The following is a 57671-nucleotide window of genomic DNA, read 5'->3' as shown; positions in this document are numbered from 1 at the left end:
TTAGAGAAAAATCAATTAGACAAAATGGTTGAGTACAAGACTGTGCGCAGTGGTTATTGCGCAGAGGGCGTACCGGCCAATATCGATATCGTTAAATCTTTACAGGGCTCAATTGCACGACGAATTGCAATGACAGCTAGTAAGCGCAGGCAGTTGCATGAGTGTCAAAACGCGCTTGAACAATTGGCGCAAGATCCCCACGAAAATATTCAACAAAAACGCAACTTAGAAGCCGAGATAGCTCAGCTGAAAAGTAAAATTGCCAAAGTGCCATTTATTGACAGTTTTGATTTGCAGTACCGCAACTATGCAAAACAAGCAGTGCCGACGTCAAAAGCCGTCATGTTTTGCCTAATGGATGTTTCTGGCTCAATGGATCAAGCCACCAAAGATATGGCTAAGCGTTTTTATATTTTGTTGTATCTGTTTTTAACTCGAACCTATCAATCTATCGATGTCGTTTACATTCGCCATCACACCCAAGCCAAAGAGGTTGATGAGCAAGAGTTTTTCTACTCACAAGAAACTGGCGGTACCATAGCATCAAGTGCCTTAGAGTTGATGCACAAAATCATTGTTGAACGCTATCTTGACGGCAACTGGAACATCTATGGTGCACAAGCGTCTGACGGCGACAACTGGGCCGATGATTCCCCCTATTGCAATCAACTGTTGCAACAAAAATTACTAAAACTGGTGCGTTACTTTAGCTACATTGAAATTACCCAGCGCGCACATCAAACGCTCTGGCACGAATATGAAAAACTCGCTGCCAGCCATTCTCACTTTGCCATGCAGCACATTCGAAGTGTTGAAGACATTTACCCAGTATTTCGTCAGTTATTTAAAAAGAATCGTCAACAGGTGGCGTAGCGCTAATCGCCATTGTACTCAATAAATTAACATTGGAGTGTTATTGTGATGTCAGAACAAGCCAATACTATGCCAAATCAAACCATACCTAACCAAGATACGAAAAACCAAGGTACGGTAAAAATGTTAAGTGATAGTCCAGAGTGGACCTTCGAACTACTAGAGCAGTATCAAGTCGAAATTGAACGAGTTGCAAACTATTATCAGCTCGATTTTTACCCGAACCAAATAGAAGTGATTACCGCTGAGCAAATGATGGATGCCTACGCTAGCGTTGGTATGCCAATTGGTTACAGCCATTGGAGTTATGGCAAAAAGTTTATTCAAACTGAACAAACCTACAAACGCGGTTACATGGGCTTAGCCTATGAAATCGTCATCAACTCAAACCCTTGTATTGCTTATTTAATGGAAGAAAACACCATGACCATGCAAGCCTTAGTGATGGCGCACGCGTGTTATGGCCACAATTCTTTCTTCAAAGGCAACTATTTGTTCAAATCGTGGACCGACGCCGACTCCATTGTTGATTACTTACTGTTTGCCAAAAACTACATTCACGAATGTGAGCAAAAATACGGTATTGACGAAGTCGAAGCCTGTTTAGATGCATGTCATGCTCTGATGAACCACGGCGTCGACCGCTACAAAAGGCCACAAAAAATTTCTTTAGAGGAGGAAGATAAACGTCAGCAAGAGCGCGAGGCCTACTTGCAGTCTCAAGTAAATATGTTGTGGCGAACACTGCCCAAAGACGACAGCCATAGCCAACCCAAAACGCAAAAATTTCCGGCCGAGCCGCAGGAGAACTTGCTTTATTTTATCGAGAAAAATGCGCCTCTATTGACGCCTTGGCAACGCGAAATAGTGCGAATTGTGCGAAAAATCTCTCAGTATTTCTATCCACAAAAACAAACCCAAGTGATGAACGAGGGTTGGGCCTGTTTTTGGCATTACACTATTCTCAACCATTTGTACGACGAAGGTTTAGTTAGCGACAAATTTATGATTGAGTTTTTACACAGTCATACTAATGTCGTTGCTCAGCCTGAGTTCAATAGCCAATACTATTCTGGTATTAACCCTTATGCGCTGGGCTTCAACATGTTTGTTGATATCAAACGCATTTGTCAGCATCCGACCGAAGAAGACAAGCGCTGGTTCCCCGATATTGCTGGCAGCGATTGGTTAAAAACCTTGCATTGGGCAATGGAGAACTTCAAAGACGAAAGCTTCATTAGCCAATTTTTGTCGCCAAAGCTAATCCGTGACTTTAAGTTGTTTCAGATTCACGATGACGAAAAAAACAGCTTCGTTGAAATTGCCGCTATTCACAATGACAGCGGTTACCAAGAAATACGAACAGCACTATCAAATCAGTATAATTTGAGTAATTTGGAAGCTAATATTCAAATTACCGACGCCAATATTCATGGCGACCGTTCATTAACGCTAAAATATACGCCACATCAAGATATTCCATTGGCTGACAGTAAAGATGAAGTGCTAAAACACTTGTACCACCTGTGGCAGTTTGAGGTCAAACTGGTTGAAACCGACGAGCATGGTCACGATCATATCATCGCTCAATGCCCTCGCCCAAAAGCAAAAGAAGATAACTAAATGTTTGGGGCTTACTAAAAAACCTCAGCTTTGGATAACTAATGTGCTTCTAGCGGCTATTTTTACTGCTATCCGCGTTGAATTCACTTGCAATAGGCAAGCTATTGACGCGCAAATTCGCCTTGATTTCAGCCAAAATTTCTCACTAGAAGAAGCATAAAAAAACTAACTGACTGAATACTATAGTTATTCACGATTTCTTATCCAAAGTTGAGGTTAAAAAATATTTTACCTAAAACAATCAATTGCGCTTGAGGTCATAGGCCACACCTACGTAGAATATCGATTTAATACTTCAAATTAATGTTACTGTAGGTTCATTATGCTTTTATCGATATTCGCTCGTGCTGCTCGGCGCAATTTGCCACTACTTGGCGGGCAAGCTCAATCATCGAATATTCGACAAAATCATTGTAATCGTGTTATTCAAAATAAGCGTTTTGCATCGAGCTACTCGGTTAAGCAGCTAGCAGTTAAACACATAATACTTAAACGAATGACACTGCTCGCTTCGCTAACGTTCGCTTTCGCCGTTAACGCCGAAATAGCCGATATCAAACCCTTTACCGACAGCTACCAATCGCTCGTTGCCAAAGACTCGGGCACAGCAATCGAGCAGCTCTCTCCAATGCTTGAACAAAACAATTTGTCAAAGCAAAGCCGTTACTTTATCCAACACAACCTCGCCTACAGCTACCGCTTAAACAATAAAAAAGAGTTAGCAATAAAGTATTTCGATCTTGCGATAAAGCTCAGTGAAGATATTGGTCCCTATTATCAAGCCCGCAGTCTACTTGAACGGGCAAAGACCTATGGCATTTTATTTCGCGATACCGACCGCGCTATTGTCGATCTAGCATTAGCTTTTGACGCGGTAAAATTGAGTCAACACCAAGATGCGAGCCGTTTGACTTTTGATCTGTCAACGGCAATGACTCAGGCGTACAACCAAAAAGCAGAACTCGATAAAGCACAAATTTACATTGAGCAAGCAATCAAAATTGCCGAGCAAAGTTCACATACAGATGATCTGCTCTATGCCAATATTATTGCTGGTCGCGTTAGCTTTCAGCAAAACAAACTCGCCAAGGCTCACCGCCACTATCAAAACGCGTTAAAACTGGTTAACTCAAAAACACCTAAACCCAGAGTTGCTTCTATTGAGCTGAGGCTGTCAATTATCTTTAGCGAACAAGGTTTGTTTGATAAAAGTATCGAGTACGCCAATAATGCCGCTTCCCTCTATCTTGATATGGGGCAAAAACGACTACAAGTCAAAGCCATGCGGGTACTAGGCGATGCCTACCTGGCAAAAGGCAATAGTTTAGATCAGGCGTTAATTCACTTTTTAAATGCGTTAGCATTAGCACAAGAATTAGATGATAAAACCAACATCAGTCAGCTTGAGCACGTTATCGGTAAAGCCTATTTAGCAGAAAATAACATTGAGCAAGCACAAAATTACTTAGGTGCTGCCGATAGAATTTTAAACCCCGAAGAATTTCCCTATTTTTGGGCGTTAAATAACACAGCACTAGCTGAATTGGCAAATCGCCAGCAAAAATATCCCCTTGCCCAAAACCTGCTAGAGCAAACATTAAACAACGAGAAAGTCACCGAGTACCCGGCAGTTATTGAGCGCATAGAGGAGCTTCTTAGCCAGTTGTACCTAAGCAACCAAAATTATCAACGAGCGTATCAGTTGGCGAGCAAAAGGTTAGCACGCAAACAACAAGCGCTTGAAGAATTAGAACAAGTATCAATTACCAATACCGAACAGCAGCTTACTAATGCTCAGCTTAATGTTTCACTCGCCGAAGCTGATAGTCAGTTAACTCAGAGCAAAACGACACTTAGTCGATATCAGCAGTATTTCTATATTTTGCTTGGTATTTCTTTAATACTAACACTTGTTTCACTGATCACCTTCCGTCAAAAAAGAAGTCTACAACAACGCGTTAATAACGAGCAGTTTGCTCAGCTGTTAAGTTGGCAACAATTTTGGCAGCAACTTTCATTATCGGTTAGCACAAGCGATAAAAAGTATTTGAATGTACTGAGTATTTCATCAACAGATACTGCCGCTAATAGTTATGCAGCCATCACTCAAGCTCAGCGTTCGATATATCAGGCCATTAAACAAGTGCAACCTAACACTTTAGTGATGATGCAAAATAACAGTGTCTTGTGGCTTGGTGACTCGGATGAGAGAGCGCTAGTTGAGCAACATTTGTTGCCGTTAATCAAGCTACCGGAAAATAGCCAGCAGATCATTAATGTGTTATCAATAACGCTTGATAACTTGCCTAAACCAATGTCTGAGCAAATGAGCCAGTTTATTGAAAGTGTTGTTAGCCACTGTACTTTTGATCTTAGCCAGCAAGCGCAATTAGACAATGACAACAATACCAATCAATACTGGCGTGGCGATATCAACATTGAAAAAAATGCCCTCAATGTGGTTTTTAACAAGCAAAATGATATCTACGCCAGTATTGATAAAGCCCGTGAGCTCGGTATGTTAAAAACCAAATATCAAAGAATCACGCCATAAACCAATGACCTGACTGCTTTAACTAGAGTAGCTGCTTTAACTAAATTTGACACTTGTCCCAGTAAACCACGCGGTCGAAGTATTGAGCAATATTGGTATTGAGGCGATCAAACGTGGTTAGATTGTCTGATTGAGGTTGATAGCACTGCCAAACAAAGTGGTGACAGTTATTGTCTAGTAAGTCATAGTCGTAAAACTGATAGATTTCTTGCACCGCCCTGCTTGCCGCATCGTTATCCGCAAGCGCTTGGCCTTTCGAGTCGGCGGCAATAAATATTTCTCCGCCACTTCTATTGTCTAAAAATCGTTGAGGAGAAACCGCCTTAACCAAGCCACTTCCCGATAACTCAACAATTGTGTTGTCGCCTACCCAAATGCCCGTATGCTCAAGGACTCCGGCAATACCACAACAAACGATAGCACCGGGCTTTGGCAATACCGATTGCTCAGTTGCGAAGACGCTTGACGGATAGATAGCGACATGTTCTAGGTTACTGCCCTGCTCAGACAGCGTTCTCAATTTTTGATGTCTTAATTTTTGTTGTGACTTTCGGTCTTGAACCAGTTCACTAACAGCAAGCGCAGATACTGTTGCAGCACCCAACCACAATAAAGGCAATGGCATAATACTCTCCGATGATCCTGATCATTAACTCCACATAGATCCAGAATAGTAAAATATCGCAAATTTGCGATAAAAAAGTGGTATCTAATTTGTAACAAAACTTGGGTTTTTAGCGTTTTGGCGCTTTTGGCATAACGAAAGCGCGATAAAAACTAGCTTAATTTTTTTTCAAGGAGCATTAAAAAAAATGAGTAACTTAATCAAAAACCCGCAAATTGATTGTTTTCTAGCTAGATACACAAAGCCAGCCACGCGAACCAACCAACTCAACGTAATTAAGATGTTTGTTAATTTTGCTTTTCAGAAGTCGGTTGACGAGCTTATTGATTTCTCAGTTATCAGTGATGTTTTGATTTTAAAGTTTATCGAATTCAAAAGTAATGCAGTAAAATTCAGCTCCTTGAATGCTTACATACAAGTGCTAAAAAACTTTGCTAAATTCCTTTATCGCAGAAAAGTTATATCCATTGATACCTACGAGCTAATAACTGATATCAAGAAGATAAAAGGTAGGCGGCCACCTGCTGGGAGGCGATTAAAATACCGAGAAGTTAAGACGGTTAAAAACAACTACGTCAAATCACACAAGAATATTGATAAGCGTGATTTAGCTATTTTCGCCCTAGGTACTTGTACCGGCATAAGACGAGGCGAAATATCACGTATTGATGTGACCGATATTGATAATTCAAAACTCTATATCTGCGGCAAAGGCTCAGCTTACCGGATTGTTTATTTGAATGATTTTGCTAAAGAAGCGCTAAAAGACTGGTTAGAAGCGTCAGAAATCACAAGGGGCGCGTTATTTAGGCAAATGGATAGGCATGGTTCGGTGTTTAGTGAAAGGCTCGGCGTTTACGGCGTTTCGTATGCAATTAAACGAATAATTAAAAACTTAGATATGAAATATTTTACATCACATGACTTGCGACGAACCTTTGCCACAACCCTACTAGATAACAATGCTGATAAATTTGCCGTCCAGCGGCTTATGGGTCATGCCTCGGTAAATACAACGGCGATTTATGATAGGCGTGGCGAGCGGATTAATCGACAAGCAATAAATCTACTGCCCTATTAACTGAAAAGCCGCTATTTAGCGGCTAGTCATCGTGGCGGCGTTTTAGCTGTACTTCGGTGACAGCTATTCGCTTATCTAGGCAATGTTGCCGCTGATTTAATCGCCACAGTAACGCTATGGTGATAATTTCAGTCGGTGCCAGCCCTAAGCTAGTTAAATATTCAAGAATTGGTGACAGCTCCATTTATCACCGCCTTGCCATCGCATCAACCAAGCCAAACGCTGAGCAATAATCGACACCTACCTGAACGCCCTGCTCATTTAATTGGTGTTTTAACTCAAGCCTAAAATCTGGACTTGTGGATGCGCAATAAGCGCGTGATACATCACCAAATTGATAGTTGCTTGAGCATGCTGTCATACCAAGCGCTAGCATAATAGCGAGTGCGACCTTGCTCAATTTAAAATTATTCATCGTCCAATACTCCTGTTGTGTGTGCTTTGATTTGATAAACAACAAAGGCTGCAACCACCGCAATGGCAGCAGCGGTAGCGGCCTTTTTCATAAATGCGCTAGACATGGATAAAGTCCCAACTATTTGGATTGAGCAGCTTAATGAGTAATGTCATAAATCCACCCGCCTAACGTCCAATGTGGGTTTCCTGTGATTTTGCGACCAACAGATAAAACACCTTGGTTAAAGATATTGTCATCATTGACTGGGTTAACTGCTTGGCCGACATCGGCTGCCTTTTTACTGCTGTAGTAAAGCGCTGCTGCGCCAATGACTGCGATAGCAATCACGGCACCTGTGTTTGACGTGGCTATTTTGGTTAAGTCATTCATGAGTAAAAGCCCTCTTGAAAGCCTTGATTAATGGTGTCACTTGAATACGGCTGCTGGCCGTTTTCGTGATAAATCATGGCTTTTATCAGTGATGGATAATCGCGCTCGCTGAGTACTTGATGCGGGTCGATATTGATTTTCTGTGCAACTGACTTGATGTAACTTTCAGTGTGGTTTTCAAACTCGCCCTTTTCGTTTTTCGGTGGTGCCCATCGGCTGATAATGCCTGACACCGTATCAAGGCCACGATTGACACGATAATTTCTGAGTATTCTTGCGGCCGCTCTAATCCCTTTTTGCGGGCTGACAAACTCTTCAAATTCACTATCTAAATCAAGCGGGTGTTCGCCTTCCCAGTCGTAATCAACACGATGATTTTCACGAATGTTAAGCGGGTTGTTGTTTCTGATGCCTCGTGGCGTATCACTACGTGCACTCATCATAAATAAAGCTCCTAAAATGAGCGCTGGCAATAAGTAGCGCTCAGTCATTTAACTAACTTCTTTCAAAATGCGAACAGGCGCGCCACCAGCCAGATTCAGTGAGCCGTCATAAATACGGATGACTCCACCACCACCGCTATAAACGAGCGCACCGCTATCAGCAACCGTAAAACCTAAGCCGCTAGATAAACCCGCCAATGTGTCAGCGAAAATTTGCCCACCTGTTGGCACATCAACATACATCGCCCGATTTAAGCCGCCGATGTATGCCTTGTTATTGGCGACATAGACGCTATAAGCGTCACTGCTTAAACTTATTGTTTTCCATGACGCACCGTTATCTTCGGTTTGATAGATTGCTGCTGGCTTTGTCGCATCACCAGAGTAATAAAACGCGCTCGTTGCTTCATCAAGCGACCATTGGCGCTGGAAATAATCAATGTTTTGCGGCAATACTACGGTTTTCCACGTAGTCCCCATATCACTTGTCGTATGAAGCTGCGAAGTATCGCCACTTAAAACAGCAATAGTTTCGTCAGCAAACATAAAGCCACGACTTGCATGTGATGGACAGTTGGTCATATCTACTTGTTGTGGATTTGAGCCATCCAAATTAACTAGCCACGTTTGCGCTGTACCTACGACACCAAATACCAAGATTTTTGACTTCTTGTGCACCCAGCATGACTGCATAGAGCTAAAAGCGGCACCAGTAACTAGCGGCACCACTTCGTACGTGTAATTGGTTAAATCAATTTTACTGACGGCAAAATCACCGCTAGCAAAGCCGAACGTGTAAAAGTAACCGTTTTTGATGAATGACTCTTGAGTGTCTGCACTGTAGCCCGTTAATCCAGTTGGGATAACTATTGAAGCGCCGCCCGCTCTCGGTTCTCGCTTTAATAATCCTGTGTGGTCAAAGTAAAGTACATCGTCTTTAATCGTATTAAGGTGTGCATGGTAAGCTTGAGCGCCTTTATCTTCGTTATAGCTCGGTGTCATACTGGTTAGCTCAGTGCTGTATACGGGTGTGTCTCCCGCATCATTTGAGCGACCATAAACCGCACCTTCGGTTGTGGTCTCGAACTTCTCCCCAGCAGCAACCAGAATCATATTGCCAACATGTGCACCCGCGCCGCCGACATACCACTGCTTGTCGCTTTGCATGACGACTTTGCCGCGCAGGGTTTCGGCTGGCAGAATTAATTGAGGGTTGCCATAAAACAAGCTAGCTGAGTCAGACGCTAAAGCCGCACTACCTACGAGCCTTGCATTTGCAGGGCTGTAATCTAGCGGCAACTGACCAACCCATACCTTAATCACCTGCGCGGTTTCACTGTAAAACTGCACCTGTGAATATTGCTCGTCAGTTCTAAAGGCCATGCCTGACACAAGGTCAGTTTGAAGGCTATCATCGCCTTGACGAAGTCGACACTTAATTGTGCCAGCAGCCAGCACAACATTAATATGATGACCAACACTTGTAAGCGGCATTGACCACTGTTTTGCTGTTAATGTAACTGTCTTTAACATGGTTTAGCCCTGCTTAAAAATAAACGTGGTGATTACTGCGGCAAGCGCAATAATACCGATGGTTTTCATATTAGTTTCAGCGACCGCAGCACCGTCTGAGCGCGAAAAATCTTCAACAAACTGCATAGCATTTTCAAAGCCTGTCACTAGCGAGGCGTTGTTATCTCGCTGAGCTTCAAACGCAAAATTCGTCGTGGTTGATACCAAGTCATTGGCAAGGCCAGTGCCTAACTGTAATTGCTGAAACCCCGTATTGTGCAGTGAAATTGCCGACGATAAATTCGCACGGTGCGCACTATCTAAAAAACCGAGATTTTCAGACATCAAGCTCGCATTATCGCTTGAGATTTGCGCCGCTAAATCAATCACACCACCGTCAAGCACGGTAATGTTGCCGCTATTGCCTGCGTATTGTCCGGTGATTGAATTGTCAATTTCCTGCTGAATAGAGTTATCAATCTCTTGCTGGACCGAGTTATCAATCTCTTGTTGGACTGAGTTATCAATATTGGTGCGAACCGAATTATCAATATCTTGCGATAAGTCGGCGTTGTGAAAATCGTTGATTGTGCGATTGTCATTGTTCGTCGTGCTTCTAGAGCTTCGGCTTGAGCTAAATAACCCCATAACTCCCCCTAGCGACTAAACGCAACAAGCGCAATAACAGTAACCGCACCAATAATCAGTAATTGATTGTCGTTAATGCCGTTACCGCTTTGGTAATTAAAATCATGGTTAAAGGCGTTATCGCCGTTAGCCTCTGCCGAGCTTGACGCGCTCAGACTAGGCATACCACCTGCGCCGCCACCGCCAGCGATACCCGCTGCACTAAATAAAGCTTGATACATAATCTTTACCCTGAGAAAAAAGCGAGCCGTAGCCCGCTTTCTTTGTGTGCCTAGTTACTTGCGCTTTCCTTTGAGCAAGAACGCGATAGCAAGAACACCAAGACTTGCGATAAGTAATGGCTGGTTAACTTCAAAGCCCATCATTTTTGGCTGCTCTGGCGTTTTATCAATCGCCACCGCAGCACCATTGGTCAGCTCTGGTTCAACCTGTGCTTGCACATGCTCAGCACCCGAATTCGCTTTAATCGCTTTGATGCTCTCAACCTGTTTCCAGACATCAAGCGCACCAGATAAAAGCGAACTCCCTTGGGTTTCTAACCAGCCCGCTACTGCTGGCTGACTTGTTTTTACGACTTGATTCATAAGTCCTTACCCCCAAGGTTAAAAGCCAACAGGTGACCACATTTGCACGTATTCAACCATGACCTTGATTTGACCCGCACTAGCGACTCGACCCTTAACGCGCAAATCTTCGATAGCGCGATTGAGCGCGGCCGCTTGATTAATGTCGTTATCTAGGATTAAGTCGATAGTGACCATTTTGGCGCGTTGTGGCGCACGGCCGTGAGCAGTTTGAATATCAAACGCTTGCGCTGCCGTAATTGGGTGCCAGCTTGTTTGATTGATTTGCAAATCAGCTTCAAGCACCTGACAATCTGCGTCTGCATCGTCAGTATCAGGCATCACTAAGTGAATGGCCGCAATGCTTGCACCGTCAGGCGTTGGGATATTATCAATCTCAAAATCACCTTGTGACACAGACACGTAATGCGTACGCATTTTTGTTAGCCAGTTAGGGACGGCTTTACCGTTTGGTAATCGTGTCGGTAATGATGTCACCGCAATTGCTGAGATTTTCGGGTCACTGGCAGCGCTATCAATGTGCATATCAATAGAGGCCGTTTTGATACCCTGTAAACCAGAGGTATCGAAACCGAAGAATCGACGCTGTGACAGCTCGTCAAGCTCAGTGCGCTTAAAGTGGAACACCAAAACACCGCTTAGCGTTTCGCGCTTATAGTGATTATCAATTGAAATCAAATCAGCGCCATTTGCCCACTCACTGACGGTACGCGTGTTTGCTTTTAGCTTGAGTTGTTGTAGCTGCTCTGGCGTAACACCTGAGTAGTACACGTAAACGGTTTCATAAACGTTACCAACAGGTAATACGATACTGATATCGGCACCCGCTGAAACATCCGCAACCGTAGGAAGTTTTTTGATAAATCGCATGACGCTACCCCTTACAGATATTTTTTAACTGAAAGTGGCGCGAATTTTTTAACACCCGCTAAAATCACGATAGTGATTAAGGCTTGCTTAACATTGGTTTTAGTAAACATTTCGATGTCTCCCGACATTGAGTAAAAGTAAAGTTGCTTTTATAACGTGCAACAGTAAAAACGAATTTTCAATACGCTAATATCAAAAACCCGTTAACGGAAAAATTAAGCCGCTGGCTTGAGTTTTTGGGTGCGTTCTTGACCCAATCGACCCTTGATTAACGATAAATCAGCACGCTTAAATTCAATCCAATCGAGCGGTTTAAGTCCTGCAATTTCACTCACATGTGCGTTAATTTCTCTGGCAATCGCTTGACGGTCAGCATCACGCCCTAACGCACAGGTACGAATCACCGCAGCGTTACACAAAATCGTTTTATCCGCTTCGGCTGGCCTTTGCGTTACCGCACAAATCAAAATACCGTACTTACGGCCACGACGAATCAATCTACCCCACGCAGGTGGTGCTTTACTTGGCGTGGTTACATCTGCGATTTCTTCTGCTACCGCGACACAGTTTCGCCAGTTGAAAGCGCAGTTCGCCCAAAATTCAAACGCCTTAACGCCTTCGGCCACAAACGCGACTTTTAGCGCAGTGTTTTTATGTGCTTGAAGTAATTCAACTAACTGACTTGCGCTTGTTACGCGAGTAAATCCGGGTAATTCGCCGTACTCATCGTCAGGGTCAAAAGCAATGACGCGCTGAGCCTTAGCGATTTTCTCTTTGATATGCGAGCTTTTGCCCGTACCGGAATTTCCGCAGATATAAACGTGCTCGGCATTGAGGCTGGTATCGGCTTTAGACATCTTGCTCGCCCTCCTCTTTTTTCGACTCTGGTTTACGTAACGGAATACCTGCACGAGATTTAAGCACCATGCCCGTAACGAGTAGCGCAGATATCTCAAGACCAAAATTATTCAGGCCGCTATCTGGCAAATACTTATCGAGCAAGGCACCATAAACATTACCAAGTTGCTCTGATTCTTCTTGTTGAATTTTCCAGTTAGGGGCAGCAATATCAGCGGTGACTTGGATTACTTGCGCCATGAGTTCGCCAGAGCTGATTTCTATTTCTGGCTCGGCTTCTGGGTTTTCGATAAGTTGTGTTTCTGGTGAGATTTCACCGTCTAACGCTTTGGCTTGAGCAGCTAAAACCGCCCATTCTTGCTCAGCGTTTTGAGTTTCTGGTGTGTCCATTTCGATGTCTCCCGACATTGATTGTTTTCGTTAATGTTACCAGCCGAACCAGCTTTTGATGCTGTCATCCTCTGGTTGCTCAATTTCGTTAACGGAATTGTCTTGCGGATTATTTTCGTTAACGGAATTTACAGGTTTTAGCGGCTCGCCATTATCACCAATAAATTCGGTGTGTTTTTCCATATACGCTTGACCTGCTGGCAAGTTCGGCTTGACCATGCCCGCCGCGCCGTAATAGTAAAGCTTGCGCTTTTTATCGCGGCGAACCTCGGCCTGTTCACCTGTGAACGGGCAAGTAATATGACCAATAGTTGCGTTAGCCATGAGGCACCCCCTCAAGGTCGTTTAGGCGCTCGTTAACTTCGATAAGCTGCTCTTGCAATCCGATAATTTCAAGTTGCTGCTTCTCAGCGATAGCGACTGATTTCATCACGCACTCTTTTATCGCTTCTGGTTGCTTGAGAATTGACAAATTCATGGCAGCCTGAATATCAGTCTTTAGCGACTGGATTTGCTTTAACGTATTCATATTGATGTCTCCCGACATTAAATTAAATATAGCTTGTGTGTAAGCCCTGAACTCGCAGCCAGCACCCTGCGCGGTGTCTGCAAGCTACTCACAACCAAGGTAGCTAATCTTGGTGCTTGCAATACTTACAGAGACTTACCACAAGCCATATCAGTAAAACTACAAATAAATCGTTTCTACGCCATCTTCATGCTCAATCAAGCACTTATCACCGACTCTTGTGGCTGGCTTTTGGTGTATTTCTCCTAAATTTGCACACTGCTTGTCGTTGTACTCAATAATTGCAAATGGCGAGTAAATCAGCGCACCAACACACACGATAAAAAAAACAATAAAACAATTCATACCCCAGTCTTGCTTGAACCAAAAAATAAAATCACTTAGAAATTCTTTCATGACCTGTACTCCACTAATTCACCGTATTTCAGCATGTGGCTAATGCCGTGGCCGTCATCGACCCGTTTACCAGACAATAACCATTCGACTTGTTGGGGCGTGAAGCCCATTGCGGTTAGCTCTGATGCCCCAGAAACGCTACCCGTACAGTTAATAACAGGACTCCGAGGGGAACCGCTGCCGCGTTTCCTTAAAACCCATTCACTTTCTCTGGTCTCAACATAACCCGAGCTTGAGATAAGCCCCTTAATTTTGCGTACCGATTCCGCGTAATCGTTGGTTGAAAGCTCGTAAGCCAGATTGACTCTGGCCTCACGCATGGCCTGGGTGAACGCATACCATTTTCCCTTTTTGTCTTTTGACTCTACCGCCTGTCTGATTCGCTCGACTTCGATATCTTCTTGACTAAGAGATAATCGCCTTGCTTCTCGATAGATAGTAACCGGCTCGGCTCCGAAGAATTGAAATTGACGCAAATTCCATCTTGAAGCCCAAGCGGTTGCCCGCTGTGCGCCCTCACTAGCATTTTTTCCAGACTCGTAATCAGCATTCTTTGCGCTATCATCATTGTCACAAAGAACGCTGTCCCTGCCAGAAGTACCACCACCAAGAATATCACCGCTTTCAGCGGCACCATTGTTTCCATTACTGATGTACTCCCCATTAATGTTTTTAGATAAGTATTTGGCGATATAGCCCGTTGCTGAGCCTTTTGCTGGGTCGATTTCTTCAACGGTAAAGCGGTGCTTTTGCGCACCCTCCTCTAAACCATCAATTTCTAGCGCGTAGTCTCGGCAAGTCTCGATTAACCCGTCTTTTTGCTCTGGATGAACAAATAACAACAAGTGCCAGTGCGGCGTTCCATCGTGGTGTGGCTCAACGACTCGGACACCATAATAGACAATCTCGTCACGCTTTAACTGGGCGCGAATTTTCGCCCATTGATTGACGAGATAGGCTTGTGTCTGTTTTGGGTTAACGCCAATGTATTTCGGGTTTTGTTTGCCGTTTTTCAGTGTTGCGTGGTATTTGCTCGGCGTGGTAATCGTTAGGAACTGGCCGACAAAACCATCGTCTAGCGATAAGTTTTCAAGACCACGGCAGCGAACCATTAATTCAGTAAAGCGATTTTTAGGATTAGCGCTTGAGCGTTCAAACATGTGAGCCAGCGAAATAACATTTTCGAACTCTTGGCCGCTTTCATCAAAACAGGTTTGCACCAGCTCCATTGCTTCCATGTAGTCCTTGTTTGACTTTTGTTGAGACTTCCATTCACTGAGCGATTGAGCGCTGATGTAAGGCGATATTTTCTTTTGTACATCGCCAAGCACTATTAAAATATGCTCGTTGGTGTGGTCTTTGATGCGTTTAAGCTTGCGATACCACCATTTTTCACAGCACATACGCAAAATAGCGCACTCTGCCGCCTCAATGATTTGATATTTAGCAACTTGCACTTGGTAAGGCGCATCAATTTGCCATTCATCACAAAGCGCATCTAGCTCGCTATAAGCAAAGAATAAGTTTTTCTCGTATTCTCGGTGCATCTGACAGTTAGTCACGATACTGAGGCATTCGTCAGCCTTGAACTTTGCAAGCAACTCCACCGCTTCGTCGCGCCTTAGCTGCTTTGATGTGAGCGGGCATCTATCCAGAACATTTTTTACTGGCTTAATCACATCACGTAGCCAGATATTGGCAAATAGCTCGTTATTTTCCGGTAGCTTTTGATTGAATATTTTGACGTAGTGGCGCACCAAGCGGCGCTGAACATAACGCGGCAAGCCGTCAACTTTGTTCAATACAAATTGACGGATACTTTTTAGGTCAGAATTTTTTACTTTGATGCGGTGTTTTGATTTATCGCTAATATCTCTTGAGTAATTAACGATAAGCCGCCACCTTGGGCGGTCTTTTCGTAAATCGACGGTCATTAGCCCCAAATCCTGTAAAATCTCTTGAATGCTAAGTCAACTACGCGATTGTGAATTCTTGGCTTTTCAAGTAGTGCTGTGGCAGCACCAAGGGCATAAGCTCTATCTTGGAGCGCACCGCTAGCTGTTGGGCTTTTTGCTATATTCGAAATGGCATTCACAGAGTTACTGAGACACCACGCTTCGGTATTGGTTAACTTTTTCATGACCACCCCCTAAAACGGCAATTTAGCGTATGTTGTTTCAGGGCGATAACCTAAGTCGTGCAAATCTTCGTAACACTCAGGCATCTTAGCAACGCGCTTTGTGGCGTTGACTTGGATTTGCATTGCGCTTAGCGCTGCATTGGTTTTGTGAAAGGCGTTTTCATCGCGGCGGCGATAGTAGGCTTGGCGGTTGTCTTGACTGGTAAAGCCCCACTTGCTGCGAAGCTCGTTAACGCGAGTGACGCGCTCAGCTAAGTGAACGATATGCTCTGGCACTTCGCCACGACTTTTCAAGGTATCAGCGCAAAGCTGTTTAAATGATTGTTCCGCATCTAAATCGCGGCTTTCGTTGAACATGATTTCGTCATGTGTTTGATTTTGTTCAGTTTCCATTAAGCTATCCTCATTTAATCTAATCCCCGTTAGAAAAAATTGCTGGTTTGTCGGCCAACTCCCCAGCAACGAGGATAGATTTTGTTTTTCAACAGACGGGCGTTTCACAACGTGCCGATGAAAGATGCTTTGCGGCTAGGCGGGAATTACTGAACAAAGCGCTAACAGTTATCAGGTAAAACAGCTTACGCCGCGAAAGCTTTTATAGTGTTAACCGCCCCGCGCACACCTGTCAACACCCCTGCGCACATGTTGCAATGGGGCGCACATGGTACTAAACTTAAAAAAGCTAACAGTAATCAGGTGAAACAATATGACTCTACAAGACTTGCTAGATAAGGTCTGTGACGGAATGTCAGATAACAAAACTTCACAGAAACTTGGTATTACTCGCAATACATTCAGTAGATATAGAAACGGACACAAAGTCCCAAGTGATGAAGTACTTGATAAGTTTATCGAGGTTTCAGGCCTAGACCCTGTTGAGGTCTACATGGCTGCCTATTCTGAAAAGATACAAAACCCAATAGTAGCAAAGGCTTTCAGGGAAAGCAGAGCACACGCTGCTTAAACAAAATATCAAAAACCGCCCCACTATAAGGCGGTTTTTTTATTTCTACCTAAACTTATAAAAACAAAATTCCAAAAAACATAAATTAAGCAACACACCGTAAAAAACTCAAATTAAACCCCTTGCTATATAAGAGTTGTGTCTAAGTCATTGCAACTTTTCGATAAAAAAGTTGCAACTAACTGTTTCAAAAACAATTGAGAACGATATACTCAAACGTTCTTATAACCTAAATTCCGGTTAATTATTTTAATTCTTCAACCATAAGTAGTTAGTGACCATGAAAACAATCAATAAATCTTCTAAATTACGCAATGTCTGTTACGAAATTCGTGGTCAGATCGCGGCCGAGGCCAAGCGCTTAGAAGATGAAGGTCACAAAATTTTAAAGCTCAATATAGGCAACCCTGCGCCATTTGGTTTTGCGGCGCCAGACGACATTTTAAAAGACGTCATTCACAACTTGCCAACTGCCCAAGGCTATAGTGACTCTCAGGGTATTTACCCCGCGAGAGTGGCGGTTATGCAATATTTTCAGCAGCTTGGGATTAGAAATGTTGCCATTGATGATATTTTCCTCGGCAACGGAGTCTCTGAGTTAATTGTTATGGCGATGCAAGCCTTAGTAAACGACGGCGATGAAATTTTAATTCCCGCACCTGACTACCCACTCTGGACCGCAGCAGCTTCCCTCGCTGGCGGTAAAGTAGTTCATTATAAATGTGACGAGGAAAACCACTGGTTCCCAAACATTGAAGATATAGCCAGTAAAATTAACAAAAAAACTAAAGCGATTGTTTTGATCAATCCAAACAATCCAACGGGTGCGGTCTACTCAAAAGAAATTTTAGAAGAAATACTAGCGCTAGCCCGTAAACACCAGCTAGTGGTGTTTAGCGACGAAATTTACGACAAAATTTTATACGATGATGCCAAGCACATTCCAACCGCGAGCCTAGCTAACGATGTCTTTATTATTACCATGGGTGGCTTGTCTAAAAATTATCGCATTGCCGGTTTTAGAGCGGGTTGGATGGTGATCACAGGGCCGAAACTACACGCTGAGGATTATATTGAAGGGCTCAATATTCTTTCGTCGATGCGCTTGTGCGCAAATGTACCTTGCCAACATGCAATTCAAACGGCACTTGGCGGCTATCAGAGTATCAATGAATTGATTCAAGGCGATGGCCGCTTAATCAAACAGCGCAATATGGCCTTTGATATGATCAATGCCATCGATGGCTTATCATGTGAGCCTGCCATGGGTGCCCTATATTTATTTGTTAAGGTCGACGTTGAAAAGTTTAATATTAAAGACGATGAGCAGATGGTGCTGGACTTGCTCAAACAAGAAAAAATACTGTTAGTCCACGGTCGCGCGTTTAACATCAAAGAACACTACTACTTTAGGTTAGTCTTTTTACCTCATGTTGATGAGCTAAAACCTGCGCTAATTAAGCTTGGTAACTTCTTTGCCAATTATAAGCAATAAGCCTAGCTCAATGCTCAAGCGTTAACTACAGGAGACGATATGCAAAGTACATTTTTAGCGTGGATGTTTAGAATGCCACTGATAAAACGCTGGGCGTTAATGTACTGTATCAAACCTGAAAACGTCGCAGAGCATTCCCACCAAGTGGCTATTGTCGCTCACTTACTTGCGCTTATTCGCAATAAAAAATTCGGTGGTGAGATCAACGCAGATCGGGTTGCCACCATAGCGCTGTACCACGAAGCAAGTGAGACTCGCTACGGCGATATTGTCAGCCCGACTAAATACGCTAATCAAGAAATCGCCAGAGAGTTTAAAAAGATTGAAGGCTTGGCAGAACAAGAGTGTTTACAGTCATTGCCTGAAGAATTTCAAGAACTATTTGACGATATTATTATTCAAGACCACGTCCAGGCTGAGTACAAACAAATTGTTAAAGCCGCTGATATTTTAGTGGCTTATATCAAAGCCTTAGATGAGCTTAATCACAACAATTACGAGTTTGAACACGTAAAAATACGCTTAGATAACAAATTGACTGAGTTGAAAAAAAGCCAACCTGAAGTTGGCTACTTTCTCGATACGTTTCTTGATGCTTGTTCTGCTACCGTCGATGTACTTGCTAAGAAGTAACACTGAGCTCAACAACCTAATTTTGGCTTTTTTGGCGCATTAAGTTCTCTAAAATTAACGCAATACTCATGGCAAATGGCTCGGCTAAATTTGCTTTAAAGTGCTCGGCGTCATCCTCAAACTCAATGTAAAGTACTGAAGCAACATCAGGTGAACTCTCGTAATATTTGATAAAACACTCAGTATCACTGTAGCTGCCCTTGCGATCAAATGTTTGCTGAATGCGCTCTTTGATATTTGGCGCAATCGTTGAATTCTCTAGGCTATCAGCTTCATCAACATACTTGCCCGTACAGGCAATAATCATGTTATTGCCATTTTCATCGAGATGACTGCGGGCTATATAAAGTGCTGAACTATCGACTTCCATTAGCGTTAACAAATGGTGTAAAGCCGCTGAACCAAATGGCTTGAACTGTTGTATTTGCAATAAATCGTGCGTGGCAGCAATTAGCTGCTTAAATGCATCTAAGCTGCGTTGAATAGTCGTGATATCTCGATAGCCGCGAATGGCCGCGTAAACAGAGGTAATCATCTTACCTGAGGTAAAATCGGTTTTTTCTTTATAGTCGTTGATATCAAACTGCTTAATGACAGTTGCTTCAGGCGCAGATCCTGCTTGACCAGTGCGCAACACCAAGCGAATTGCTTGATTGCCCAAATCTTTGCGTATCCACTCAACTAATTCTAAACCAGCGTGGTCTGTTTCCATGACAACATCGACAAAAGCCATACAGAAATCGCTGTCTTGCAACAAAATCTCTTTTGCTTCAACGCTTGAATACGCTGAAACAAGTTCAAGCTTGCGATTTTCAACTAAAGCGTCAGCCAACACTAAACGAGTTATTTGATGAACCGACTCATCGTCATCAATCACTAAAATACGCCACGTTTTATCGCTCTGACGCGACTTCAGCGCATTTTCATCCTGTTCAGCTTCGTCCTGAAATAAAAAATCCATCAGTTACCTACTACCTAAAATAAACAGACCATCTATATAAACAAATAACCAGCTGATTAACAAGCACTTTATATTATGTTCACACAGCGCTTACAAGCGCTATTATCACGGTAAAAATACAGCCTTAATTGACGAATAATTACACTTGTATAATCAACTTTATAAAGGACTTATAACTTGTCAATCGTTATCACAATAAAAAATTATCAATATTAACCACATCTTTGTCATTATAGGTTGACAGCTGAAACTAAACCCTATAAAAATAGGTACCAATTTTAAGCAATTATTTTTTCGGTTAAACAACTTGGCTAAATTATTTATTAACATTCTAGTCCTCAAAATCGTGGTGGTTATTAACCAGCGCGGAAAGTTTGTTTAACTAAAAAAAGCGATAAAGAATCAAACAAACCTCCGCACTGAAAAGTCCGGAGGTTTTTTTTAATATTAACTTCGTTTGGGAAGGGTTTTGGTATGACAACAGAGTTATTTAACGGCGCAGAAATGGTGGTAAAAGCCTTAGCTGCACTAAAAGTTAAATATATATTTGGCTACCCCGGTGGTTCAGTGCTTGATATTTATGATGCAATTTTTCAACAAGATGAGGTCGAGCATATTCTGGTACGCCATGAGCAAGCCGCGACCCACATGGCCGACGGTTACACACGAGCCACTGGCGAAGTTGGTGTTGTATTAGCAACGTCAGGCCCTGGCGCCACTAACTGTGTTACCGGAATTGCTACTGCCTACATGGATTCAATTCCAATGGTGGTATTAGCAGGTCAAGTTGCCACGACATTGATTGGCGATGATGCCTTCCAAGAAACCGATATTGTTGGCTGTTCAAGACCCATTGTGAAGCACAGTTTTAGCTGCCGCAGCTTAGAAGAAATTCCAAACGTTATCGCCAAGGCATTTTATCTTGCCAATAGTGGCCGCCCGGGCCCAGTTGTGGTCGAGCTGCCAAAAGATATGCTAATCCCACAAAATAAAGCGCCATTCCACATTGAAACTAATGTGCAAATACGCTCGTATAGTCCAACGGTAAAAGGTCATCCTAAACAAATCAAAAAAGCCGTTAACACGATTGTTAACGCTCAGCGCTTAGTGATTTACTCAGGTGGCGGTATTATTTCGGCTAATGCTTCAGAGTTATTGACTCAGCTAGTGGAAACCCTTGACGCACCAATTACCAATACCTTAATGGGCTTGGGTGGTATTTCCGGTTTGCACAAAAACTTTATCGGTATGCTTGGTATGCACGGTAGCCTTGAAGCGAATAAAGCTATGGCCAATGCCGACGTTATTTTAGCCTTGGGTGCTCGTTTTGATGACCGCGTAACTAATAACGTTGAAAAATTCTGTCCTAACGCCACTATTGTTCACGTTGATGTTGACCCTACATCTATTTCTAAAACCATCAACGCCCATATTCCAGTCGTTGGTTTAGCCGATGTTGTTATTCAACAGTTACTTGACGAACTAACGGCTATTGGTTTCAAAGCCGATCAAGAGCGCCTAGCCAAATGGTGGCAGCAAGTTGAAGGTTGGCGCAGTGTTAACAGCGTGAGCTACGAGAAAAACGACAATGGCTTAATCAAACCTCAACAAGCGGTTGAAGCCCTTTACAAGGTAACCAACGGCGAAGCGTATATCTGTTCCGACGTTGGTCAGCATCAAATGTTTGCCGCACAGTACTACCCATTTGCTAAGCCACGTCAGTGGATTAACTCAGGTGGTTTGGGCACCATGGGCTTTGGTTTACCTGCAGCGATGGGCGCACAAGTTGCCTTCCCAGACGCTCATGCGGTTTGTGTTACCGGTGATGGTTCAATTCAAATGAACATTCAGGAATTATCAACCTGTTTGCAATATGGCTTGCCTGTAAAAATTGTGTCACTCAACAACCGCTCACTGGGTATGGTTCGCCAATGGCAAGATATGATTTACGGCGGTCGCCACTCGTCGTCTTACATGGAATCATTGCCTGACTTCGTTAAATTAGCTGAGTCATACGGTCATGTTGGCATTCAAATTAACCATGCCGATGAATTAGAAGACAAACTCGCTGAAGCCTTTGCCCTTAAAGATCGCTTAGTCTTCATCGATATTTTAGTTGATGAAAAAGAACACGTTTACCCTATGCAGATTCGTCACGGCGCCGTTGATGAAATGTGGATCAAAAAAGGAGAAAAAGCCTAATGCGTCGCATCCTATCAATTTTACTTGAAAACGAGCCGGGCTCGTTATCGCGCATCGTAGGTTTATTTTCTCAGCGCTCGTTTAACATTGAAAGTTTAACCGTAGCACCAACAGAAGATGACAGCCTATCGAGAATTACTATCGCGACATTAGGCGATGACAAAGTCGTTGAACAAATTGTTAAACAAGTTAACAAACTAGTCGATGTCTTAAAGGTCACCGACCTCACTGAACGCGCTCACGTTGAACGTGAAATATTGCTGATAAAAGTACTCGCAATGAATGAGAAAACCCGTTCAGAGGTTAAACGTATTACTGATATTTTCCGCGGCTCAGTCATTGATATCGGCAAACAAGTGTACACTGTGCAAATGACTGGCGATGATGACAAGCTCAACGCTTTTATTGAGGCGCTGAAAAACGAAACCGAGATCATTGAGTCTGTACGCTCAGGCACGGTCGGTATTGCACGCGGTGACAAAGCGTTAAGAGCTTAAATAAGTTTTCAGATAATCGCTACAGCGTTTAAAAGCCAAACCAAGAGGTTTGGCTTTTTTGTTTATGGATGAAAGGTCAGATTTTTCAGCAAATCTTAATTACCGCACCTAAGCAAACGGATACAATTGACAACAGCAGGTAAATCGCAACATTAATGAAATGACAGCACTAAATTTTTCACCGGCAACTAAATCAGAAAAGAGTGCCATTAAGCGCTTTTACAAAGAGCAATGCTACTCTGCCCGCTTCATTGGTCATGACTTTGGCTATTTGCTGCATCAAGACCAAACGATTATTGGTAGTGCGCTGATTTCAACAATAACGGCAGCTAGCTCACAAGCATTGCTGCACGGTTTAGTTATTGCTAATAACTATCAACAACGAGGCTTAGGTAGTCAGTTGCTTGACTTTGCCCTTGGTCAATATCAGCAGCTCAGGCAAGGCCCACAGACAGTGATTGCATTTTGTCAGCCAGAGTTATTGTCGTTTTACCAAAAACACAATTTCTTCGTAACCGACTCAAACAAACTTAATCACCTGCTAGCACCGCGCTATAGCAGCTACCAGAAAAAACAATCCGACTTATTCATTGTTTGTAACTCGCTCACTTAAGTAAAAAACGCTCCAACGACTCAAATGCAGGCTCACCTGAACTTTAGCCAACCAAGCCTTTAACTGCCCCTTTAACCGGAAAATTCTTTGACTAACTCTTTAACTAACTAATTCTTTAACTAATTTGGGCAAGCCGATGGCCGCAGTGGTTTTGCGAATATCAAGGTTTGTTAGATGCGCAAGTTCAGTACTGGTTGCAGGGTTTGCATCGAGGTAATAAAGCTCAGCACTCGGCCTAGCGTAGTTTATTAAGCTCGCTGCTGGGTATACTTGCATCGAGGTACCAACAATGATCACGATATCTGCCTCACTGACACAACCTGCAGCGCGGTCCAACATGGGCACGAGTTCACCAAACCAGACAATAAATGGCCGCAGCTGATGACCGTTTGAGCAAGTGTCGCCCAATCGAATATCACCGCGCCAATCAATCACGTCCTCTTTATTATTGCAGCTGCATGCTTTGAGCAGTTCACCGTGCAAATGAATAACCTGATCACTACCGGCTCGCTCGTGTAAATCATCAACATTTTGAGTAACCACGGTCACGTGATAATGCCTGGCAAGTTCAACCAAGGCGTGATGGCCCTGATTAGGTTCTACCGACAACAGTTGTTTGCGCCTTTGATTGTAAAATTCAAGCACTACCTCAGGGTTGCGCTGCCAGCCGTCAATTGAAGCGACTTCCATAACATCGTGACCTTCCCACAAACCATTACTATCGCGAAAGGTTTTCAAGCCACTTTCAGCACTCATGCCTGCACCAGACAATATTACTACTTTTTTCACACGTACTTCCTGCGAGCAATAAATTTAACCATTCAATAAATAGTAAACAAAAAAGCCGACAGTGAGAAACCACTGTCGGCTTTTATTTACTTTTATGTTAGCTAAGGATTACTTAACGATGCTCTTTTTACGAGCAACTAGTGCTAAGCCTGCAACTAAAAACAATGCGAAAACACTTGGCTCTGGCACTTCAGCAGCAACCGCATTCAGCGTGCGAGGTGCGCTATTGATATTACTGAAGTCATCACCGAAGTCATCGAATAGAGTAATATCTTCAAATGAGAATACACTGCTGCCGATACTGCTTATATTAACGTTGAATGTCCCCAACACTAGGCGATCAAGCGCACTTTGAGCGTTGGCTAAAGCATCAAGGTCAGCAACATTAGAAAATTCATCAAATGCAACTATATCCCCTATCACTTCAAACGTTTGATCACTATCACCAGTTACTCCAAGGTTTAGTGCTGAACCAAATACAAAGCTAGTAAAATCTAGAATCGCATCATTAAATGAAAATTCAATAGCAAATTCACCTAATATACGTTGAATATCAAAGTCATCATTTTCAATATCTGAAATAACAATGTTTACAGCTACATCTTCACCAACTTGATAGTCTCTATCTTCAAAATCAAATTCGAGCAGAGTTGCATTGGCAACAGCCGTTAAACTTAAGCTGAGTAATAGTGTAATTAATTTTTTCATGTTTACTTCCTAATTATTTAGTTGCACAGCGGCTACGTGTACACAATTGTCTTAACGCACGGCTATCTCGGCGGTTAATAACACCATCACCGTTGTAATCGTGAATTAAATCAGTTAACTGGCCTGCACGAAGCGCTCGAGAAAATGCTCGAATATCATCGCGGTCAACATCTTTGTCATTATCAAAATCGCCGCGCACTGTTTCTTCTGCTGAAGCTAAATCAATAGTGACAACTACAGGATCGTGATCTGACGCTCGGTAAGCATCATCGCCGTAATAGTTAACTAGTTGAGAGTCTGACTTAAATTCAACGTTGTAATCGAAAGCACGAGGCTCATCTGCATTGATATTCCAAACGCTTGCACCTAACACTTGAGTACTTAGCGATTCGCTGGCAAGAGCGTGATCCAAATAGCCAACTTCACCGCCAAACGAAAAACTATAAGCAGTGCGTCCTGCATATTTAGCGATAAGGTTTTGATAACCATTGCCAATAAATGCTTGAATTGGATCTTCTTGCGCATAAGCATTCATATCACCAACTAACAATACGTCGCTGTCGTTACTGCCAACAGGGTTAGTTGCTAACCACGCTAGTGTTGCGTTCGCTGCTGCAGTGCGAGTCGCGTTGTTACAACCTTGACCATCACCCTGATCGACATTGTCACCAGTTGAGCTTGATGAACAGCGCTTAGCTCTAAAGTGGTTAACAACAACTGTTAGCTCTTCATCATTTGCCAATAGCTTAAAGCTTTGTGCCAATGGCGGACGGTTACCAAAGTCAAATGGCACGCTAGTTAATGTTGCAGAGTCACCCACTAATTCAACAACTGCTGGTTTATAAATCATACCTACAGAGATAGCATCACCACCTAATACGGTGTCACTATTAACAAAGGCGTAAGTATTGTCACCCATCTGCGTATTTAAGCGATTAACTAAATCAGCTATTGCAGAACTTGCACCAAAACCGTCGTTTTCAATTTCCATTAAACCAACAACATCAGCATCAATCGCTGCGATTGCATTAACAATTTTGGTACTTTGACGATCAAACTCAACCTGGCTATCAGCACCACGAGGGGTTGGGAAGCCAGCGCCATTGCCGTCACCATTGAAGTAGTTAAGTACGTTAAAGCTAGCAACTTTCAAGTTACCACCGGCAACACTCTCTGGCGCTGCTGTTCTTGGGTTAGCGCTAGTAAATACTGGCGTTGACGTAGGCAAAATACGATAATCGCCAAAACTGAAATCAACAACACCTGTCAAGTTGTCAACTTGGTCGCCTAAACGAAGCGTATTATTGTATGACAAACCACCCGTAGGAAACGGAATATTTTCAGGGTTTTGCTGATTGTTTTGATCGTCCAATACGATTTTGTTACGCGCATTGCGGTCTGCTAATGCGATAGCACGTGAACTGCCTGGAGCATAAACGCTGGTTGGGTTATACAAACGTCCATTTGATAACGTCACTTGACCAAAACGCGCCAAGTTAAAGTTGTCAGCTACAGATAGAGTTTGTGGTAAGTTAACCAACATACCTTCAACCGCTTCTAAATCAGCTAAGCTCGCAACCGGTAAATTAACATCAACTGCACTGATAATCTCGCCATTACCACATGCTTTAACTGCTTCATTTAAGGCAAATTGTGTGCGGTTAAAACGCTCGCTAACATCACCAATAGCGCGAACTTGTTGTCCGACTTGTGGCATTGATTGACCGTTCAAGAAAACAAAGATGGCTTCAGAGGTTTGGCTGTCATTGTCTTGATCAGCCGCTTCTTCTTGAATGAAGAAACCTGATAAGCTCGGCACAACTGATGTGACAACACCCTCAATCACGTGATTCTCACCTGCTAATGGTGACGTATCGCCATTGCCTTGGATAGCACTAATTAAGGTTGCTGAATCAGCACATTCACCAATTAAACTTGGCGGCGGAGTTGTCACTGGGCCCGTAAATTCGTGAGCACCTAAAAAGCTAAAATCATCACTTGACTGACGATTCCACTCAACAGCAGCATCAAACGCATCAGTGCGGTCGTTATCACCTTGCGCAATGGTTGGCTTTCTAACGAAAGTAACATTAGCGCCCCAGTTAGGTCTGTTACCGTAGACACCAACGCCATCAACAATAGTGTCGCCTTTTGTTAGCTCAATGTAATCATCGCCATTAAAGTTAACTGCACCAGAAAACTGGTCTGCTTTAGCTTTTAATTCATCACTCGCACGTGAGCTACTAGTAACTAGTACTACGGTGCCCTTCGGTGCAATATCACCTGTGAATTGGTAACTTGATGTTGCATTAGTATTACCGTTCGAATAGAGCTTGAACTGGTAATCACTTAAGGCGATTGTACGATCAGTTGGGTTGAAAATTTCAACAGCTTTGTTGCTACCGCTACCTTCAACATATTCAGAAAAAAACAGCTCACCTTGGCTTGAGCCATTACCTGAACCATTGTCTCCGCCGTTACCAGCGCCATTATCGCCGCCGTTGTCACCGCCATTTCCTGAATCGCCACCACCGGTATTACCTGAGTCGCTACAATTTTGCGTGAACACGGTATCTACCCACTCAGGGTGATCAACAAACGGGTTACGGTTGCCTTGGAACTCATAAGCGCGATTGTTGCGACGACGTTCAAAGTCATCTACTGGATCAGCTTGATGCCAAGCAAGTAAAGTACAAAGCTTACCTAAGCGAGGTTCACCAGAAGACGTTAATTGGTCAACTAAAACTAGATCCGGTGTAATGCTGTCGTTGCCAGCGTAACGAACGTCCATATAGAACATCATACGAGCAACATCACCTTTAACCGCATCACGAGGTTCAAATGAATCGCTATCGATACTGTTTGCAGGAGCTTCTGCTAAAGCATTATCGCTCTCGTCAAAGTCTAAGTTACCGCGAGCGCCGTTAACTGAGATATCTGAAGGACGCAAGTGATGAATATCGGTAAAGGCTAACGCTGAACGATTAGAGAAACCATGACTGCTTGCCCATACGTGTTCACGGTTCCAGTTGTCTGGATTAGAGGCTTGTTCTGCACTACCATTTGAGGTTTTAGCAATTGAGTTACCTTTGTAGATAAGGACAACTTTGCTAGTATCTGCAGGGTCTTCATCCGTTTGGGTTAACGCAGTCCATACTTGAGAGTACGTAAGTTGCTGATGGCCTTGACTAATAATGTTGTTAATCGCAAAACGAACGTTGTCAGCACTATCGCCAGACTGAACAGCAGTTAATGCCGAAGCATAGTAAGTACTATCAACAAACTGAGCTTGATCAGCTATTTTAGTGAGGTCGGCACAGTTTAAACAAGCATTAGAAATAGTGTCGCCATTACTAGTGCCTGAACCAGAATCACCACCGTTATCTGAACCACCACTGCCAGTATCACCGCCGCTTGAACCTGAGCCACTATCGCCATCAGAACCATTATTGCCAGAGCTAGAACCATCTCCCTCTGCAACAACAACGTTATCTAATCTTAAGAACTCAGAAGCTGCGCCATTTTGCATAGTAACACGCAAAACTAGGCTGCTACCTTCAGACAAAGACTGTCGAATAGTCGCTTGAGTGAAATCACCAACCAAGCTGTGGCTAGCATCACCTAGCCCTTCAACATTGGTCACAGTAACAAAAGGTTGGTTGTCAATTGAATAGGCAAAATCAAAAAAGTCAAAGCCTGAACCACTGCTTTCGTGAGTACCTTGCTCTGACGCTACTAGCGTTACATCAACATTGTTGACATTACTGATATCAATAACTTCACTGGTCCAGACTGCTGGGCCATCGACATCACGAGCTTCAAATACACCGTTTTGTACTCTAAACCAATCACTTGATGCCGATAATTCAGCACTAGAAATATCGATAGACCAACGGGTCACACCATCTGTATCGATATCAGCAGGAAGCACTTGACCATCAATACGACCAACACCTGTTGCACCTTGTCGGTCCAACTCAGCAGCGTTAAAGTCTTCTTGCCAAATAGTATTTGCAAATGCACTACCTGAAATTAAAAGGGTTGATAAAACACTACTAATAAGTGTTTTTTTGCAAGGAATCCGTGTGGGGGACGGTTTTGCAGGGGTCATTACCTTTCTCCAATTATAATTTTGTATTAGGTTTTTTAGTCGCGAGCAAAATACATCAAAAATATTACTGCTGTATGACACTAAAAAGAAACTAACCAAAAGGTTAAATTAGGCTAAAAACATCTTTTAGGGTAATGTTAAAAATTAGTCCTTAAACAATTAACGTCTTGCTAAAAAACTTATTAGCTTGCGTGACTCTACTTGCTACCAAAAAATAAAATTCTTTATTTTTCATAACGATTTAATAGAGCATTACATTAACGAGCGAGATAATAACAAAGTAGAAAACTGTTTACTATGTAAACAAACCGTTAATTTCGTAAAGATTTTCGACACAAAAAACACCAATAAGTTGTTGCCCGATTGGACAAATAAACTTCATACATTTATGTTTTGTAAGCAAGGTGGAGGTTTAATTAATAATTTTTTTGTTAGAAAACATATTTTTATAATACATTTGTACAAAATATTTATATGAAAAATTCCGTCCATTATCTAATAAAAAATTGGCTAACTACGCGTAAATTGTCGAAACAAGAGTTCCTATAGCAGTCGAGTAAAACAAACAAGTTACTGATATAAAAATTTTTTTTATAAAGGAAGGATAAAAAGAATACGCCAACAAGCAAAACTAGTAAAAATTTCTGACAACACGACGTTATCACCTTGTTTAATCGTATTACCGCAACAATAAAATTCAAAAATAGGCTATGTAATTTTAGCCATGACGTCATTTCAATAGCGTCATTTACAAGCAGACATTATTGCGACCGTTGCGCTTAGCTTGATAGAGTTTTTGATCAGCGGCTTTCATCACTTGTTCAAAATTTTGTTTACTATCGCGAGTAGCAACACCAATTGAAATAGTGACACTGACCGTTTTTTCAACGCTGCCTTTTCGGCTACCACGCTTGTCTTTTCCTTGGCGCTGGGGCTGACGAATGACCATTTTGTAATCGGCAATACTGATTCGTAGTTGTTCAAGGGCGTATTCGGCCTGTTCAGCGCTTTTTCTAGGAAATACCACGGTAAATTCTTCTCCGCCATAGCGAAAAATTTTACCGCCATGCCCCACTCGCTTGAGTTTACTCGCAACTAACTTGAGTACCTGGTCGCCAATGTCGTGACCATAGGTGTCGTTAAACTTTTTAAAATGGTCGATGTCCATCATAGCAACGCAGTATTTACGTCCTAGCGACAACGATAGTTGTTGTAATGCTCGCCTTGATGGCAGACCAGTTAACTCGTCGCGATAGGCAAGAAAGTACGAGCTAATAATCACCGTCAATAAATAAAAGCTGAGTAATAGTAACGTCACTAATGCTTGTGGCAATAGCAGCCAATCGTAATATTGGCTGATAAGCGCCATTAAGGTAACCAACAAGGCCGGTTGCGTGAGCGCTTTAACCCGTAAACTAGCGATAACAGTAATCAAGCCCGTCATCACAAACAGTAACTCTGGATAAAAGTGTGGTTTTAACTTAACTAACCAACTGAACTCGGTATGATACTGCGCCAGTGCTTGGTCAAGCTCTAGCCAACCGTAGGCAGTAAAACCAGCGCCAGTAAACAAAGCCAGCCTAGATAATGTATGAATAGAGAGCAAACCGCGATCTTTAATTACCGACAGTATCGCTACCAGCACAGATAACAGTAGCACCGGCAATACTCTGTGACTGCTGAGCCAGACTAAAACAGTTTGACTGCCAGCCTGATAGGCAAGCCAATCTAATTGATCATAGGCTAAAACAAAAATGCTAAGCCAAGCGAGGCGACTGTGATTGAACTGAGCAGCAAACAATACGGTAATTGCGGTTAAACCAAACAAGGCGTATCGTTCTATGTTAAGCCAGCTTGACCAGATTTCCTGACTAAAAACGAGTGCAAAGACTAAGGCAATTGCCAACGCCACAGTAACTAATGTTGTTTTAAAACCAGCAAACATCTTAATATCTCTATTACACTCAGTAAGGTTTTAGTGAGCTTTCGTCAAGCTAACGTAAGTTTGTGAAAATAACAATTGTCTCAGTTATTTACTACTAGCTTCAGTGATTTTTTTCGGCGCGACAATGGCTTCAGTCATTTCGTCTTCAAGTTCTACTTGCTCTATTTTTACAAAGCGATCAGCAATTTTATCTGCCGATGTGTGAATCTGCTTGATGTCAGTACTAGCTTGCTCAAGCCGTTTGGAAAGATTGTCGAATCGACTGCGAAAACGGCCAAAGTCTGCTGACAAGTGTGCTAAATGCTGCTGAATAATATGCACTTGTTTTCGGGTAACTTCATCCTTTAATACCGACCTTGCCGTGGTTAAAATCGCCATTAACGTTGTTGGTGAGGCCAGCCAAACGCGTTTTTGGTTAGCGTAGTCAACCAAGTCGCTGTGATGGCCATGAATTTCCGCAAAAACCGACTCTGCCGGAATAAACATAATCGCGCCATCTGAAGTTTCATGTTCAATCAAGTACTTAGTACTGATGTCGTTAATGTGTTTTTTAATGTCTTGCTTAAATTGTTTTTGCGCTGCCAGTCTCTGTGCCGTATCCGCCTGTTCATCAGTCATGATGCGATAACTTTCAAGCGGAAATTTTGAGTCAATTACAACATTGCCTGTTGGTTTAGGTAAGAACAATACGCAGTCTGCCACTTTACCGTTAGACAAGGTGTGCTGAATTGAAAAGTGCTGCTCCGGCAGAACATTGCGAATTAAGCTATTGAGCTGAACTTCACCAAACGCACCACGAGAACGCTTATCTGCTAGCACTTCTTGCAAGCTAACAACGTTACTGGAAAGCTCAGTGATTTTTTTCTGGGCATCGTCAATCAATGCTAAGCGCTGTAAAATATCACTAAAGGTTTTAGTGGTTTTTTCAAAGCCGTCAGCCAAGCGCTTGTCAACCTGCCCTGAAATTTCTTTTAAGCGCAAGTCAACTTTATCCGCGAGCTGCTCAATTTGCTTAGTCATTTGTTCACTGCTGGTTTGCAGTGATTTAGCCAGTTCTTCGCGATTGTGTTTGGTCGAGAGTGTTAAATGTTCAACTAACTGATCAAGCGCTTTTGCTTGCTGCTCACTGAATTTTTGCTGATGCTGATGTAACTGACTGACCAGCGCTTGCTGGTTATGCTGTAATTGCTGACTCTGTTGGCCACTTTGCTCGCTCTGCAACTTAAACAGCCCCAGTTTTAACTCGGAAAACTGCTGTGCTATCGAGTGGTTAAGCTCAGTATTTTGCTGTTGCCAGCTTTGCTGGAGCAAATCAATAAACTGATCTTGCTCAGCTTGCTTTTCCGCCGCTTGCTCAAGATTCGTTTGATTCATTTGCAGATATTGACGGCGTTGGGCAATCAGCAAATAAATAACGATTGCCAATAACGCGATAATGGCGAACAGCGCTGACAATAATATCAACCACTCGGCGCTGAGGTTTGTGAACAGTTCTATCAAAGGTTACACATCAAACACTGTAAATATTACCAGTTATTAAACCACCGATGATGGTAAATGTTAAGCAAAATAAAACGGTTACCTGAAATCAGATAACCGTTTTAGATTTTTTGGCTAAATTTATTAGCGCTAAGTTGTCAGCTAAGGTTTTATTTCTAAGTACCTAGAGCTAAACACTTATTGCTATGCGCCTAGCTTTTCATCAAGCTCTTCAATTTTAGCTTGCCAAATTGCTGGGCCAGTGACGTGAGCAGACTCACCTGAGCTGTCAACCGCAACGGTCACAGGCATGTCTTCTACTTCAAATTCGTAAATCGCTTCCATACCTAAATCTTCAAACGCGACCACTTTTGCTTTCTTAACCGCTTTTGACACTAAATATGCCGCGCCGCCAACAGCCATTAAATAAACTGACTTGTGGTTTTTAATGCTTTCAACGGTCGCTGGGCCGCGTTCAGCTTTACCAATTGTCCCGATAATGCCAGTTTCAGCCAGCATTAGGTCGGTAAACTTATCCATACGAGTCGCCGTTGTCGGTCCTGCCGGGCCAACCGCTTCATCGCCAACAGCATCAACTGGACCAACGTAGTAGATAAACTTGTCTTTGAAATCAACGCCAGCTGGTAAACCTTCGCCCGATTCTATTAACTGTTGCATACGTTTATGCGCAGCGTCACGGCCGGTTAAAATTTTGCCTGAAAGCAATACGGTTTCACCGGTTTTCCACTCGCTAACGTCTGCTTTTTTCAAATCGTCAACATTAACGCGACGGACATTTTCACCCACTTCCCAAGTAATATCTGGCCATTCTTCCAATTTAGGCGGCGTTAAATCTGCCGGACCTGAACCATCAAGGTGGAAGTGAACGTGACGAGTAGCCGCACAGTTAGGAATCATTACAACTGGCTTAGACGCCGCGTGAGTTGGCGCCGAGTTAATTTTAACATCAACCACTGTAGTTAAACCGCCAAGACCTTGCGCACCAATACCAAGCTTGTTAACACGCTCGTAAATTTCTAAACGCAACTCTTCTTCTGCATTTTGTGGGCCTCGGTCAATAAGCTCTTGAATATCAACTGGGTCCATTAAACTTTCTTTAGCCAGTACACCTGCTTTTTCAGCAGTACCGCCAACACCAATGCCGATCATGCCCGGTGGACACCAACCCGCGCCCATGGTTGGTAATGTTTTGACAACCCAATCGGCAATTGAATCACTTGGGTTTAACATCACCATTTTAGTTTTGTTTTCACTGCCGCCGCCTTTGGCTGCAATCATCACCTCAACTTCATCACCCGGCACTAAGTCAATGTGAACAACGGCTGGCGTGTTGTCTTTAGTGTTTTTACGAGCGCCTGTCGGATCGGCAACAATTGATGCGCGTAATGGGTTATCAGGATTTAAGTAGGCACGGCGAGTACCTTCGTCAACCATCTGTTGCACGGTCAAATCAGTAGAGTCCCACTGAACTGCCATGCCCACTTTAACGAAACAGGTCACGATGCCAGTATCTTGACAAATTGGACGTTTGCCATGAGCAGACATGCGCGAGTTAATCAAAATTTGTGCAATAGCGTCTTTCGCTGCTTGGCTTTGCTCTTTGTGATAGGCTTTTTCTAATGCCTGAACAAAATCTAATGGATGGTAGTAGGAAATATATTGAAGTGCGTCAGCAATGCTTTCGATAAAATCTTGCTGTTTAATGATAGCCATAACTCTCGTTTGCCCCCAAGCTTTAGTTGAAAGTTAAAAAATTCCCGATATCATACCTTGCTTAAAACCCTGCGACCAGTAGCTTTTTAACGCAATCCCATAGCCTTTAGTCGAAAAGCGACTGTTAGATAACTAAAAACGATTAAATTTGTGACTATCGATAACACCTCGGTGAAAAAGCCGTGTAAAAATGAGGCCGACAACGCAGCAATTGCTGATCTCATTGCTAATTTACCCAACGTTGAAGGGCTTACCGACAGCAGCCCAATTCATTTACCCGTTGCGCCAGAGCAAGTTTTTGCCAAGCTGGCTGACCAAGCATGGGCTATCTGGCTCGACTCATGTGATAGCGATCACCCCAATAGTCGTTTTGACATCATGGTATGGCAACCACTGGTGACGATAACAACAACCGGATCAGAGAGTGTTATCCATTGTCATACAGCCCAATCAACAACGAATAATAAGCTAACACCAACTGAAATCCGCTCAGCGCTAGACCCTTTAGCCCTGGTAGATAGCATTAACCAACAGCTTTTTAGCCCGCAGCAACATTGTCAGCAAAGCGACCTAAAACAGGGGTTTAACAACAAAGAGTTGCCCTTTAAAGGTGGTGCAGTTGGTTATTTTGCCTATGATCTCGGCCGTCGATTTGAAACGTTACCGACGCAAGCATTACAAGATCTTGAGCAAGCCGATATGGCGGTTGGTTTTTATCACCAAGCACTGTTCTTTGACCGCAAGCAAAGCTGTTATTACTTAATTGCGGAGAGTGACAAGCTTGCAACATTAGTCGACTGGTTTGAGCAAATGGTCGAATCAGAATCAGAACCTAAAGCTCAAGATTGGCAGCAGCAAAGGTATCAAAGTAACGCTGAGACAAAATTCTCACTGACCTCACAGTGGCAGGCCAATATGACTGAGTCGGCCTATCGAGAAAAGTTTGCGCAAGTGCAAGATTACTTATTATCGGGTGATTGTTATCAGATTAACCTTGCTCAGCGTTTCCAAGCGCAATACCAAGGAGATGAGTTCGACGCTTACTTAGCATTAAGACGGGCTAACCAAGCACCATTTTCGGCGTTTATGCGTTTTGCTGATCACAGCGTCTTGAGTATTTCACCTGAACGCTTTTTACAAGTCGAACACAGCGCTAATGGTATTGTCGATGATGTTATCAAAGTTCAGACTAAGCCAATCAAAGGCACTCGTCCCCGTTCACAAAACCCTGTCCAAGACCAAGCGCAAGCGAATGAATTAAAACACGCCAGCAAAGACCGCGCTGAAAACCTGATGATTGTTGACTTATTGCGCAACGATATCAGCAAAGTATGCCTGCCGGGCACGGTAAAAGTACCAGAACTGTTTGCCATTGAGAGTTTTCCTGCGGTTCATCATTTGGTCAGTACTGTTGAAGGACAACTCTCGCCTGAACACAGCGCTGCCGATTTACTGCGCGGGGCATTTCCGGGCGGCTCTATCACGGGTGCACCAAAAATTCGCGCGATGGAAATAATTGAACAGCTAGAACCTCACCGCCGCAATTTGTACTGTGGCGCGATAGGCTATATTTCCGCTTGTGGCAATATGGACACCAGCATTACCATCAGAACCTTGGTTTGTAAAAATCAGCAAATATACTGCTGGGCTGGCGGCGGCTTAGTAGCCGACTCTCAAGTTGACAGTGAATATCAAGAAACCTTCGACAAAGTTAAAAAAATACTGCCGGTACTTAGCGAACACAACACGCCCTTGTAATTAACTGACTATTAAGCAAAAAATTGTGTTTAAATAGTAATATGAAGATTGAACAATTAATTACCAGATTTAGCTTGTCTCGTTTGCCACCATCGAGTCACTTATTTCGTTTCAATGGTTCGGTAAAACAATCTGCTGTGCTTATCGCTGTGGTTGAAAATACTGACGGCGCCAGTGTTATTCTGACTAAACGCGCCACTCATCTGCGTCACCACGGCGGTCAAATAAGCTTTCCCGGCGGCAAGATTGACGAAGGCGACGACTCGTTTGTTGCTGCCGCTCTTCGAGAAGCGCAAGAAGAAATAAGCCTTGCGCCCGAGTGCACCGAAATTGTTGGCTACCTTCATCCTTATCAAACCATTACCGGTTTTGTCATTCACCCTGTAATTGCCAAAGTGCCTGCCAATATCAACTTAACTCCCAATCCAAGTGAAGTGGCAGAAGTCTTTCAAGTACCGTTAAGTCACATTCTAAACCTAGATAACCACGTTAATATCTACACCCAACACAAAAATAGGCGTTACCCAATTACGTTTATCCCTTATCAACACCACAACATTTGGGGCGCTACTGCAGCTATTTTGCGAGACTTAGCAATTCACCTACAGTAATCTGCCTCAACCAAATATCGCTCCATTGCTCTTATCATAAACGTGATAGAAAACTCACACATGATTGATTGACTGCCATACTGATTTCTACTGTGCGGCAAAATCAATCGTTAAGACGACTTTTGCTTAATGTGTGTTTTACGGTACAATGACCGAACTAAATTTTTATAAATAACTTTATAACAAAAATATATACAGGTTTAGACATGATTAGTGTATTTGATATGTTTTCTATTGGTATTGGTCCATCCAGTTCGCATACCGTAGGCCCCATGCGCGCGGCAAAATTATTTGTCGACCACCTAGCAGAGCAACAACTAATCGACAAAGTCACTCGTGTCAAAACTGAGCTCTTTGGCTCTCTCGGTCAAACCGGCATTGGCCATGGCACAGGTAAAGCCGTGATTTTGGGCTTAACTGGCGAGTCACCTGAAGATATCGCAGTAGAAAGTATTGACCGCATTCTTGAGCAAGTAACAACTAGCCAAGAAATTGAGCTCAATCACCAACACAAGGTGCAGTTTCCAAAAAACGACGCGATTATTTATCATCGCCGTAAAACCTTGCCCGCGCACGCCAATGCCATGACGCTATACGCATATCAAGACGAACAATTAATTTTAGAGGAAACCTACTATTCAATTGGCGGTGGTTTCATTGTCAAAGACGAAGACTTTGAACAAGAAAAAGACAAAGCGCTCTCTTTACACGCCAATATCGTCAGACCTCATAAATTCTCTAGTGCAGACGAGCTTATTTCACTGGCGACAGAAAAAGGCTTAAGTATTAGTACCATTATGATGGACAACGAAAAGTGTCTTAATGATGAGAGTGAAATTAGAGCCGGCTTGATAAAAATTTGGCAAGCGATGTACGACAGTGTTCAACGGGGTATTCGCACCGAAGGCATATTACCTGGCGGCCTAAAAGTAACGCGCAGAGCACCTGCACTATTTCGCACCCTGAGTGTTGAAAGCAATAATGATCCATTAACCGCAATGGATTGGGTTAATCTATTTGCCTTAGCGGTCAACGAAGAAAACGCGGCCGGTAGTCGTGTTGTCACTGCGCCAACCAATGGTGCTGCAGGTATCATCCCTGCGGTATTGTGTTACTACGACAAGTTTATAAAACCAGTTAGCGATGACGACTGTATTCGCTACTTATTAACCGCAGCAGCTATTGGTGTGCTCTACAAAACCAACGCCACTATTTCTGGCGCGGAAGGCGGCTGCCAAGCAGAAGTTGGTGTTGCTTGTTCAATGGCGGCCGGTGCACTGACTGAAATTATGGGTGGTAGCCCAATTCAAGTCGAAAATGCCGCTGAAATTGGTATGGAGCACAACTTAGGCTTAACTTGTGACCCAGTAGGTGGTTTAGTACAAGTGCCGTGCATCGAGCGTAACGCAATGGGCGCAGTAAAAGCGATCAACGCTTCTCGACTCGCCCTTCGCGGTACTGGTACGCAGAAAGTATCGCTAGATAAGGTCATAAAAACCATGTGGGAAACTGGCAACGATATGAAGACCAAATACAAAGAAACATCGCGCGGTGGTCTAGCGGTAAATATCATCGAATGTTAATGGTTTTAAAGACAAAACTAGTTAAAATACCGAACAGCAAAAAGTCCGTTTAGCATGCTAAACGGACTTTTTGCTGTTGATTGCTTATTTGTCGTTCAACCACTCAGTTCTTGTGAATGACTCACCAAGACTGACCTAACGAGTAGGTAAATTAATATCCTTCAACAAATTGTCGATTTCAGCGTTGTTTTTCAACAAAATCGCTTTGGTGACCAAGTCACGATTTAAGTGTGGCGCAAAGCGCTCAATAAAATCAAACATGTAACCGCGCAAGAAGGTACCGCGACGGAAGCCAATTTTCGTGGTACTTGGCTCGAATAAATGGCTAGCATCTATGGTAACTAAGTCTTTATCGGCAACAGGATCAATTGCCATCGTTGCTACAACGCCAATACCAATGCCCATGCGAACATAAGTTTTGATAACATCTGCATCGGTCGCAGTAAAGACGATTTTAGGCTCAAGACCTGCTTCATTAAAGGCAGTATCTAATTCAGAACGACCAGTGAAACCAAAAACATAAGTCACTAGCGAATATTTCGCGACATCTTCAATGGTAATATCTTTTTTGTTTGCTAATGGGTGGTCTGGACGTACAACAATACTGCGATTCCAGTGATAGCAAGGCAACATAACTAAATCGTTGTACAGGTGCAAAGACTCAGTGGCAATGGCAAAGTCGGCTTCGCCTTTGGCGGCTGCATCACTAATTTGTGATGGCGTACCTTGGTACATGTGCAAAGACACTTTCGGGTACTTTTTCATAAAACCCTGAATGATCTCAGGCAATGCGTAGCGCGCTTGCGTGTGAGTAGTCGCAATGCGAAGCTTACCCTCATCAGGTTGTGTATGCTCACGAGCAACTGCTTTAATCGCTTCGACTTTTGATAAAATTTCAGTGGCGATATTAATCACTTCGTTACCGGCAGAAGTCACATGGGTCAAATGTTTACCGCTTCGGCCAAAAATTTGAATGCCCAATTCGTCTTCTAACATGCGCACCTGTTTACTAATACCTGGCTGTGAGGTATATAGGCTTTCTGCTGTAGCAGAGACGTTTAGGTTATTATTAAGTACTTCGACGATATAACGGAGTTGTTGCAGCTTCATAATTGATTAATTAATTTCCTCTTATGCAAAAAATATATACAAAAACAAAAGATTATTCCATTATATTTTTAAGCTTTTTGTAAAAAATTTAAAACACCGCGCTCAAAGCAGTTAAACAGCGCTTATTTATCATCACTTTTGTTTGACTCAACTCTCAGAATTAAACCTTTAATACTTAGTTAGACCAATAACAATCAACTAAAATTTAGTAAATTTGTCACTTAGCCCTATGCTTAATAAAACAATTTTTGTAGACTGATGCAGTTTGATCCCTTTATTACTGAGTAATCACGTATGATAGCAATTATCGTTGGTTTAATTGTTGCCTTAATCATCATCGTAGTGGTGGTTAACGCAGTCCAACAACACAAAGAAAAAGTAGAACAAGAAAAACGTGCCCAAGTTGCTAAACACAAAGCAATTATTGATGAAACCGAAGAGTTACTTGTCAACATTGCCAACCTGCCACAAAACCCAAGCGTAGTCGCTATTCTTAACCGTCGTAATTTGAATGCAGCAAAAGCTATTAAACAGGTGATGCCTGACACTAAAGGTATTGACGGTCGCGTTAAAGACTACGAAGAGCGCTCTAGAGCAGCCCAAGAACTCGCTGACAAGCAAAGTGGCAGTGAAGACAGCTTTACTTTGCCAGACAATGAACAGCACTTATTAGCCATTTTGCAATGTATTAAAAAATTGAGATCAATACTCAAGTCTGAGCAATCTAAAGGCGCTATTGATGCTCAAGTATTTATGGCGGAAGATCGCAGACTTGATGCGATGCAACTCAAAATTAATATTGAGAGCATGGTTAAACGCGGTAACCAAGCGTACGCTAAAGAAATGGTTGGCTCAGCGCGTCAATACTACGAAAAAGCATTACAAACGCTTAGTAGTCATCCGGTTCGTTCAGATTACACCATGACTAAAAAAGAAGAAATTGAAAACAAGTTGGAAGAAATCACCAACGCATTGAAAAATTCAAACGCTCAAGACCGTGCCAAGAAAGCAGAAGAAGAGCAAGACGAACTAGATATGTTGTTCCAACCGAAGAAAAAGTGGTAACAACTTAGTTTACGTTCAAATCAAAAAAACCTGCCTTGTGCAGGTTTTTTAATGCCTGTGAATTCAATATAATCAATCTATATTTATACTTTTCGTTACTGTGATGTCAGCACCCATCGAAATCATCTTACCGTCTTTTTTGCGTCGAACCTTAAAAGCGTATGCATTAAAAGCAGAAATACGTGCTGTAGGCTGTGATTTAAACCGCATTGGGCGCTCGCGTAACTGGCAACTCAAAGGCTCTCATCAACAGCTACTCGCCATTATTGAGTTTATCCATAGCCATGACGAAAAAAGCTGGTATTGGCTGGCAGAAAAGCTTTCAGGGCAAGTTAAAAGCAATACCACTGAGAACTTGCTACTGATTGCTAAGCAAAAGCCGGGCATTACGGTTAACGAATTAATGGCCAAAACAGATTGCACTATTGCCGAAGCGAGGAAAATTATCGATCAGTTAGAGTGGGAAGATTGATAATACCAATCTGTATATACCCAAACTACTTCAAGATACGCAGTTCAGCGCTATCACAGGGAGTTAATATCAAGGCGCAGCTAGCAGGAATGGTCACTCCCTTTCAATTAGCTGCAACGCAGAGAGTAAGTTCCTGTGAAGCGCCCAAAGGGTTGGTTTAAAAGATAATTTATGCGGCGTTATTGATTTTAACAAGGGGGCAACCATTCTTTGCAATCAATGCCTTGCCTAAATTACTTTTAATTCCAACTGAATAAGCATCTTGAAGTAGCTTGGGTATAAATAAAAAGCTTGAAGGAGATATAAATAAAAACAGACTGAATAAGTGAACTACCTATTCAGTCTGTCGTTAGGCGCAGTTAAGCTTTCGCTGTCTTGGCTTTAGTCGCTTTAGTTGCCTTTTTCTTGGTTTGTTCTTCAACCCATTTGCCATCTACATAGCGGGCTGTCCAGCCTGTTGCTTTACCTTCGACTTCCGTCATCACATATTGCTCTTTTGACTTTCGACTAAAGCGAACAATTGACTCGTTGCCATCAGGGTCTTGTGCTGGCGCATCGGCTAAATAGTAAAACTTAGACGAGATACGATCGCGGAAACGCTGTAATTCAGCAACTTTCGGCGCTCGTGTTTCTCGAGAGCGCGGGAAAGTACTCGCCGCCAAGAAAATACCAGCAGCACCGTCGCGCAAGACAAAGTGAGCATCTGATTTTTCACAAGGCAACTCAGGTAAAAAGACTGGGTCTTCTTTCGGTGGCGCAGGCTCACCATTTTTCAGTAACTTACGGGTGTTTTTACATTCATCGTTAGTACAGTCAAAGTATTTACCAAAGCGGCCGTTTTTCAACTGCATTTCAGACTGACAGCGATCACACTCGAGTAATGGACCATCGTAACCTTTAATTTTAAAGGTACCCTGCTCCACTTCGTAACCATCACAGCTTGGGTTATTACCACAAACGTGAAGTTTACGCGTTTCGTCGATCAGGTAACTGTCCATCGCTGTGCCACACTTGCCACAGCGGCGCATCGCGCGCAATGCTTCGGTTTCTTGATCTTCGGCAAGTACACTAACGGCTTCTTCACCGGCTGTTAAGTTCATGGTTTGCGTACAGCGCTCTTTTGGCGGTAAAGCATAACCAGAGCATCCTAAGAACACCCCTGTTGAAGCGGTTCTAATGCCCATTTTACGGCTACAGGTCGGACAATCGATATCGGTTAAAACCATCTCATTACTCGGCATACCACCGTCAGCTTGGTCTTGATCAGCTTTTGCCAACTTGTCAGTAAAATTACTGTAAAACTCATCTAACACCGCTTTCCACTGAACATCACCTTCAGCGATTTTATCCAGCTCAAGTTCCATGTTCGCAGTAAAGTCATAGCTCATTAACGTTTTGAAACTCGTTGATAAGCTATCGGTAACGATTTCACCCATTTTCTCTGCGTAAAAGCGCTTTTTATCTAAGCGAACATAGCCGCGATCTTGAATCGTTGAAATGATTGAAGCGTAAGTCGACGGACGACCAATAGAGCGTTTTTCTAGCTCTTTTACCAGTGATGCTTCACCATAACGTGCAGGCGGCTTGGTAAAGTGTTGGCTAGGGTTGAGTTTAACTAAGCTCAGTTGCTCACCAATTGCCAAATCAGGTAGGTGAGTATCTTTGTCGCCTTTACTAACTTGACTGTGAACTCTTGTCCAACCGTCAAATTTCATTACTCGGCCTTTAGCCTTCAAAGTGAAGTCGTCAACACTAACCGTTAATGTACTAACGTCATAACGGGCTGCTGTCATTTGACAGGCAACAAACTGGCGCCAAATCAAATCGTATAGCTTACGACAATCTGCATCCATACCGTCGAGCAGAGCCGCTTCTAGTTTGACATTAGACGGACGAATAGCTTCGTGAGCCTCTTGAGCGCCTTCTTTGCTGCCATACACTTTGGCTTTTTCAGGTAAATAGTCACTGCCAAAGTTATCGTTAATATAGTCGCGACACATGGCAACAGCATCTTGGCTCAAGTTGGTTGAGTCAGTGCGCATATAAGTGATATGGCCCGCTTCATAAAGCTTTTGTGCAAGCCCCATGGTGCGTTTTACGCCAAAGCCCAAGCGCGTGCTTGCCGCTTGTTGTAAGGTCGATGTAATAAACGGCGCCGAAGGAGAGCTCTTAGATGGTCTGTCTTCGCGATTTGCTACTTGGTATTGAGCGCTTTCCAGCACAGACAAAGCTTGCTTAGTTTGCGCTTCATTAACAGGCTTAAACGCCTTACCGCCTTGGTGAGTCACTTGTAAGTTTAGTGCTTGCTCAGCGCTACTTAAGGTATCGGCATTAACTTCCCAAAACTCTTCAGGAACAAAGGCTTTGATTTCGCGCTCGCGCTCAACCACTAAGCGAACCGCAACTGACTGCACTCGGCCCGCGGACAAGCCTCTAGCGACTTTCTTCCACAGTAATGGACTGACCATAAAGCCAACCACGCGATCGAGGAAACGACGCGCTTGTTGAGCATTTACGCCGTCCATATTGAGTTCACCAGGCTCAGAAAACGCATTTTCAATCGCGTTTTTTGTTATTTCGTTAAAAACAACGCGTTTAAACTTGTCGTCGCTGCCACCGATAATTTCTTTTAAATGCCACGCTATCGCCTCTCCCTCGCGATCCAAATCGGTTGCGAGATAAATAGTGTCTGCGTTGGTAGCAAGTTTCTTTAATTCGTTAACAACTTTTTCTTTGCCCGGCAGGATTTGATAATCCGCTTGCCAATTTTTCTCAGGGTCTATCCCCATGCGATTCACTAAGGCTTGTTTATCGCGTTTGGCTTTATACTTGGCTTTGGCCTCAGGACTCATTTTGCGAACTTCAGCTGCCGTTTTGGTTGACGCTTTTTTACCGGTACTACTGGTAGGCAGATCGCGAACGTGACCTACACTAGATTTTACAACAAACTTGTTACCTAAGTACTTGTTGATAGTTTTAGCTTTTGCTGGTGACTCGACAATAACCAGTGATTTTGCCATATATGTGTAATTTCCTACTTAATACTATGAGTTAACACTCATCAAGCATCACGCTTGTTGGAATCGGCTTGATAATCGGAGTATTTCCCTGCCTTTATAGTGAATGCATAACTTTTTACAAAAACAATATTTATATTGCTATTAGATATATCTGTAATTCAACAAGCTGACAAGTAATTATTTTTTATCATAGCCAATTTATGACTTTTGCCTATAATGATGTCAAATTTTCGGCGCCATCATAATAGAGTTTGCCAAAAAGTTTAAGAGCCAAGTGAATAAAATTCCTAGTTTCTCAATAAAAAGTTGGCATATTTCAATCTCTATTGTCAAAAAAACAACAATAATAAGTTTACATAATTCAACGTCGAAAACTTGTAAACAACAGTAATACGAGTATTAAAATGACACAATTACCAATTGATTTTAAAGAAAAATTAGAAGCTTGCTTATGTCCGCCAGGCAATGGAGTGTTTACCGTAAATACGGCAAAAGAGCGCAAACAAGCCCTACACAAAGCCCTGTATCAGCAAACGGATAATATTGATCAGTTGTGGCAACAATCGCTAGAACAACTCAACAGTGACAACAAAGCCGTTATTTTGGGTATTTCGTCAGATTGTGGTGGTGGCATCCTTCGCGGTGCTAACTGGGGACCATTATTTTTGCGTTCAACAATGCTGAATAAATATTCAGAGATAAACGCATTTGATCTTGGTGACGTGCGGGTTATTCCTCATTTATTGCACGACAAATACCTCAATGATGCAACGTTGGCAAACTGCAAAAAAGCACTTTACCAAGACAACAATAGTCCTTACCCTGTAAGTCCTCTGTCGATTACTGAGGATGTTCTGCACGATTTCTATCGCGCATTTCCACAAAAAGGCATTTTTGCTATTGGTGGCGACCACTCAATTAGCTACCCGTTAACTAAAGCCTATTTACAAGCGAAAAAAGCACAAGGTATTCGCGCCGCGATTATTCACTTTGATGCTCATACTGACTTGCTGGTTGAGCGCCTTGGTATTGACTTGTGTTTTGGTTCTTGGTGTACGCATATTCTCGAAGACTTACACTGCCCTAGCCACCTTATTCAAGTTGGTATTCGCTCAAGTGGTAAACCCAAGTCACATTGGCAAGAAACCTTTGGCGTTAAACAACACTGGGCACACGAAGTGCGCGAACAAGGTGTGGATACAATCATTGAACAAATACTTGCTCAATTAGCTGACCAAGAGATTGACGAGCTTTACGTGAGCTTTGATATTGATGCCATTGACGCTGAGTTTGCCTCTGCTACCGGTACACCAGAGCCTGATGGTTTATTCCCTGACGAAGCGATGAAGATATTGACAGAGCTTGGCCAACGCTACTCAATCACTGGCGCTGACATGATGGAGCTCGCGCCGTTTACCGACAGCACAGGCCGCGGTCAAGAAAGCGTTGAGAGCACGTTTAACGTTGCTGCGGAGCTATCGCAATACTTAATTAACCAAATTGCTAAATAAATGCCAGACAATAAAAAAACCACTTACAAGCTGTAAGTGGTTTTTTTATGATTTGTGCGTAATCCTAGTTAGGATTATTACAAAGTGATGCTATACCAAATGGGCCACTAAGACCTATTGCCGCTGTTGGCGGCTCCTGATCTTCGTTAGCAACGTCAGCAGCCAACACTGGTAATGTGAAAATTGTTTGCTGTTGGTTCTCTGTACCTTGTACTTGCGCTGATGCCACAAGCCTAATATCAACCCATTGTGCAAAGCTTTCTGCATAGTCAATATTAATCACAGCTCTACCGTTGCTATCAGTGGTTACATCAGCTGTAGCCGCTACTACATTGCCTGGTGTTAATCGACCATCACCATTAGTGTCTTCACCGACATCTAAGATACCATCAGTATTTTGATCTTCGTTGTCACAGCCAGCAGGAGTACTGTAGTTCGCCGCCCAGTTAACAAACTCACCATCATCAAATACTTTAACCCATTGACCTTTGTAGTAACGCTCAGGAATTGCGGAAATAGTGACGACTTGGTTATCCACTGGATTTGAATCAGCGTCCGTAACAAAAACCGAATACTGTTTGCGATATGTTGTTGGATCTAATTGCATCAAACTGTTACCAGTACCAAGAGCAATAAACAATTCACGTTCAGCGACTGTCAAATTAACAGTAGCGCTTCTACTTGGATCTTCGTTAACGGTTGCAGTAATGATAACGCCATTTTGCGCTGACACGCTATTTGATGTGTATACAGTCGATGCAGCACCATTGCTATCTGTCACAGCACTGGCGGGGAAAATGGTACCACCGCTAGTATCAGTCAAGCTAAAATCGATGGTTTTGTTTTTGACTAAGTTACCACTAGCGTCGCGCACAACTACGGAAATAGTCGATGTTTGCTGATTAGGACCAATAGAGTTAGGAGACGCTTGCGCTTCGATAGTATCTACGGTTTCAGCGACAAACTCGAATTCTAACTGGTTTGACAAAGAAATAGCATTATCAGTACCAGCAAGAGTAACTAATGCTCTACCAGCTTGTGTTGAGCTGAGCTGCACTTCAACTTCACCGTTGGCGTTGGTCGTTAAGTTAGTACTATTCGCGGTACCACGAGTCGTTGTTACTCTGACATTCGCGTTAGTTACCGCAGTATTGTTTCTAGTCCACGCCAATCTTAACGTTGCAGAATCAGATAACAAAACTTCAGGAATCGTCGGTGCCGGTGTCGCTGAAGGGTTAACCACAGTACCATCACCATTGTTAAAGCTTGTGAAAACAAAAGAATCGGCTTGTATTGCAACATTCTGCGCAATTGTCGCGCCAAGAGCAGTTGCCGTAATTGTATTTGTGCCTCCTGATGCGCCGACAGCAGTGAACGTTGCTTGCCCCGTAGCATCTGTAGTAACAGAATCAGGAAGTGTGATCGACGCTACCGCTCCAGCTGGATCTGTTGTCGATTGATCTGTAGTAGAGAGGTTTACTGCAGTGTTAGCTATACCGGTTCCGTCAGAGTCTAGCAAGCGAACGATATAACCAGTGTTGTCGCCAATCGCAAGAGATGAAGAGCCAGTCAACACTATACTCGTACCAACAACATCAATATCGACTGAGTCCGAGTTAGTAGAATTTACAGCAGTAACAGTAATCACCCTATTAGCTGGTTCAGCTGGCGTGGTTAACACCGCCGTTGCTTGGCCATTGGCTTCGGTTGTCGAACGGGTAACTTCTATTGACCCCGTTGTTGAGCTAAAAGTAATTTCAGCACCGCTCACTAAGTTGTTGTTATTATCTTTAGCCACTGCTGTCAGAGTAATTGCTTGAGAATCACTAGACGCTAGCTGTTGACTTGAGGCAAATATACGTAAGTCATCTACTTGTGGGCCGTTACTACTGTTACCATCACCTGCACTGGTAAATGTAACTGGTCGTGAGCTGATGTCACCAACTTGCGCAGTTACTTGGCCAGCACCAGCCGTTCCACCAGCGTTCAATTGAATAGTAGCCTGACCTTCAGCATTCGTCATTGAAGTCCCTGATTCAGGGCTAAAATTAGCTAATTCACTATTGCTCAGCGTAAATGTTACTAACTCGTTGGCAATTGGTGTGTTACCTCTAGCAACCGTAGCAGTAATTGTCGCCGGACTCTGCGCATTGATAAGCTGACTAGATATGCTTAAATTAACTTGTAAGGCAGTAACGCCCCCATCACCAGCGCTTGTAACTCCTAAAGGTGTTGAACTTGCATCGCCGATATTTGCAGTAATTTCTACTCCACCAGCCACTGTTCCTGCTCTTAATGTAACCGTTGCAACACCTTGAGCATTGGTTACTGCGGAGTTCGATTCAGGATCAATGATAACGAGATTGGTTGCACTTAAAGTAAAAGAAACGGCTCGGTTGGCAACCGCACTACCATCTTGAGTAACAGTAGCGGTAATAGTCACAGGAGATTGTGCACTAACTCTGTCTCCAGATGCTGACAAGACGATTTGAATGGGGGCAGCACCTCCATTATTGCCATTGTTATTACCATTATTGTTGTTATTTGAGTTACCCGTTAGGTCGCCACCGCCACCACAACTAATAAGGGCAAACAACATGATGAAACAACTTAAACGCTTAACTAACTCCATAAAAGGCGCTCCCTGATGGGTTATTGTTATAATTCATAGTTAATCTTACATAAAAATATTAAAACGTCACTAGATAATATGAAAAACCTGCATCGAGCTTACATTTCATGATAGATTAGCCAGCAAATCTTGCACGGCTCTGTGCAAAATAAAAACAAACAACAAAAAGAAAAATAATTTATGACTACGAGTAATGCTTCTAACGGTTCTAAAAACCTGACTCAGCGTATCGTTATCGCTATGATTGCCGGTATTATCACTGGTGCCCTATTACAAAACTTGATGCCTGATGGCAGTGACTTTGTTATCCCACTTTATTTATTCGACTTCTCTTTGCGAGGATTTCTCGTCGACGGCGTTTTTGAAGCTGTTGGCCAAATATTTGTCGCCAGTTTGCGCATGTTGGTCGTACCTCTGGTATTTGTCTCGCTCGTGTGTGGCGTTTGTTCACTGAAAGACACAGCAAAACTTGGGCGAATTGGCGGTAAAGCCGTTGGTTTATATTTGCTGACCACGGTTATTGCGGTTTCTATGGCGATAGCTATTGCCCTGCTGACATCGCCTGGCGCTGGCGTCAACATGGTTGCTGATACCACGTTCACCAGTCGCGAGGCGCCAAGCCTAGCACAAGTGTTTATCGATATGTTTCCAAGTAACCCATTTGCCGCTTTCGCAGAAGGCAAAATGTTACAAGTCATTGTTTTTGCCTTACTGTTTGGCATCGCAATGGCACTAGCAGGTAAAGCTGGCGAGCGTCTAACGGTTATTTTTCAAGACTTAAACGAAGTTATTATGCGCTTGGTCACTATTTTAATGAACTTAGCGCCATATGGTGTATTTTGTTTATTAGCGGGTTTATTTACCGATATTTCATTAGCGACTTTTGGCAACTTGATTAAGTACTTCGTTGTCGTCATTGGCGTACTACTTATCCATGGTTTGCTGGTTTACCCTGTTTTACTCAAACTGTTCACTGGCCTAAGTCCAAAAATCTTCTTACATAAGATTAGAAACACCGCAATTTTTGGTTTTTCAGTATCGAGTTCAAGTGCGACCATTCCAGTTAACTTAGAGACGACAACCAAAAAAATGGGCGTTAACAACTCAATCGCCTCGTTTACGATCCCACTTGGTGCCACAATTAATATGGACGGTACTGCAATTTTACAGGGCGTTGCCACAGTTTTTATCGCACAAGTATTTAACATCGATTTATCACTGACCGATTTTATTATGGTGATATTAACCGCAACCCTTGCGTCTATCGGTACTGCGGGCGTCCCGGGTGTTGGCTTAATCATGCTGGCCATGGTGCTCAACCAAGTTGGCTTGCCAGTTGAGGGGATTGGCTTAATACTGGGTGTTGATCGTCTGGTCGATATGACCAGAACAGCAGTCAATGTCACGGGCGATGCTATGGTCAGTATTGTTGTTGGTCAATCAGAAGGTCAGTTTGACCAATCGACCTACGATGATTTAAAAGCTGGTAGTGATATCGAAGAAATCGACTTTCATCACTTGAAAGATTAATTCATAAAAAGTAAAGAATCCACCTTCTAAAGAAGGTGGCTTTGCGTAAGCCCCCTAAACAAGGGGGCTGGGTTATCCTAGTAAATGTAATTGACGTTTCTCTTCTTGTTTCTCCATCTTGTCTTGATGCCGTACATAACGCCTGATGATTTCTTCGTTAATACCTACAGAGTCAACGAAATAGCCTCGTTGCCAAAAACGACCACCCCATGCTTTATTCTTACGTAAGTGCGGATATTTATTGAATAGCTTTAAGGCTAACCTTCCCTTTAAACATCCCATCAATTGAGAAATTGATAACTTCGGTGGGACTTTAACGACTATATGTACATGGTCTATTTGTACATTTAACTCCATCACTTTTACACCAAGCTTATCGCAATAAATATGAATAAATCGGTAAACATCCTTACCAATATTATTCTTCAATATTCTAAACCGATACTTCGGTGTCCAAACTATATGATATTGACACCGCCAAAATACGTGCGATGCTTGCTCATATCTACTCATGTTAGTCTCCTATTTGACTTCGCTAAAAATCAAACGGAGATGTAACATGAGTAGATATTTCAGGCATAGCCTTTTTAACAATGACCACCTACTAAAGTAGGTGGTTTAGCTGTCAAGAAAATAAAAACGCCCAGCAATGCTGGGCGTTTTATTATCTATCGCTCTCAATTTAGCTTGGAAAAATACGATTATTTTGCCAAAGCTTACTAATAACATTCTCAACTGAAAGACTAGCGGCTTTTCCTAACTTTTCAGCCAAACCTTTTTTAGTTGCGTATTTAAGTGAAACAACTTGATGCGTTTTACTGGCAATCATCAAATAATCATCACTAGTCTGAATGGTATCAACTAACCCTAGTTCTTTCGCCTTTAGACCAAACCAGTGCTCACCAGTAGCCACTTTAGCAATGTCTAAACTCGGTCTGTGTTCGCTGACAAATGTTTTAAACAGCTCGTGAGTTTCTTCAAGCTCTTCAACAAACTTTTCACGACCCGCTTCAGTGTTTTCACCAAACATGGTCAAGGTGCGCTTAAATTCACCGGCAGTTAACTGCTCAAATTCAATATCGTGCTTTTTTAACACTTTATTAAAGTTAGGGATTTGCGCCAATACGCCAATAGAGCCAACAATGGCAAATGGTGCCGAAATGATCTTGTTGGCAACACACGCCATCATATAGCCACCGCTAGCAGCGACTTTATCAACAGAAACCGTTAGTGGAATATTGTGCTGGCGAATGCGATCGAGTTGTGACGAGGCCAAACCGTAGCCATGAACCATGCCGCCGCCACTTTCGAGTCTGACAAACACTTCATCTTTATCTGTTGCAACGGTTAATAACGCGCTAATTTCTTCACGCAGCGAGCTCACTTCTTTTGCGTCAATACTGCCGTTAAAATCTAAAACAAATAAGCGTGGCTTAGCATCTTCTTCAGTTTGATTTTTCTCAGCTTTCGCTTTTTCTTTAGCCAACTTTTTATCAGCTTTTTCTTTTTCCTTGAGCTGCTCTTTGGTCAATAAGTGATGAATAACATCTTGCTCTGTTTCTTCAAATTGCTCGGAAAGATCGGTTATTTCGAGTTCACCTTTTCGACCTTTTTGTTTCATTGCTGACGCTGTTGCAGCGACAATAATCACAACAATGGCAACAACTAAGGTCAATGCTTTAGCGAAAAACAAGCCATATTCATATAAAAATTCCAAGACAAGTCTCCTATAACTTGATTACGGGTAAACGTTACGAGTAAAAATTCGATTCTACACCATTAGAAACAATTAAGCCCTCTTTCGAGGGCTTAATTTCAGCTTATGTCCAGTGTTTACTTACTGGCGAATAACTGATGAGTCAGTGACCGGAATCAAGGTTGCCATTGAGGCAAAGAAACCTGCAACTTGTGTTTGCATTTCTTGGGTCGCTCTTGCGTTAGCAACAGCATCTTGCGCTTCAGGGCGAACCGCTGGCGTCAAGATTGAACCGTGATGGCCATTGATAAAGCGAACTGCGCCAGAAACGGACGTTTGCTCACCTGTCGCTTGCACCGTTTCAGTCACACTTGGCAGACCAAGTAAGCGAATTGCCGCTTCAGTACCGGCAAGTGGTGATGTAGAAACCACGTTAGGAATAACTTGGTCAGATAGGTTGTCGCTACCATTACCAACAACTTCAATTAAATGAGTTGGCGTTTGAGTGGCAACGATACCAGCTGCGTAGTTACCTGGGTCGCCCGCATCAGTGACCGTTTGCGCGGCAAAAGTAAACTGAGCAAAGGTTGCGTTTAATTCAGCCAACTGTGCTGCACTGAGATTAGCAGTAAAGGTTTCAAAAGCGGCAACTAATTGAGCTTCAGTTTGATCACCGTTTGGATATAGTTGAGCGACTAGTGCTTGGAACTCAGCAGATTGCGCTAAGGTTAAGCTCGCCTTGATCAGGCCGCTGAAAGAACCTGACTCTAACAATAAGTTAGCAACGCCAACACCTGGCATCGCAAATGAGGCTGCATCAACTTTAAAGAATGGGTCAACTGCATCATTTAACGGTGTATTAGCTAAGCTGGTAAAGTTAATACCAGTAATTGCACCTAGTGAATGACCTAAGAAAAACACTTTACGGCCATTGATGCCTAACGGCTGGCCTTGAGCGTCAACCATAAAGTTAACACCTAAACGCAAACCTAACATATCAGCAGTACTTTGACGTAAGTTATCACGCGTCGTCACTAAGCTTGCTAAGTTCATGTAATGAGTCGCAGAAACGGTTGAAGCGTTCAACTCATCACCTGGTTGGCCATCGAGGTTGAAACCACGACTACCGTGTAATGGATGATCAATCGCTGCGGTTGCAATACCGTTAATCGCTAAGAGTCCAGTAACAGCTAACATGTCTTCTTTTCGTGAAGTGATACCGTGTTGCAAAATAGCAATCGGCCAACCATCAGCTGGAGCGGTTAACGCCGGTAGGCCTAAGCTTGCGCGAACACCGTTAACAACCGGTAAATCTGGTGTCGTGATTTGAACATCAAGAATACCAGGATTAGCGTCATCGCCGGTTAGCGTCGGTAAATTACTTGGACCTTGAGGCGCCGGTACTGGGTTAAACTTGGTTAAGTTACGTTCAGTGTCTAAGCCTAAATTACGCAAACCAGGAGCTGGTAAGTTGTTGGCTTGTGAGATGGCAATACACTGACCATCAACTAAATCAACTGGATTCGCTGGAATAACTGCAGGGTTTTGTGCCGCTGCACCAGAGGTAATAACCAATGAATCACAAAGTGCCTTCCACGACTCGTTAACAGGTGCTAATGGGTTAAGCGCAGAAGGTACACCTAAGTAATACGGCAGAGTAATACGGCCTTGTAACAAGTTAGCGGCAGAGAATAATGCTGCTTGTGCAGGCGGCAGAGTAACGCCTTGCGCGGTTAGCGCTTGTGCAACTGACAAGCCAGTATCTTGAGCACCAATAACTGGTGGTGTCTGAGTTGCCAAGTTATTGGCAAGTAATGCTTTAACACTCGCTAAGACATCAACCGTTGATTGCGTAGTAACCGACGCAGTATAAATAATGTTTCCGGCGTCAATACCTTGAGAAGACACAGCAGTTTCAAAACTATTAACCAGACCTTGTAAGCCACGTTGAGCAGCTGTTGCAAGTGGCGTTGTTGCCAAGTCTAATTTTAACAAATCATAAGTTACTGACGCTTGAATGGGGTTGCCATTGTCGTCAAGTAGGCTGTTAGTTAAAGTAACAATATAAGAGGTTTTGCCTTTTAATGGTTGTAATGGCACTACCGCAACACCCGCTGGCGTTGCTTGAGCAACGAAATCTCTACCAAAAGTCAGCTCACTCAATACTCGACAAGCCGCTGCTGTAGGTACAGATGCGCACTCACTCGATGCTGTTGGCCCACCTAATTCAGTTTCAAAAATACGAACTGAGGCACCATTAACGCTATTTGGATCTAACGCAACACCAGCAGGGAAATTAATATTTAAAACGAATGGATTAATCGTTGACCAACCATCCAGCGCATTCAAAGCAACTTGCGGATCAGCAACGTTTGTCGGATCAGCGACAGGAATATTTAACGTACCGTCTGTGGTACCTGAAAATAATACGTCATTTGGTACCGATACCACGCCGTTAGCTGGGTCAAAAGCAACCCGCGCAATAGGTGGAACCGGGTTACCGCCGCCGTTTGCAACATTTTGTTCGATATCTTGAAGTGACTCACTATCACAGCCACTCAATCCAAGCGCTGATGCAACAGCAAGACTAAGCACTAGCTTTTTCATCGTATTTTCCCCATGGATCAATGTATATTTCTTATTATTAACTTGTCGTATTCAAGACTTATTGTGCGCTCCATGCCCACAACAAACAACAAGTTAGACCAGTTTAACTTAACTCAAGATTTGCCAATAAGCCAGTCATTTTTCCCAAAGAACGTTGTTTTTGCGATAATTATTATCAATAGTGAATATTTTGCTCGTCACCATAGATGGATGTGAGTAAAATCGCTCAATTCTTTTTATCTGGTGTAAATTTTATGTTTGATTATCAAATAAGCGATAACTGTCTAGCGAACAAAACAATTTTAGTGACCGGGGCCGGCGATGGTATTGGCAAGCAAGCCGCCCTGACCTATGCCTCACTTGGTGCTACGGTTATTTTATTGGGTAAAACCGTGGAAAAATTAGAGGCGGTTTACGACCAAATTCAAGCGCAAGGTTCACCAGAAGCCGCAATAGTGCCACTAGATCTAAAAGGTGCGACCAAGCAAAACTATCGCGACTTAGCAGCCACCATTGAAAGTCAATTTGCTCAGCTTGATGGCGCGCTGTTAAACGCTTCTATTTTGGGCGAACTAACGCCGTTTGAGCATATTCATGAGCAAATCTGGAATGACGTGATGCAAGTCAACGTTAACGCTCAGTTTTTGCTATCGCAAGCATTAATGCCGGCATTGTTGAAAGCCAAAAACAGTTCGCTAGTATTCACCAGTTCAGGCGTTGGCAACAAAGGCCGTGCATACTGGGGAGCGTACAGTGTCTCTAAGTTTGCCACTGAAGGTATGATGCAAGTCATTGCTGACGAATATGAAAACAGCAATGTCAGAACCAATGTCATTAATCCTGGTGGCACCAACACGCCAATGCGCAACAAAGCATACCCTGCCGAGGACAAAGCTCGTTTGCCAAGTGCAGAAGATATCATGCCCGCTTATGTTTACTTGATGGCGGATGACAGTGTCGATGTTAATGGTCAGCGTATAAACGCTCAATAATACCAATCAGCGCATACCCTAAATCGTAGGCAAAAAAAATGTGGCTAATCGCCACATTTTTTATCTGTTACTTAGAAAGTCAGTTATCTCAACTCTCGTCGCAAAATCTTACCGACATTCGTTTTTGGTAAATCGTCTCTAAACTCAACTAACTTAGGTACTTTATAGTTAGTTAAATGCTGTTTACAGTGCTTAACAATATCGATCTCTTGTAGGTTTTGGTCTTTCTTAACGACAAACACTTTAACCACTTCGCCACTGACTTCGTGTGGCACACCAACCGCAGCTACTTCAACAACACCGTCGTGCATGGCAATAACGTCTTCAATTTCATTAGGGAACACGTTAAAACCAGAGACAATAATCATATCTTTCTTGCGATCAACAATGCGAAACTGACCGTCTTCTTCCATACAAGCAATATCACCTGTTGCTAACCAGCCGTCTTTCAAGATTTCACTGGTTGCTTCTTCGCGCTGATAATAACCGCGCATCACTTGTGGCCCTTTAACTTGCATCTCGCCAGCTTCGCCAATTTCAGCTTTGGTGCCATCTTCTTTAATGATGCGAACATCAGTAGATGGCGCAGGCACACCAATAGTGCCGCTAAAGCCTTTTTGGTTATATGGGCTCAACGTCACCATAGGTGCACATTCTGTTAAACCATAACCTTCTAACAAACGCGTTTTAGTCACTTTTTCCCAGCGCTCAGCAACCGCTTGCTGAACAGCCATACCGCCGCCTAGCGATAGTTTCAAATGACCAAAGTTAAGATTGCTGAACTCAGGCGTATTCAGTAAACCATTAAATAATGTATTAACCCCGGTTAACGCAGTAAATGGATACTTGGCCAATTCTTTAACAAACCCTTTCATATCTCTAGGGTTAGTGATCAGTAAGTTAGTACCGCCCAAAGTCACAAACATTAAGCAATTCGCTGTTAAAGCAAAGATATGGTAAAGCGGCAATGCTGTCACCACGAGTTCTTCGCCTTCCTTCAACAGATTGTTTACCATAGCTTTCGCTTGCTGCAGGTTAGCAACCATATTGCGGTGGGTCAGCATAGCGCCTTTAGAAACACCTGTGGTACCACCGGTGTACTGTAAAAACGCCAAATCTTCGCCAACAATTTCAACAGGAGTGAAACTGCTTTGAGCACCTTTAGCTAATGCCTGATTAAACCTAACTGTATTGGTCAAGCTAAAGCTCGGCACCATTTTTTTAACATACTTAACAGCAAAATTGATTAAAGCGCCTTTAACTGTGCCTAATCGATCGCCGAGAGAGGTTAAAATAACGTGTTCAACAGGTGTTTTATCGATCACTTGCTCAAGCGTATGAGCAAAGTTTTCAATAATAAGAATGGCTTTAGTACCAGAGTCTTGTAATTGATGCTCTAGTTCTCTAGCAGTATATAGTGGATTAACGTTAACAACGGTTAAACCGGCAAGCAAAGCACCAAATAGAGCAATAGGATACTGCAAAGTATTTGGCACCATAATCGCTAACTTATCGCCTTTCACTAAGCCCAAATCGTTTTGTAAATAAGCTGCAAAGGCTGTCGCTTGTTGCTCTAATTCTCGGTAGGTAATTTCTGCTCCCATATTAATGAAGGCAGTGCGGTCAGCGTAAATACCGGCGTATTTATTAAATAGGTCGACAATAGAAGCATATTTGTCGGCATCAATTTCAGATGGCACCCCTGGTGGATAACTTTTTTCCAACCAAATCTTTTCCACAGAAGCTCTCCTCGTTAATTTCTTCTTTGCATTATTATAGTTATTGCTATCGCTTTGCTCGCGGCTATTGGACTAGCCCCCCTATCAAGCAAAAGCGTTTATTCATTGAACGAATAAAAATCAAACACTCGTTCGAATTTTGCAGCCATAATTCCACATTTCTTCGAAAAATCCTAGTACTTTGTCGTGAATGTCGACTATTTTGCTGAAATAAAAGCCAATATTAACTGGGCAACCTGTTCGGGCTGTTCCATGTGAACATGGTGACCACCGTCGATGTTATGATGAACCAATTGGCTGACAAACTTACCGTAATAGTCAACGCCGCGCCCGACCAACTCTAAGCCGTCAGATGCCTGTATTAATTGTACCGGTATCGCCAAGTCTTTCATCAGTTGTTCGGCTTGCTCTGTACTAAATCGATAAGGCGACGCTAATCTCAAGCGGGGATCTGCTCGCCAAACAAATCCTTGCTCAGCTCGAACCAAACCCCGCTCAACAATCAAACGGGCATTGTCTTCGGTTAAATCAGAAACGGCTAATCTTGCCTTAACTGCTGACGCTAAGTCAGGGTGAAACTTTTTGTTGGCATCACGGCTTTTCAAACGCTGCAATAAGCCCTTTCGCAACTGCTCAGTAGTATTGCTAGGTTGTTCAGTGATAAAGCCAAAAGCATCAATTAAGGTCAATGACTTTACTCGTTCAGGAAATGATGAAGCGAAGGCCGTTGCAATCATGCCCCCCATCGAGTGGCCGACAATATCGATTTGCTGCCACTTGTTTAACTCAAACAATTGTAATAAGTCGTATAACCAATCGATAAAGTGATAGTGATCATTGCGATAGCTTGAATAACCATGACCGGGCCAATCAATGGCAATCACTTGTCTATCTAATAAATGAGGCAACATGGGAATAAAACTGGCAGCATTGTCTAACCAGCCGTGAAGGCACAACAGTGGTGGTTTGCTACTATCGCCTGAGGCTAAACCATGCAGTGATAAATTCGCCAATTGGTAACAGACAGGTTCAATGGTATTTGGATAGTGGCCGAGCACTTAAAAGCTCCATTTAAAATCATTGTTTACCTTTATATAACAACCCGTTAGATAAGGTAAACGACTATTTCAATAAATTGCGCTGAACAGCCAGCAGTAAAGAACCCACCTTCTATAGAAGGTGGCTTTGCGTAAGCCCCCTAAACAAGGGGGCTGGGTTATCCTAGTAAATGTAATTGACGTTTCTCTTCTTGTTTCTCCATCTTGTCTTGATGCCGTACATAACGCCTGATGATTTCTTCG

51 protein-coding genes (1 of these 51 running past the window's edge) are annotated in these 57671 nt (G+C 43.0%); 18 read left to right on the top strand and 33 right to left on the bottom strand.

Annotated features, from left to right (window positions below; translation table 11 throughout):
- The 3 genes from J7384_RS10280 to J7384_RS10270 all read left to right on the top strand — a co-directional run.
- A protein-coding gene (locus J7384_RS10280; protein ID WP_209113698.1) for a YeaH/YhbH family protein crosses the window boundary here: on the top strand, positions 1-873 show its 3' portion. It extends 405 nt beyond the left edge of the window; 873 of the gene's 1278 nt are visible here — the last part of the coding sequence; the start codon falls outside the window, past its left edge; its stop codon occupies positions 871-873.
- A gap of 48 nt (positions 874-921) precedes the next feature.
- On the top strand, positions 922-2496 hold the full coding sequence (locus J7384_RS10275) for a SpoVR family protein (protein ID WP_280636360.1): 1575 nt from the start codon (positions 922-924) through the stop codon (positions 2494-2496).
- A 322-nt stretch (positions 2497-2818) separates the two neighbouring features.
- Complete coding sequence (locus tag J7384_RS10270) at positions 2819-5050, top strand: hypothetical protein (RefSeq protein ID WP_209113696.1); 2232 nt, start codon at positions 2819-2821, stop codon at positions 5048-5050.
- A gap of 40 nt (positions 5051-5090) precedes the next feature.
- On the opposite strand, the gene J7384_RS10265 is transcribed toward J7384_RS10270, so the two are convergent.
- Entirely contained in the window at positions 5091-5675 is a 585-nt protein-coding gene (locus J7384_RS10265; protein WP_209113694.1) for a lecithin retinol acyltransferase family protein, read from the bottom strand.
- Between the two features lie 187 nt (positions 5676-5862).
- Here J7384_RS10265 and J7384_RS10260 point away from each other — a divergent pair, with 187 nt between their 5' ends.
- Positions 5863-6756: a tyrosine-type recombinase/integrase gene (locus J7384_RS10260; RefSeq protein WP_209113692.1), complete on the top strand. Its 894-nt coding sequence runs from the start codon at positions 5863-5865 to the stop codon at positions 6754-6756.
- Between the two features lie 22 nt (positions 6757-6778).
- On the opposite strand, the gene J7384_RS10255 is transcribed toward J7384_RS10260, so the two are convergent.
- From J7384_RS10255 to J7384_RS10175, 17 genes are all read right to left on the bottom strand, one after another.
- Entirely contained in the window at positions 6779-6940 is a 162-nt protein-coding gene (locus tag J7384_RS10255; protein ID WP_209113690.1) for a hypothetical protein, read from the bottom strand.
- Between the two features lie 3 nt (positions 6941-6943).
- Entirely contained in the window at positions 6944-7171 is a 228-nt protein-coding gene (locus tag J7384_RS10250) for a hypothetical protein (protein ID WP_209113688.1), read from the bottom strand.
- Positions 7172-7309: 138 nt separating this feature from the next.
- Entirely contained in the window at positions 7310-7543 is a 234-nt protein-coding gene (locus J7384_RS10245) for a hypothetical protein (protein WP_209113686.1), read from the bottom strand.
- Positions 7540-7986 carry a structural protein gene (locus J7384_RS10240; RefSeq protein WP_209113685.1) on the bottom strand — a complete coding sequence of 149 codons (447 nt, stop codon included), beginning with the start codon at positions 7984-7986 and terminating at the stop codon, positions 7540-7542. The genes J7384_RS10245 and J7384_RS10240 overlap by 4 nt, the downstream gene beginning before the upstream one ends.
- A 48-nt stretch (positions 7987-8034) precedes the next feature.
- Positions 8035-9519 carry a hypothetical protein gene (locus J7384_RS10235; RefSeq protein WP_209113683.1) on the bottom strand — a complete coding sequence of 495 codons (1485 nt, stop codon included), beginning with the start codon at positions 9517-9519 and terminating at the stop codon, positions 8035-8037.
- A gap of 3 nt (positions 9520-9522) precedes the next feature.
- Positions 9523-10146 (bottom strand): hypothetical protein, encoded by a 624-nt coding sequence (locus J7384_RS10230; protein WP_209113681.1) that lies wholly within the window; start codon positions 10144-10146, stop codon positions 9523-9525.
- Between the two features lie 8 nt (positions 10147-10154).
- Positions 10155-10367 carry a hypothetical protein gene (locus J7384_RS10225; RefSeq protein WP_209113679.1) on the bottom strand — a complete coding sequence of 71 codons (213 nt, stop codon included), beginning with the start codon at positions 10365-10367 and terminating at the stop codon, positions 10155-10157.
- Positions 10368-10421: 54 nt separating this feature from the next.
- Positions 10422-10730 carry a hypothetical protein gene (locus J7384_RS10220; RefSeq protein WP_209113677.1) on the bottom strand — a complete coding sequence of 103 codons (309 nt, stop codon included), beginning with the start codon at positions 10728-10730 and terminating at the stop codon, positions 10422-10424.
- 18 nt (positions 10731-10748) lie between these two features.
- Positions 10749-11600, bottom strand: a complete 852-nt coding sequence (locus J7384_RS10215; protein WP_209113675.1) for a major capsid protein P2 — start codon at positions 11598-11600, stop codon at positions 10749-10751.
- Positions 11601-11815: 215 nt separating this feature from the next.
- Positions 11816-12457, bottom strand: coding sequence for a hypothetical protein (locus J7384_RS10210; protein ID WP_209113674.1), 642 nt, complete (start codon positions 12455-12457; stop codon positions 11816-11818).
- Positions 12450-12866 (bottom strand): hypothetical protein, encoded by a 417-nt coding sequence (locus J7384_RS10205; RefSeq protein WP_209113672.1) that lies wholly within the window; start codon positions 12864-12866, stop codon positions 12450-12452. The genes J7384_RS10210 and J7384_RS10205 overlap by 8 nt, the downstream gene beginning before the upstream one ends.
- A gap of 18 nt (positions 12867-12884) precedes the next feature.
- Positions 12885-13172 (bottom strand): hypothetical protein, encoded by a 288-nt coding sequence (locus tag J7384_RS10200; protein ID WP_209113670.1) that lies wholly within the window; start codon positions 13170-13172, stop codon positions 12885-12887.
- A complete protein-coding gene (locus tag J7384_RS10195; RefSeq protein WP_209113668.1) occupies positions 13165-13377 on the bottom strand; it encodes a hypothetical protein in 213 nt (70 codons plus the stop codon). Before J7384_RS10195 ends, J7384_RS10200 begins: the two co-directional genes overlap by 8 nt.
- Before the next feature lie 159 nt (positions 13378-13536).
- Positions 13537-13773 (bottom strand): hypothetical protein, encoded by a 237-nt coding sequence (locus J7384_RS10190; RefSeq protein ID WP_209113666.1) that lies wholly within the window; start codon positions 13771-13773, stop codon positions 13537-13539.
- Positions 13770-15707: a replication endonuclease gene (locus tag J7384_RS10185; protein ID WP_209113664.1), complete on the bottom strand. Its 1938-nt coding sequence runs from the start codon at positions 15705-15707 to the stop codon at positions 13770-13772. Before J7384_RS10185 ends, J7384_RS10190 begins: the two co-directional genes overlap by 4 nt.
- Entirely contained in the window at positions 15707-15913 is a 207-nt protein-coding gene (locus J7384_RS10180; RefSeq protein WP_209113662.1) for a hypothetical protein, read from the bottom strand. Before J7384_RS10180 ends, J7384_RS10185 begins: the two co-directional genes overlap by 1 nt.
- Positions 15914-15922: 9 nt before the next feature.
- Positions 15923-16306, bottom strand: a complete 384-nt coding sequence (locus J7384_RS10175) for a hypothetical protein (protein WP_209113660.1) — start codon at positions 16304-16306, stop codon at positions 15923-15925.
- A gap of 313 nt (positions 16307-16619) precedes the next feature.
- On the opposite strand from J7384_RS10175, the gene J7384_RS10170 reads away from it, so the two are divergent.
- From J7384_RS10170 to yfbR, 3 genes are all read left to right on the top strand, one after another.
- Positions 16620-16877, top strand: a complete 258-nt coding sequence (locus J7384_RS10170; protein WP_209113659.1) for a helix-turn-helix transcriptional regulator — start codon at positions 16620-16622, stop codon at positions 16875-16877.
- Positions 16878-17157: 280 nt separating this feature from the next.
- Entirely contained in the window at positions 17158-18372 is a 1215-nt protein-coding gene (locus J7384_RS10165; protein WP_209113657.1) for a pyridoxal phosphate-dependent aminotransferase, read from the top strand.
- A gap of 39 nt (positions 18373-18411) precedes the next feature.
- Positions 18412-19005 carry a 5'-deoxynucleotidase gene (gene yfbR / locus J7384_RS10160; protein WP_209113655.1) on the top strand — a complete coding sequence of 198 codons (594 nt, stop codon included), beginning with the start codon at positions 18412-18414 and terminating at the stop codon, positions 19003-19005.
- 16 nt (positions 19006-19021) lie between these two features.
- On the opposite strand, the gene J7384_RS10155 is transcribed toward yfbR, so the two are convergent.
- A complete protein-coding gene (locus J7384_RS10155) occupies positions 19022-19966 on the bottom strand; it encodes a DUF3369 domain-containing protein (RefSeq protein WP_209113653.1) in 945 nt (314 codons plus the stop codon).
- Positions 19967-20440: 474 nt separating this feature from the next.
- On the opposite strand from J7384_RS10155, the gene J7384_RS10150 reads away from it, so the two are divergent.
- From J7384_RS10150 to J7384_RS10140, 3 genes are all read left to right on the top strand, one after another.
- Positions 20441-22168, top strand: coding sequence for an acetolactate synthase 3 large subunit (locus J7384_RS10150; protein ID WP_209113651.1), 1728 nt, complete (start codon positions 20441-20443; stop codon positions 22166-22168).
- A complete protein-coding gene (gene ilvN, locus J7384_RS10145) occupies positions 22168-22665 on the top strand; it encodes an acetolactate synthase small subunit (protein ID WP_209113649.1) in 498 nt (165 codons plus the stop codon). The genes J7384_RS10150 and ilvN overlap by 1 nt, the downstream gene beginning before the upstream one ends.
- Positions 22666-22825: 160 nt before the next feature.
- Positions 22826-23278: a GNAT family N-acetyltransferase gene (locus J7384_RS10140; RefSeq protein WP_209113647.1), complete on the top strand. Its 453-nt coding sequence runs from the start codon at positions 22826-22828 to the stop codon at positions 23276-23278.
- A 99-nt stretch (positions 23279-23377) separates the two neighbouring features.
- Here the strand turns inward: J7384_RS10140 and J7384_RS10135 are convergent, their stop codons facing one another.
- From J7384_RS10135 to J7384_RS10110, 6 genes are all read right to left on the bottom strand, one after another.
- Complete coding sequence (locus J7384_RS10135) at positions 23378-24067, bottom strand: NAD-dependent deacylase (protein WP_348523862.1); 690 nt, start codon at positions 24065-24067, stop codon at positions 23378-23380.
- Positions 24068-24175: 108 nt separating this feature from the next.
- Entirely contained in the window at positions 24176-24775 is a 600-nt protein-coding gene (locus tag J7384_RS10130; protein WP_209113645.1) for a PEP-CTERM sorting domain-containing protein, read from the bottom strand.
- Positions 24776-24788: 13 nt separating this feature from the next.
- Positions 24789-28886, bottom strand: a complete 4098-nt coding sequence (locus tag J7384_RS10125; RefSeq protein WP_209113643.1) for an ExeM/NucH family extracellular endonuclease — start codon at positions 28884-28886, stop codon at positions 24789-24791.
- A 748-nt stretch (positions 28887-29634) separates the two neighbouring features.
- Positions 29635-30831: a GGDEF domain-containing protein gene (locus J7384_RS10120; RefSeq protein ID WP_209113641.1), complete on the bottom strand. Its 1197-nt coding sequence runs from the start codon at positions 30829-30831 to the stop codon at positions 29635-29637.
- Between the two features lie 84 nt (positions 30832-30915).
- Positions 30916-32331 (bottom strand): DNA recombination protein RmuC, encoded by a 1416-nt coding sequence (locus J7384_RS10115; protein ID WP_247741736.1) that lies wholly within the window; start codon positions 32329-32331, stop codon positions 30916-30918.
- A gap of 183 nt (positions 32332-32514) precedes the next feature.
- Complete coding sequence (locus tag J7384_RS10110; RefSeq protein ID WP_209113639.1) at positions 32515-34044, bottom strand: fumarate hydratase; 1530 nt, start codon at positions 34042-34044, stop codon at positions 32515-32517.
- 150 nt (positions 34045-34194) lie between these two features.
- On the opposite strand from J7384_RS10110, the gene pabB reads away from it, so the two are divergent.
- From pabB to J7384_RS10095, 3 genes are all read left to right on the top strand, one after another.
- Positions 34195-35802 (top strand): aminodeoxychorismate synthase component I, encoded by a 1608-nt coding sequence (gene pabB / locus J7384_RS10105; RefSeq protein ID WP_209113637.1) that lies wholly within the window; start codon positions 34195-34197, stop codon positions 35800-35802.
- 41 nt (positions 35803-35843) lie between these two features.
- Positions 35844-36413: a CoA pyrophosphatase gene (locus tag J7384_RS10100; protein ID WP_209113635.1), complete on the top strand. Its 570-nt coding sequence runs from the start codon at positions 35844-35846 to the stop codon at positions 36411-36413.
- Between the two features lie 206 nt (positions 36414-36619).
- Positions 36620-37996, top strand: coding sequence for an L-serine ammonia-lyase (locus J7384_RS10095; protein ID WP_209113633.1), 1377 nt, complete (start codon positions 36620-36622; stop codon positions 37994-37996).
- A 135-nt stretch (positions 37997-38131) separates the two neighbouring features.
- Here the strand turns inward: J7384_RS10095 and cysB are convergent, their stop codons facing one another.
- Complete coding sequence (cysB, locus tag J7384_RS10090) at positions 38132-39106, bottom strand: HTH-type transcriptional regulator CysB (protein WP_209113631.1); 975 nt, start codon at positions 39104-39106, stop codon at positions 38132-38134.
- A gap of 294 nt (positions 39107-39400) precedes the next feature.
- On the opposite strand from cysB, the gene J7384_RS10085 reads away from it, so the two are divergent.
- Entirely contained in the window at positions 39401-40171 is a 771-nt protein-coding gene (locus J7384_RS10085; protein WP_209113629.1) for a hypothetical protein, read from the top strand.
- Positions 40172-40274: 103 nt separating this feature from the next.
- A complete protein-coding gene (locus J7384_RS10080) occupies positions 40275-40643 on the top strand; it encodes a ribosome recycling factor family protein (protein WP_209113627.1) in 369 nt (122 codons plus the stop codon).
- Between the two features lie 359 nt (positions 40644-41002).
- On the opposite strand, the gene topA is transcribed toward J7384_RS10080, so the two are convergent.
- On the bottom strand, positions 41003-43663 hold the full coding sequence (gene topA / locus J7384_RS10075) for a type I DNA topoisomerase (protein ID WP_209113625.1): 2661 nt from the start codon (positions 43661-43663) through the stop codon (positions 41003-41005).
- Between the two features lie 404 nt (positions 43664-44067).
- On the opposite strand from topA, the gene J7384_RS10070 reads away from it, so the two are divergent.
- Positions 44068-45174, top strand: a complete 1107-nt coding sequence (locus tag J7384_RS10070) for an arginase family protein (RefSeq protein WP_209113623.1) — start codon at positions 44068-44070, stop codon at positions 45172-45174.
- A gap of 64 nt (positions 45175-45238) precedes the next feature.
- Here the strand turns inward: J7384_RS10070 and J7384_RS10065 are convergent, their stop codons facing one another.
- Complete coding sequence (locus J7384_RS10065) at positions 45239-47806, bottom strand: Ig-like domain-containing protein (protein WP_209113621.1); 2568 nt, start codon at positions 47804-47806, stop codon at positions 45239-45241.
- Positions 47807-47986: 180 nt separating this feature from the next.
- Here J7384_RS10065 and J7384_RS10060 point away from each other — a divergent pair, with 180 nt between their 5' ends.
- Positions 47987-49336, top strand: a complete 1350-nt coding sequence (locus tag J7384_RS10060; RefSeq protein WP_209113619.1) for a dicarboxylate/amino acid:cation symporter — start codon at positions 47987-47989, stop codon at positions 49334-49336.
- 72 nt (positions 49337-49408) lie between these two features.
- Here the strand turns inward: J7384_RS10060 and tnpA are convergent, their stop codons facing one another.
- The 3 genes from tnpA to J7384_RS10045 form a co-directional block, all read right to left on the bottom strand.
- On the bottom strand, positions 49409-49849 hold the full coding sequence (gene tnpA / locus J7384_RS10055) for an IS200/IS605 family transposase (RefSeq protein ID WP_209113617.1): 441 nt from the start codon (positions 49847-49849) through the stop codon (positions 49409-49411).
- Positions 49850-50018: 169 nt separating this feature from the next.
- The gene (gene sohB / locus J7384_RS10050) at positions 50019-51053 is read right to left on the bottom strand and encodes a protease SohB (protein ID WP_209113615.1); all 1035 of its coding nucleotides are present in this window, start codon (positions 51051-51053) and stop codon (positions 50019-50021) included.
- Positions 51054-51173: 120 nt separating this feature from the next.
- On the bottom strand, positions 51174-53639 hold the full coding sequence (locus tag J7384_RS10045; protein WP_209113613.1) for a VolA/Pla-1 family phospholipase: 2466 nt from the start codon (positions 53637-53639) through the stop codon (positions 51174-51176).
- A gap of 254 nt (positions 53640-53893) precedes the next feature.
- Between J7384_RS10045 and J7384_RS10040 the strand changes: the two genes are divergently transcribed.
- A complete protein-coding gene (locus tag J7384_RS10040) occupies positions 53894-54631 on the top strand; it encodes a YciK family oxidoreductase (protein ID WP_209113611.1) in 738 nt (245 codons plus the stop codon).
- A gap of 83 nt (positions 54632-54714) precedes the next feature.
- On the opposite strand, the gene fadD is transcribed toward J7384_RS10040, so the two are convergent.
- Positions 54715-56370, bottom strand: a complete 1656-nt coding sequence (gene fadD, locus J7384_RS10035) for a long-chain-fatty-acid--CoA ligase FadD (RefSeq protein WP_209113609.1) — start codon at positions 56368-56370, stop codon at positions 54715-54717.
- A 197-nt stretch (positions 56371-56567) separates the two neighbouring features.
- Positions 56568-57428: an alpha/beta hydrolase gene (locus J7384_RS10030; protein ID WP_209113607.1), complete on the bottom strand. Its 861-nt coding sequence runs from the start codon at positions 57426-57428 to the stop codon at positions 56568-56570.
- Positions 57429-57671: the final 243 nt, after the last annotated feature.

The organism is Endozoicomonas sp. G2_1 (assembly GCF_017744155.1).
Lineage (GTDB): Bacteria > Pseudomonadota > Gammaproteobacteria > Enterobacterales > Alteromonadaceae > JAGHQT01.
Note: the sequence above shows the minus strand (reverse complement) of the source record. Positions and strands in the feature narration are given on the sequence as shown.

Bases quoted from the DNA above. Each gene is read 5' to 3' on its own strand.
- J7384_RS10255 (WP_209113690.1), bottom strand. From the start codon at position 6,940: ATGGAGCTGTCACCAATTCTTGAATATTTAACTAGCTTAGGGCTGGCA.
- J7384_RS10180 (WP_209113662.1), bottom strand. From the start codon at position 15,913: ATGAAAAAGTTAACCAATACCGAAGCGTGGTGTCTCAGTAACTCTGTG.
- J7384_RS10080 (WP_209113627.1), top strand. From the start codon at position 40,275: ATGTCAGCACCCATCGAAATCATCTTACCGTCTTTTTTGCGTCGAACC.
- J7384_RS10210 (WP_209113674.1), bottom strand. From the start codon at position 12,457: ATGTCTAAAGCCGATACCAGCCTCAATGCCGAGCACGTTTATATCTGC.
- J7384_RS10130 (WP_209113645.1), bottom strand. From the start codon at position 24,775: ATGAAAAAATTAATTACACTATTACTCAGCTTAAGTTTAACGGCTGTT.
- yfbR (WP_209113655.1), top strand. From the start codon at position 18,412: ATGCAAAGTACATTTTTAGCGTGGATGTTTAGAATGCCACTGATAAAA.
- ilvN (WP_209113649.1), top strand. From the start codon at position 22,168: ATGCGTCGCATCCTATCAATTTTACTTGAAAACGAGCCGGGCTCGTTA.
- J7384_RS10230 (WP_209113681.1), bottom strand. From the start codon at position 10,146: ATGGGGTTATTTAGCTCAAGCCGAAGCTCTAGAAGCACGACGAACAAT.
- cysB (WP_209113631.1), bottom strand. From the start codon at position 39,106: ATGAAGCTGCAACAACTCCGTTATATCGTCGAAGTACTTAATAATAAC.
- J7384_RS10190 (WP_209113666.1), bottom strand. From the start codon at position 13,773: ATGAAAGAATTTCTAAGTGATTTTATTTTTTGGTTCAAGCAAGACTGG.
- J7384_RS10215 (WP_209113675.1), bottom strand. From the start codon at position 11,600: ATGCGATTTATCAAAAAACTTCCTACGGTTGCGGATGTTTCAGCGGGT.
- J7384_RS10240 (WP_209113685.1), bottom strand. From the start codon at position 7,986: ATGATGAGTGCACGTAGTGATACGCCACGAGGCATCAGAAACAACAAC.
- J7384_RS10170 (WP_209113659.1), top strand. From the start codon at position 16,620: ATGACTCTACAAGACTTGCTAGATAAGGTCTGTGACGGAATGTCAGAT.
- J7384_RS10095 (WP_209113633.1), top strand. From the start codon at position 36,620: ATGATTAGTGTATTTGATATGTTTTCTATTGGTATTGGTCCATCCAGT.
- J7384_RS10120 (WP_209113641.1), bottom strand. From the start codon at position 30,831: ATGTTTGCTGGTTTTAAAACAACATTAGTTACTGTGGCGTTGGCAATT.
- J7384_RS10040 (WP_209113611.1), top strand. From the start codon at position 53,894: ATGTTTGATTATCAAATAAGCGATAACTGTCTAGCGAACAAAACAATT.
- J7384_RS10045 (WP_209113613.1), bottom strand. From the start codon at position 53,639: ATGAAAAAGCTAGTGCTTAGTCTTGCTGTTGCATCAGCGCTTGGATTG.
- J7384_RS10085 (WP_209113629.1), top strand. From the start codon at position 39,401: ATGATAGCAATTATCGTTGGTTTAATTGTTGCCTTAATCATCATCGTA.
- J7384_RS10205 (WP_209113672.1), bottom strand. From the start codon at position 12,866: ATGTCGGGAGACATCGAAATGGACACACCAGAAACTCAAAACGCTGAG.
- J7384_RS10200 (WP_209113670.1), bottom strand. From the start codon at position 13,172: ATGGCTAACGCAACTATTGGTCATATTACTTGCCCGTTCACAGGTGAA.
- J7384_RS10125 (WP_209113643.1), bottom strand. From the start codon at position 28,886: ATGACCCCTGCAAAACCGTCCCCCACACGGATTCCTTGCAAAAAAACA.
- J7384_RS10140 (WP_209113647.1), top strand. From the start codon at position 22,826: ATGACAGCACTAAATTTTTCACCGGCAACTAAATCAGAAAAGAGTGCC.
- J7384_RS10070 (WP_209113623.1), top strand. From the start codon at position 44,068: ATGACACAATTACCAATTGATTTTAAAGAAAAATTAGAAGCTTGCTTA.
- J7384_RS10110 (WP_209113639.1), bottom strand. From the start codon at position 34,044: ATGGCTATCATTAAACAGCAAGATTTTATCGAAAGCATTGCTGACGCA.
- J7384_RS10065 (WP_209113621.1), bottom strand. From the start codon at position 47,806: ATGGAGTTAGTTAAGCGTTTAAGTTGTTTCATCATGTTGTTTGCCCTT.
- J7384_RS10060 (WP_209113619.1), top strand. From the start codon at position 47,987: ATGACTACGAGTAATGCTTCTAACGGTTCTAAAAACCTGACTCAGCGT.
- J7384_RS10165 (WP_209113657.1), top strand. From the start codon at position 17,158: ATGAAAACAATCAATAAATCTTCTAAATTACGCAATGTCTGTTACGAA.
- tnpA (WP_209113617.1), bottom strand. From the start codon at position 49,849: ATGAGTAGATATGAGCAAGCATCGCACGTATTTTGGCGGTGTCAATAT.
- J7384_RS10250 (WP_209113688.1), bottom strand. From the start codon at position 7,171: ATGAATAATTTTAAATTGAGCAAGGTCGCACTCGCTATTATGCTAGCG.
- J7384_RS10245 (WP_209113686.1), bottom strand. From the start codon at position 7,543: ATGAATGACTTAACCAAAATAGCCACGTCAAACACAGGTGCCGTGATT.
- J7384_RS10175 (WP_209113660.1), bottom strand. From the start codon at position 16,306: ATGGAAACTGAACAAAATCAAACACATGACGAAATCATGTTCAACGAA.
- J7384_RS10220 (WP_209113677.1), bottom strand. From the start codon at position 10,730: ATGAATCAAGTCGTAAAAACAAGTCAGCCAGCAGTAGCGGGCTGGTTA.
- J7384_RS10195 (WP_209113668.1), bottom strand. From the start codon at position 13,377: ATGAATACGTTAAAGCAAATCCAGTCGCTAAAGACTGATATTCAGGCT.
- J7384_RS10185 (WP_209113664.1), bottom strand. From the start codon at position 15,707: ATGACCGTCGATTTACGAAAAGACCGCCCAAGGTGGCGGCTTATCGTT.
- J7384_RS10150 (WP_209113651.1), top strand. From the start codon at position 20,441: ATGACAACAGAGTTATTTAACGGCGCAGAAATGGTGGTAAAAGCCTTA.
- J7384_RS10235 (WP_209113683.1), bottom strand. From the start codon at position 9,519: ATGTTAAAGACAGTTACATTAACAGCAAAACAGTGGTCAATGCCGCTT.
- topA (WP_209113625.1), bottom strand. From the start codon at position 43,663: ATGGCAAAATCACTGGTTATTGTCGAGTCACCAGCAAAAGCTAAAACT.
- J7384_RS10260 (WP_209113692.1), top strand. From the start codon at position 5,863: ATGAGTAACTTAATCAAAAACCCGCAAATTGATTGTTTTCTAGCTAGA.
- J7384_RS10270 (WP_209113696.1), top strand. From the start codon at position 2,819: ATGCTTTTATCGATATTCGCTCGTGCTGCTCGGCGCAATTTGCCACTA.
- J7384_RS10225 (WP_209113679.1), bottom strand. From the start codon at position 10,367: ATGTATCAAGCTTTATTTAGTGCAGCGGGTATCGCTGGCGGTGGCGGC.
- J7384_RS10265 (WP_209113694.1), bottom strand. From the start codon at position 5,675: ATGCCATTGCCTTTATTGTGGTTGGGTGCTGCAACAGTATCTGCGCTT.
- J7384_RS10155 (WP_209113653.1), bottom strand. From the start codon at position 19,966: ATGGATTTTTTATTTCAGGACGAAGCTGAACAGGATGAAAATGCGCTG.
- J7384_RS10100 (WP_209113635.1), top strand. From the start codon at position 35,844: ATGAAGATTGAACAATTAATTACCAGATTTAGCTTGTCTCGTTTGCCA.
- J7384_RS10275 (WP_280636360.1), top strand. From the start codon at position 922: ATGTCAGAACAAGCCAATACTATGCCAAATCAAACCATACCTAACCAA.